General features: G+C 64.0%; 53 protein-coding genes and 2 tRNA genes (2 of these 55 only partly in view). 19 read left to right on the top strand and 36 right to left on the bottom strand.

Annotation, left to right across the window (positions count from 1 at the left end):
• Together NR187_RS18030 and NR187_RS18025 are read left to right on the top strand one after the other, a co-directional pair.
• Positions 1-683: the 3' portion of an efflux RND transporter permease subunit gene (locus NR187_RS18030; RefSeq protein WP_256807186.1), read on the top strand. Its footprint begins 2527 nt before the window's first position; 683 of the gene's 3210 nt are visible here — the last part of the coding sequence; its start codon lies beyond the left edge, outside the window; the stop codon is at positions 681-683.
• A 2-nt stretch (positions 684-685) separates the two neighbouring features.
• Positions 686-1696: a cation diffusion facilitator family transporter gene (locus NR187_RS18025; RefSeq protein WP_256807185.1), complete on the top strand. Its 1011-nt coding sequence runs from the start codon at positions 686-688 to the stop codon at positions 1694-1696.
• Between the two features lie 19 nt (positions 1697-1715).
• Here NR187_RS18025 and NR187_RS18020 read toward each other — a convergent pair whose 3' ends face one another.
• The 13 genes from NR187_RS18020 to NR187_RS17960 all read right to left on the bottom strand — a co-directional run bounded on the left by NR187_RS18020 (position 1716) and on the right by NR187_RS17960 (position 16537).
• Positions 1716-3284: a hypothetical protein gene (locus tag NR187_RS18020; protein ID WP_256807184.1), complete on the bottom strand. Its 1569-nt coding sequence runs from the start codon at positions 3282-3284 to the stop codon at positions 1716-1718.
• Between the two features lie 92 nt (positions 3285-3376).
• Positions 3377-4225, bottom strand: a complete 849-nt coding sequence (locus tag NR187_RS18015) for a bifunctional 2-polyprenyl-6-hydroxyphenol methylase/3-demethylubiquinol 3-O-methyltransferase UbiG (protein WP_256807183.1) — start codon at positions 4223-4225, stop codon at positions 3377-3379.
• 19 nt (positions 4226-4244) lie between these two features.
• A complete protein-coding gene (asnB, locus tag NR187_RS18010) occupies positions 4245-6149 on the bottom strand; it encodes an asparagine synthase (glutamine-hydrolyzing) (RefSeq protein WP_256807182.1) in 1905 nt (634 codons plus the stop codon).
• A 22-nt stretch (positions 6150-6171) separates the two neighbouring features.
• The gene (locus tag NR187_RS18005) at positions 6172-7038 is read right to left on the bottom strand and encodes a glycosyltransferase family 2 protein (protein ID WP_211386010.1); all 867 of its coding nucleotides are present in this window, start codon (positions 7036-7038) and stop codon (positions 6172-6174) included.
• Positions 7035-7784, bottom strand: a complete 750-nt coding sequence (locus NR187_RS18000; protein WP_256807181.1) for a bifunctional 2-polyprenyl-6-hydroxyphenol methylase/3-demethylubiquinol 3-O-methyltransferase UbiG — start codon at positions 7782-7784, stop codon at positions 7035-7037. The genes NR187_RS18005 and NR187_RS18000 overlap by 4 nt, the downstream gene beginning before the upstream one ends.
• Positions 7785-7962: 178 nt before the next feature.
• Positions 7963-8823 (bottom strand): class I SAM-dependent methyltransferase, encoded by an 861-nt coding sequence (locus NR187_RS17995; protein WP_256807180.1) that lies wholly within the window; start codon positions 8821-8823, stop codon positions 7963-7965.
• 97 nt (positions 8824-8920) lie between these two features.
• Positions 8921-8997: transfer RNA gene (locus NR187_RS17990), tRNA-Val, on the bottom strand.
• Between the two features lie 49 nt (positions 8998-9046).
• Entirely contained in the window at positions 9047-9451 is a 405-nt protein-coding gene (locus tag NR187_RS17985; protein WP_211386007.1) for a GFA family protein, read from the bottom strand.
• Positions 9452-9535: 84 nt separating this feature from the next.
• Positions 9536-11959, bottom strand: a complete 2424-nt coding sequence (gene lon, locus NR187_RS17980; RefSeq protein WP_211386006.1) for an endopeptidase La — start codon at positions 11957-11959, stop codon at positions 9536-9538.
• Between the two features lie 323 nt (positions 11960-12282).
• Positions 12283-13554, bottom strand: a complete 1272-nt coding sequence (gene clpX / locus NR187_RS17975; protein WP_211386005.1) for an ATP-dependent Clp protease ATP-binding subunit ClpX — start codon at positions 13552-13554, stop codon at positions 12283-12285.
• 447 nt (positions 13555-14001) lie between these two features.
• Complete coding sequence (locus NR187_RS17970; RefSeq protein WP_211386004.1) at positions 14002-14637, bottom strand: ATP-dependent Clp protease proteolytic subunit; 636 nt, start codon at positions 14635-14637, stop codon at positions 14002-14004.
• Positions 14638-14916: 279 nt separating this feature from the next.
• Positions 14917-16278: a trigger factor gene (gene tig / locus NR187_RS17965; RefSeq protein ID WP_211386003.1), complete on the bottom strand. Its 1362-nt coding sequence runs from the start codon at positions 16276-16278 to the stop codon at positions 14917-14919.
• Positions 16279-16452: 174 nt separating this feature from the next.
• Positions 16453-16537 (bottom strand) — tRNA-Leu (locus NR187_RS17960).
• 152 nt (positions 16538-16689) lie between these two features.
• On the opposite strand from NR187_RS17960, the gene NR187_RS17955 reads away from it, so the two are divergent.
• Entirely contained in the window at positions 16690-18018 is a 1329-nt protein-coding gene (locus NR187_RS17955; RefSeq protein WP_211386002.1) for a multicopper oxidase family protein, read from the top strand.
• Positions 18019-18022: 4 nt separating this feature from the next.
• On the opposite strand, the gene NR187_RS17950 is transcribed toward NR187_RS17955, so the two are convergent.
• The gene (locus NR187_RS17950; protein WP_211386001.1) at positions 18023-19522 is read right to left on the bottom strand and encodes an NAD(P)H-hydrate dehydratase; all 1500 of its coding nucleotides are present in this window, start codon (positions 19520-19522) and stop codon (positions 18023-18025) included.
• Between the two features lie 382 nt (positions 19523-19904).
• Here NR187_RS17950 and NR187_RS17945 point away from each other — a divergent pair, with 382 nt between their 5' ends.
• Positions 19905-20243 (top strand): P-II family nitrogen regulator, encoded by a 339-nt coding sequence (locus tag NR187_RS17945; protein WP_007603495.1) that lies wholly within the window; start codon positions 19905-19907, stop codon positions 20241-20243.
• A gap of 152 nt (positions 20244-20395) precedes the next feature.
• Complete coding sequence (glnA, locus tag NR187_RS17940; protein ID WP_211386000.1) at positions 20396-21805, top strand: type I glutamate--ammonia ligase; 1410 nt, start codon at positions 20396-20398, stop codon at positions 21803-21805.
• 360 nt (positions 21806-22165) lie between these two features.
• Here the strand turns inward: glnA and NR187_RS17935 are convergent, their stop codons facing one another.
• Genes NR187_RS17935 through NR187_RS17925 form a run of 3 tightly spaced genes read right to left on the bottom strand, consistent with a single transcriptional unit; the run spans position 22166 to position 23244 of the window.
• Positions 22166-22543, bottom strand: coding sequence for a type II toxin-antitoxin system HigA family antitoxin (locus NR187_RS17935; RefSeq protein WP_211385999.1), 378 nt, complete (start codon positions 22541-22543; stop codon positions 22166-22168).
• A gap of 10 nt (positions 22544-22553) precedes the next feature.
• A complete protein-coding gene (locus tag NR187_RS17930; RefSeq protein ID WP_256807179.1) occupies positions 22554-22937 on the bottom strand; it encodes a type II toxin-antitoxin system HigB family toxin in 384 nt (127 codons plus the stop codon).
• Positions 22938-22980: 43 nt separating this feature from the next.
• Positions 22981-23244, bottom strand: a complete 264-nt coding sequence (locus tag NR187_RS17925) for a tautomerase family protein (protein WP_211385998.1) — start codon at positions 23242-23244, stop codon at positions 22981-22983.
• A gap of 152 nt (positions 23245-23396) precedes the next feature.
• Here NR187_RS17925 and NR187_RS17920 point away from each other — a divergent pair, with 152 nt between their 5' ends.
• From NR187_RS17920 to NR187_RS17910, 3 genes are all read left to right on the top strand, one after another.
• Positions 23397-24374, top strand: a complete 978-nt coding sequence (locus tag NR187_RS17920) for a GlxA family transcriptional regulator (RefSeq protein ID WP_211385997.1) — start codon at positions 23397-23399, stop codon at positions 24372-24374.
• 225 nt (positions 24375-24599) lie between these two features.
• Complete coding sequence (locus NR187_RS17915; protein WP_211385996.1) at positions 24600-25157, top strand: cytochrome b; 558 nt, start codon at positions 24600-24602, stop codon at positions 25155-25157.
• Between the two features lie 132 nt (positions 25158-25289).
• Positions 25290-25700: an EF-hand domain-containing protein gene (locus tag NR187_RS17910; RefSeq protein WP_256807178.1), complete on the top strand. Its 411-nt coding sequence runs from the start codon at positions 25290-25292 to the stop codon at positions 25698-25700.
• Between the two features lie 96 nt (positions 25701-25796).
• Here the strand turns inward: NR187_RS17910 and NR187_RS17905 are convergent, their stop codons facing one another.
• The 6 genes from NR187_RS17905 to NR187_RS17880 form a co-directional block, all read right to left on the bottom strand.
• On the bottom strand, positions 25797-26570 hold the full coding sequence (locus NR187_RS17905) for a gamma-glutamyl-gamma-aminobutyrate hydrolase family protein (RefSeq protein ID WP_256807177.1): 774 nt from the start codon (positions 26568-26570) through the stop codon (positions 25797-25799).
• A gap of 133 nt (positions 26571-26703) precedes the next feature.
• The gene (locus NR187_RS17900) at positions 26704-28410 is read right to left on the bottom strand and encodes a hypothetical protein (RefSeq protein ID WP_256807176.1); all 1707 of its coding nucleotides are present in this window, start codon (positions 28408-28410) and stop codon (positions 26704-26706) included.
• Between the two features lie 33 nt (positions 28411-28443).
• A complete protein-coding gene (locus NR187_RS17895; RefSeq protein ID WP_256807175.1) occupies positions 28444-29247 on the bottom strand; it encodes a class I SAM-dependent methyltransferase in 804 nt (267 codons plus the stop codon).
• A 150-nt stretch (positions 29248-29397) separates the two neighbouring features.
• A complete protein-coding gene (locus NR187_RS17890; RefSeq protein ID WP_211385991.1) occupies positions 29398-30264 on the bottom strand; it encodes a glycosyltransferase family 2 protein in 867 nt (288 codons plus the stop codon).
• Entirely contained in the window at positions 30261-31010 is a 750-nt protein-coding gene (locus tag NR187_RS17885; protein WP_211385990.1) for a bifunctional 2-polyprenyl-6-hydroxyphenol methylase/3-demethylubiquinol 3-O-methyltransferase UbiG, read from the bottom strand. The genes NR187_RS17890 and NR187_RS17885 overlap by 4 nt, the downstream gene beginning before the upstream one ends.
• Before the next feature lie 142 nt (positions 31011-31152).
• Positions 31153-32601: a hypothetical protein gene (locus NR187_RS17880; protein WP_211385989.1), complete on the bottom strand. Its 1449-nt coding sequence runs from the start codon at positions 32599-32601 to the stop codon at positions 31153-31155.
• A 243-nt stretch (positions 32602-32844) separates the two neighbouring features.
• Between NR187_RS17880 and NR187_RS17875 the strand changes: the two genes are divergently transcribed.
• A complete protein-coding gene (locus NR187_RS17875) occupies positions 32845-33978 on the top strand; it encodes an AI-2E family transporter (RefSeq protein ID WP_211385988.1) in 1134 nt (377 codons plus the stop codon).
• A gap of 91 nt (positions 33979-34069) precedes the next feature.
• On the opposite strand, the gene NR187_RS17870 is transcribed toward NR187_RS17875, so the two are convergent.
• The 6 genes from NR187_RS17870 to NR187_RS17845 all read right to left on the bottom strand — a co-directional run bounded on the left by NR187_RS17870 (position 34070) and on the right by NR187_RS17845 (position 37744).
• Positions 34070-34366, bottom strand: coding sequence for an antibiotic biosynthesis monooxygenase (locus tag NR187_RS17870; protein ID WP_211385987.1), 297 nt, complete (start codon positions 34364-34366; stop codon positions 34070-34072).
• A gap of 101 nt (positions 34367-34467) precedes the next feature.
• The gene (locus NR187_RS17865; RefSeq protein WP_211385986.1) at positions 34468-34704 is read right to left on the bottom strand and encodes a hypothetical protein; all 237 of its coding nucleotides are present in this window, start codon (positions 34702-34704) and stop codon (positions 34468-34470) included.
• 57 nt (positions 34705-34761) lie between these two features.
• Positions 34762-35982 carry a diguanylate cyclase gene (locus tag NR187_RS17860; protein WP_211385985.1) on the bottom strand — a complete coding sequence of 407 codons (1221 nt, stop codon included), beginning with the start codon at positions 35980-35982 and terminating at the stop codon, positions 34762-34764.
• A 229-nt stretch (positions 35983-36211) separates the two neighbouring features.
• Positions 36212-36691 (bottom strand): 30S ribosomal protein S9, encoded by a 480-nt coding sequence (rpsI, locus tag NR187_RS17855; RefSeq protein ID WP_211385984.1) that lies wholly within the window; start codon positions 36689-36691, stop codon positions 36212-36214.
• A 1-nt stretch (position 36692) separates the two neighbouring features.
• Positions 36693-37157 (bottom strand): 50S ribosomal protein L13, encoded by a 465-nt coding sequence (gene rplM / locus NR187_RS17850; protein WP_091965253.1) that lies wholly within the window; start codon positions 37155-37157, stop codon positions 36693-36695.
• Positions 37158-37315: 158 nt separating this feature from the next.
• On the bottom strand, positions 37316-37744 hold the full coding sequence (locus tag NR187_RS17845; RefSeq protein ID WP_211385983.1) for a PaaI family thioesterase: 429 nt from the start codon (positions 37742-37744) through the stop codon (positions 37316-37318).
• Between the two features lie 100 nt (positions 37745-37844).
• Between NR187_RS17845 and NR187_RS17840 the strand changes: the two genes are divergently transcribed.
• From NR187_RS17840 to NR187_RS17825, 4 genes are all read left to right on the top strand, one after another.
• Positions 37845-38666, top strand: a complete 822-nt coding sequence (locus tag NR187_RS17840) for an enoyl-CoA hydratase (protein ID WP_256807174.1) — start codon at positions 37845-37847, stop codon at positions 38664-38666.
• Positions 38667-38772: 106 nt separating this feature from the next.
• Positions 38773-39357 (top strand): CoA-binding protein, encoded by a 585-nt coding sequence (locus tag NR187_RS17835; protein ID WP_211385981.1) that lies wholly within the window; start codon positions 38773-38775, stop codon positions 39355-39357.
• Between the two features lie 138 nt (positions 39358-39495).
• Complete coding sequence (locus NR187_RS17830; RefSeq protein WP_211385980.1) at positions 39496-40776, top strand: O-acetylhomoserine aminocarboxypropyltransferase; 1281 nt, start codon at positions 39496-39498, stop codon at positions 40774-40776.
• 121 nt (positions 40777-40897) lie between these two features.
• Complete coding sequence (locus NR187_RS17825) at positions 40898-41242, top strand: hypothetical protein (RefSeq protein WP_211385979.1); 345 nt, start codon at positions 40898-40900, stop codon at positions 41240-41242.
• Here the strand turns inward: NR187_RS17825 and NR187_RS17820 are convergent, their stop codons facing one another.
• On the bottom strand, positions 41243-42319 hold the full coding sequence (locus tag NR187_RS17820) for a COX15/CtaA family protein (protein ID WP_211385978.1): 1077 nt from the start codon (positions 42317-42319) through the stop codon (positions 41243-41245). It lies immediately after the preceding gene.
• Positions 42320-42435: 116 nt separating this feature from the next.
• On the opposite strand from NR187_RS17820, the gene NR187_RS17815 reads away from it, so the two are divergent.
• Positions 42436-42657, top strand: coding sequence for a DUF2842 domain-containing protein (locus NR187_RS17815; RefSeq protein WP_211385977.1), 222 nt, complete (start codon positions 42436-42438; stop codon positions 42655-42657).
• On the opposite strand, the gene NR187_RS17810 is transcribed toward NR187_RS17815, so the two are convergent.
• A complete protein-coding gene (locus NR187_RS17810) occupies positions 42641-43690 on the bottom strand; it encodes a polysaccharide deacetylase family protein (protein ID WP_211385976.1) in 1050 nt (349 codons plus the stop codon). The two genes, NR187_RS17815 and NR187_RS17810, sit on opposite strands and share 17 nt — an antisense overlap.
• Before the next feature lie 126 nt (positions 43691-43816).
• Between NR187_RS17810 and NR187_RS17805 the strand changes: the two genes are divergently transcribed.
• The gene (locus tag NR187_RS17805; RefSeq protein WP_211385975.1) at positions 43817-44998 is read left to right on the top strand and encodes a GNAT family N-acetyltransferase; all 1182 of its coding nucleotides are present in this window, start codon (positions 43817-43819) and stop codon (positions 44996-44998) included.
• 202 nt (positions 44999-45200) lie between these two features.
• Here the strand turns inward: NR187_RS17805 and NR187_RS17800 are convergent, their stop codons facing one another.
• A complete protein-coding gene (locus tag NR187_RS17800) occupies positions 45201-47501 on the bottom strand; it encodes an exopolysaccharide transport family protein (RefSeq protein ID WP_256807173.1) in 2301 nt (766 codons plus the stop codon).
• Between the two features lie 200 nt (positions 47502-47701).
• On the opposite strand from NR187_RS17800, the gene NR187_RS17795 reads away from it, so the two are divergent.
• The 3 genes from NR187_RS17795 (at position 47702) to NR187_RS17785 (ending at position 51838) form a co-directional block, all read left to right on the top strand.
• Entirely contained in the window at positions 47702-48835 is a 1134-nt protein-coding gene (locus NR187_RS17795; protein ID WP_211385973.1) for a glycosyltransferase family 4 protein, read from the top strand.
• Positions 48836-48953: 118 nt separating this feature from the next.
• Entirely contained in the window at positions 48954-50504 is a 1551-nt protein-coding gene (locus tag NR187_RS17790; RefSeq protein WP_256807172.1) for an undecaprenyl-phosphate glucose phosphotransferase, read from the top strand.
• A 71-nt stretch (positions 50505-50575) separates the two neighbouring features.
• Positions 50576-51838, top strand: coding sequence for an O-antigen ligase (locus NR187_RS17785; RefSeq protein ID WP_256807171.1), 1263 nt, complete (start codon positions 50576-50578; stop codon positions 51836-51838).
• 66 nt (positions 51839-51904) lie between these two features.
• Here NR187_RS17785 and NR187_RS17780 read toward each other — a convergent pair whose 3' ends face one another.
• On the bottom strand, positions 51905-52375 hold the full coding sequence (locus tag NR187_RS17780) for a MarR family winged helix-turn-helix transcriptional regulator (RefSeq protein ID WP_256807262.1): 471 nt from the start codon (positions 52373-52375) through the stop codon (positions 51905-51907).
• A 148-nt stretch (positions 52376-52523) separates the two neighbouring features.
• Here NR187_RS17780 and NR187_RS17775 point away from each other — a divergent pair, with 148 nt between their 5' ends.
• On the top strand, positions 52524-53720 hold the full coding sequence (locus tag NR187_RS17775) for an FAD-dependent monooxygenase (protein ID WP_256807170.1): 1197 nt from the start codon (positions 52524-52526) through the stop codon (positions 53718-53720).
• A gap of 65 nt (positions 53721-53785) precedes the next feature.
• Here the strand turns inward: NR187_RS17775 and NR187_RS17770 are convergent, their stop codons facing one another.
• The 3 genes in view from NR187_RS17770 to NR187_RS17760 are tightly spaced (at most 52 nt apart) and all read right to left on the bottom strand, a layout consistent with a single transcriptional unit that may run on beyond the window.
• On the bottom strand, positions 53786-54964 hold the full coding sequence (locus NR187_RS17770) for a trans-acting enoyl reductase family protein (protein ID WP_211385969.1): 1179 nt from the start codon (positions 54962-54964) through the stop codon (positions 53786-53788).
• A 9-nt stretch (positions 54965-54973) separates the two neighbouring features.
• On the bottom strand, positions 54974-55756 hold the full coding sequence (locus NR187_RS17765; RefSeq protein WP_211385968.1) for a DUF169 domain-containing protein: 783 nt from the start codon (positions 55754-55756) through the stop codon (positions 54974-54976).
• Positions 55757-55808: 52 nt separating this feature from the next.
• Positions 55809-56443, bottom strand: the 3' portion of a protein-coding gene (locus NR187_RS17760) for a YdcF family protein (RefSeq protein ID WP_256807169.1). The gene runs 133 nt beyond the window's last position; 635 of the gene's 768 nt are visible here — the last part of the coding sequence; its start codon lies beyond the right edge, outside the window; its stop codon occupies positions 55809-55811.

Here is a 56443-nt window from a genome sequence, read left to right as displayed (position 1 = left end):
TGGTAGTCATGGCCAACGTTCGCGGGCGCGACCTTCGCTCCTTTGTCGCCGAGACCCAGAACGCAGTGGCAGAGAAGGTCAAGCTGCCGCCCGGTTACTGGATCGGCTGGGGCGGACAGTTCGAGCAGCTGGTCTCCGCGACCAAACGGCTGACGATCGTGGTGCCGGTGGCGCTGCTGCTCGTGTTCCTGCTGCTGTTCATGGGCATGGGATCGGCGGCCGATGCGGCTCTCGTGTTCTCCGGCGTGCCGCTGGCCCTGACCGGCGGCGTGATGGCGCTGCTGCTGCGCGGCATCCCGCTGTCGATCAGCGCCGGTGTCGGCTTCATCGCGCTCTCCGGCGTCGCCGTGCTCAACGGGCTCGTCATCATCACCTTCATCGAGCGGCTGCGCAGCGAGGGGCGTCCCGTCCCGGAGGCCGTTCGCGAGGGCGCGCTGACGCGGCTGCGTCCGGTGCTGATGACGGCGCTGGTCGCCTCGCTCGGCTTCGTGCCGATGGCCCTTGCCACCGGGGCCGGAGCCGAGGTGCAGCGGCCGCTCGCGACCGTGGTGATCGGCGGCATCATCTCCTCGACCGTGCTGACGCTCCTGGTGCTGCCTGCACTCTACCTGCTGTTCCGCCGTGACGCAGGCACCGAAACGCCTACAATGGGACCTGATTTGTTAGCTTCCGGGGAGCGGTAGATTTGGGCAGCCACGACCATCACGGTCATCACCATCATGACCATGCCGGCCACGATCATGGGCACGGTCACGACCGCAGTCATGGTCATGGGCATGGGCATGGGCATGATCATGGTTTTGGCCACACGCATGTCCACGCGCCCGCCAGTTTCGGCAGGGCATTCGCGATCGGCATCTCGCTCAACACCGCGCTGGTCGTGGCCGAGGCCGTCTACGGCTATATCGGCAACTCCACCGCCCTCCTTGCCGATGCCGGCCACAACCTTTCCGACGTGCTCGGCCTGGTCGTGGCCTGGGGCGCATCGATCGCGGCAAGGCGCGCGCCGAGCGGACGTTTTACCTACGGCCTGCGCGCCTCCACCATCCTGGCGGCGCTTGCCAACGCGGTCTTCCTGCTGGTCGCGACCGGCGCGATCGGCTGGGAGGCGATCTTGCGACTGCGCGAGCCGGAGCCGATCGCGGGCCTCACCGTGATGGCGGTCGCCGGCATCGGCATCCTCGTCAACGGTTTTACGGCGATGCTGTTCGCGCGCGGACGCAAGGACGACATCAACATCGAAGGCGCCTATCTGCACATGGCCGCCGACGCCGCGGTCTCGCTCGGCGTCGTCATCTCGGCGGCACTGATCATCTGGACCGGCTGGCTCTGGCTCGATCCCGTCACCAGCCTCGTCATCTGCGTCACCATCCTCTGGAGCACGACCAGCCTGCTCCGCGCCTCCATCGACATGTCGATGGCGGCCGCGCCCAAAGGCACCGACCTTGCCGCGATCAGGACGTTCCTGCTGGCGCGCCCGGGCGTGTCCGCGATCCACGATCTCCACGTCTGGCCGATCTCGACCACAGAGACGGCGCTGACCTGCCACCTCGTCATGCCCGCCGGCACCGGCGACGGATTCCTGATGGAGACCGCGCAATTGCTGAAGGCCTCCTTCCGCATCGGCCACACCACGCTTCAGGTGGAGACGCATCCCGACAATGGCTGCGCGCTGGCGCCGGATGATGTGGTGTGAGGCCGCTTGCGCCGCAAAGTCACGCGCTCGCCCGGCCCGCCGTGTCCCCGGCGCGGCTGCGAAAAGCCCTGATCCGATCGAACAGCAAGCTCGCCAGCATGGCGCTCGAGCCGCCGAGGAACGGAATGGCGTAATACGCGTAGCGATTAAGCCCATAAATGAGAAACGCCGGCAACGCAGCGCTGGCCAGCGCGAGCAGGACCATCAGCGTGCCGACGGCAACGAGGCCGCGAGGGCTCCGGCGAATGAAACCCGCACGGCCCGCCGGGACACCGATCAGCAGGACGAGAGCGAGACACAGTGTCGCCGAGGAGAACCACACGATCGGTCCGGCACGGTCATCGTATTCGGTCGACACCTTCACCCCGCAGCAGAACGCTACCAAGTCCGAACTCGGCGCGTAGCCATGCCCCATGAGTTGGCTCAGTCTGAGCTGCACCTGATCCGCGGTCGGCAGAAGCCGAGACAGCGGCCACCAGGGCTTGTAGTAATCATGAACCAACTGGCCGGATTTGAAGCCGGTCGGACTGCCGAAGAAGGGATACGTATCCCGGTTGACGAAGAACTCGTAAGCTTGCGGATTGGGCGTCCGCCGCGCCACCGAATTCGCATCGAAGAGCAGAAAATACATTTCCCGGAGGAAGTGCCTCGTGACATGCCGATAGAGCGTTGACGGCGTGGTCAGCGTTTCGATGAATATGTCACGCACGACCCTTTCAAGGTCGGCATCGCTGTCTCCGGACCGCTTCAGCCGCTGCAGGGCGCCGAACGGCCATTGATATTCACCATTGTCGGCCCATCCGTTGCGGGTGTCTGCAGCCCGCATCTTCTGAACGAACTCCCTGGCCTGCTCCTTCCGCTCAAGATGAACGCCGTGATCGAAATCACCGGAATAGCCGACGACGAAAGCCATCACGGCAAGGGTCTCGTTGCCTGCGGCAGGTTTTCCAATCACGAAGTTGACGACAGCCGGGGTGAGATAGACGGCCGAAGCGAGAAAGACCGCAAGTCCAAGCACGCCGAGCCGGCGCAGGAACCGGGTGTCCAGGGTCGAAGCCAGCCACAGCAGAATGACAGCGGCCTGGCCTATCGCCGCCGAGCGGCAAACCATCAGCGCCCCGAGCACCAAGCCCACGCATGCCGAAGCGAGGAACGCCGGCCAATTGCGCAACGCTGCTCCGGCGGCAAAGAAGGCCGCAAGGCTGACCAGAAAATTGGAGATCGTCTCTGCGCCGATAGTGTTGTCATAGTGGATGATGCGGCCATGCAGCGCCGCAAGGGCAAAGGCCAGAAGCGAGAAGAAGCGGGGCGCGCCGGCAAAACGCACGATCGCGGCGACGAGGAGAGCGGTGCCGACGCTCATCAAGTGCTGCGCGATGACGAAGACCAGGATGTGGGGGCCGAACATCTTGGACAGCAGCACAAGGAAGACGGCAACCCCGTACGGACGCTTCACCGCGTCCTCGATATATTGGCCCCTTAGAATCGATTCTGCCTGAATCAGGTAGGGCCCGCCGTCCTCGTGGATGAAGTGATCCGGCCAAGCCACGAGGAAGGCGAGGTGAATCATCAGGGCCAGGCCGATCACGCAGACCCAGACCCAGAACCACGCGACGGAATTCGTCCATCCGAGCCATCCAGGGGAAAACTCCCCGCGCCCGCCCCGTGCTCCATCCATTTTCAATGCCCGCCTTCGCTATCTTTGCTCGCGGATTGATCGGGCGACTGCGCCGGGCGCGTGCCGGACACGGTCCAGCTATAACCATGCCGGTGATAGAGCTCCACACCGGCGAATCCGGCATCGGACAGCAAGGCCTGCGCCTCGTCGCGGGTATAGTATTTCGCATAGGAGGGGTTCAGCTGGTCGTAGATGGTCAGGCGACGAACCGAACGCGGAAACTTTGCCAGGACGGAACGCATGTAGTTCCGCATCGGAAGAGGAAGAATCCGGCGGAGACCGATATAGGTCGTCAGCGCGAATTCCAGCAGATGCGAGAGCGCGACCAGCATCCCGTGCGGCATTCGAACCGTGACCTTGCGCAGCGGGATCGCGATCGACAGATAGGTCTCGTTCCCTTCAAAGCCGTAGAGCCACACGATGCAACGTCCGCCAGGGCGCAGCGCCCCGAACGCAGCCCGGACGACAGGGCTTGGCGCGGGAATGTGGTGCAAGACACCCATCGAGACGACGTAGTCGAGATCCAGACGGGATGGCAGCTGGTCGCCGGGCACATGGAGATAGTCGATGCGGTCAGCACGGGCGACGGTGTTGGTCTTGAGGACCTCGAATGCCGCGGAGGGCTCGACCGCGACGACGCGATCGGCCCCGGCGTCGAGCAGCATGTTGACGATACGTCCCGTGCCGCTTCCGATATCGGCGACCCGCGCGCCCTTGACGTCATCGAGCGTCAGCAGTGGACCGAACAGATCGGCGAGCAGCTCCGCCGAACCATAATAGCCAGGGTTGTCCCGGAAGGCCGTCCACTGCTCTCCGAAATCGTCGATCGTTTGTCGCTTCAGGTCCGGCATCGGCGCTGGTCCGGCTCGCTCAGCGCGGCCCGGGGGCAGCGAGCCCCATCAGCCATATCCCCAGCGTCAGAACGGGCCACAGCGCGAAGGCGTTGTCGCTACGCCGGTCCAGATGGTCCTTCCACAGCAGGCGGATCGCATCCGGATTGAGGTAAGGCGCGAAAACATCCGGCTCCTGATTGAACACACGATCGCAAATTGCCTGCAGACCTCCGCGTCTCATCAATTGCGCAATGGGAACGTTGAACCCGCGCTTGCGCGACCATGCGGCGTCCCGCGGCATTCCCAGACGCTCGGCGAGCTTGCGCAGGACGTATTTTGGCGCGCCCTTCGGCCAGGGATTGAGGAGGGCGACGTCAATCGTGCCGGCGAGGTCCATGACCCGGCGATCGAGGATCGGAACGCGCACTTCGAGCGAATGCGCCATGCTCATCGCATCGACCTTCTGAAGCACGCTCTGGAGGTGAAAGCGCTGGTCGGCGACCAGCGCCCGATCCAGCACCTTGTCGTGCGGCTCCGAATAGTATTCCGCGTATTCGGCGAACGGGTCGGCCGCCGCAACATCGACCATCTCGCGCGCATAGATCTTCGCGGCGAGAAACCGGGGAACCAGCCGCCGCCATTGCAGATGCGGACGATCCCCTTCCTCGCCGAGACCCAGCGCAAAACGAGCCAGCTGCGCTGCCGCCGGAAGACGTCTTTCATCGCCGCGAACGGCGGCATAGGCAATCCGACCGGTCATGCCCGCAACGCCCCGCGGCACGACGCGGCGCACGGACTCCGCCATGGCGGTTGCAGCATAAGTCTCGTATCCGGCAAAAAACTCGTCGCCGCCGTCGCCCGACAGCACGACGCTGCAATGCTGCCGTACTGCGCCGGCCAGACGATAGAAGCCGAGCGCGCCCGTATCGGCACACTGCCCGTCGAAATGATAGACGACCGCGCGGAGCGCAGTCTCGGCGTCCTCTCCTCCTTCCCCGTCGACCACGCTGACCGACAAGCCGGCAGCGGCGGCGATCTCCTTCGCTGCAGCCGATTCATCGTGGCTCTTCTCGGAGAACCCCGCCGTGAACAAAGGCGGCTTCAATCCGAGGCGCTTCAGCGTGAGGCTGATAAGCGAGCTGTCGATACCGCCGCTCTGCAGCACGGCGAGCGGAACGTCACTCACCATCTGGCTTTCGACCACCGTCTGGATCGTGGCCTCGAGGCGGTCGACGGCCTCGTCCAGGCGGCTGATCGCCGGCGCGCGGACCGGCCGCCAGAAGCGGCGCTCGGTCCGCTCGCCGGCAGTGAAGCTCATCACCGTACCGGGCGGGACCTGCTTGATCCCGCCAAACAGGCTCTGCCGCGTCCCGGTGTGCCCGGCGGCCAGGAAGGTGTGGAGTGCACCGGGATCGATGCGCGGCGCCTCGCGCCGGCTCGCCGAGATTCCCTTGACTTCGCTCGCGAACACGACGTCGCTGCGGTCCTCGAAGTAGTAGAGCGGCTTGATGCCGATCCCGTCACGCGCGAGGATCAGGCGGCGCTCCTGACGGTCCCAGAGGCCGAGGGCGAAAAAGCCCTCCAGCCGCTCGAACATCGCCTCGCCCCAGGCGAGATAGGCGTAGGGAAGAATTTCCGTGTCGCAATGTCCCCGGAACCGGAAGCCGAAGGAACGTTCGAGCTCGCGTCTCAGTTCGCCGTCGTTGTAGATCTCGCCGTTATAGGTCACGGCGATGCGGCCGGACGCATCGAGCATCGGCTGGTGTCCGGCTTCCGAAAGGTCGCGAATGGCGAGCCGCCGGTGGGCGAAACCGACGGATTGATCCAGCCAGGAGCCCTCGCCGTCCGGTCCGCGGTGGATCAACGCGGCAGACATCGCCGCGACCGTGCCGCGATCGACCGGGCGGCCGTCGCGGTGAAAAATTCCGGCTACGCCGCACATCGCGCTTTGCCGTCAGGAGTCGTCATGGCCGCTGGTTCATGATCTGCTTGAGAAGAACAGCCAGGAGCCCCATCGCGACGACGAGAATGCTGAGGAGGATGGCGCCGACCCCGAGGACAAAACCGCTGACGACCTGCAGAATGATCCCGCCTATCAGCGAAACCACGGCGAGCGCCATGCACATCATCGCCAGCAGCACGAATATCTTCAGCGGATTGTAGTAGGTGCAGGCCTCCAGGACATACTGCAACGTGCGAAGGGAATCGCGGAACAGATTGACCTTGGATCGGCCGATCCGCTCCTTGTAGTCGATGTCGATGTAGTCGACGAATTTCGCGTTCATCATGTAGGCGAGCGTCAGCGAGGTCGTGAAGCTGAAGAGGTCGCTGACGTGCTCGAAATACGAAATGGCGATGTGACGCTGGAAGACGCGAAGCCCGGAATTGATGTCCGGGATTTCGCGATTAGCGGTGAACTCGACGATGGTCTTCAGCACCGCACGAAGCGGCGACTTCAGCATCGACTCCCTGTAGTTCGGGCCGGTTCGGGCGCCGACGACCATGTCGAAACCTTCGTTGAGGCGTGCGATCAATGCCGGGATCGCTTCCATCGGATAGGAGCCGTCCGCGTCGCTGATGACGATCGTGTCGTAGGCCGCGATGCGAATACCGTCCTTCAGCGAGCGCCCGTATCCGATGTTGTGGGCATGCCTCAGGACTTTTGCGCCGGCTTGCTCGGCCAGCGCCCCGGTGCCGTCGTTCGAGCCGTCGTCGACGACGATGATCTCATAAGGAGCGAGCTCGGCGCGATCGAGAACCGATTTCGCCCGCGCGATCGTCTCAACGATGCCGTTGCGCTCGTTCAGAGCTGGAATGACGACGGAAATCATACGCGCCGTGCAATGCAGGTGACGGATTGCCCGAAAAAGCTTCGCGACAGGGGATCAAGCGCCCGCGACAACGGAACCATGTACCTGTCGAACAGCGCAATCTGTCCATTCACGGCGTCGTCGTTCAGCGAGTTATGCCGCTTCAAGCGGTTGGCAAGCCATCCCAGTCCGCCGATCGGGTTGAAATAGCTCAATCGGACGATCTCGACCGGCTGTCCCGTCATGAGATCGCGCAAGCGCGCGGTGCTGTAGCGCCGGAAGTGCCCTGCGAGCCGATCAAGATCGTTGTAGAGCAGCATGAGAGCCGGGACGCTTATGAGAAGATGTCCGCCCGGCTTCAGCACGCCGACCAGATTGGCGACAGCCTTGGCATCGTCCTCGATGTGCTCGAGCACGTTGACGGTGAACACGGCATCGACGCCGTTCGGAAACAGCGAATGCAACTGTTCCGCGGCCAGAATGTCGCAGACGGCAAAGCTGCGGTCAGGCATGGCCTGGGCGGCGCGCTCGACGCTTTCGCGATCGTGGTCCACGCCGCAATAGTCGCCGAGTTCCCCGAGCACTCTGCTGTAGAGGCCATGGCCAAACCCGACTTCGACGATGCGTCCGGTGAGATAGGGGCGGAACTGCTCGATGACCCAGTTCATGTAGTTCTGCGCATCGGCGATGCCGCTAGAATACGTGGCCGCCCCCGTCTTGAGACCGTCCATAGACGCGGGCTGTGGCAGCCGGGAGACCTGGGCCATGGGTCCTGAACCTCTATTAAGGTCCGGGATTAGCAGCAAGAGCAGGGTTTCTCAAGCGCGTCCGGAAGCTGTTTCATCCGCCAGTTGAGTCAGACGTCCGGCTCGACAAATGACCGGGCCCGGCAGCGGTGACGCGCAGACCGCCAACCATGTTTGGTCGGCAGCCAGGCTGAGGTGACTACGTCGCTTTCGCCGTCACGATCCAGATCGCGCCTTGAAGTGCCACCGACTGCCCTTTGAGGAATGGCGCCAGCATGTCGCGGATCGAGGCCTTGGCGGCCTCGTAAGTCTCCGGCGGATGGCCCTGCAGCGCGCGGCTGGCCGGACCGATCTGTAACGCGCCGTCGACCGCTGCATCGATCCCGCCGCCGATCGCGATGTCCATCGGCAGATTATGCGGCTCCATCGCCACATCGACGAAGCCTGCACCGCTGAGGATGCGCATCACGCGCTCTTCCGCGGCAAAGGCGAAAGGCCCGGGCTCCTCGGGCCCGACCGGCGGCATTTTGGGGACGTGTTTGTAGACCGCCATCAGCGGCGCCATCATCCAGGGATTTTCCTTCGGCTCGCGCCAGCAGGCGAAAGCGAGCCGTCCCGACGGCTTCAGCGCACGCCGCAAATTGGTGAATGACGCGACGGGATCGGCGAAGAACATGACGCCGAAGCGCGAGGCCAGGAGATCGAAGCTCGCCGGCTCGAACGGATGCACCGTCGCATCCGCCAGCACGAAATCGAGCGGCAGGCCTTTCGGCGCGAGTGCACGCGCCTGCGACAGCATCGGATCGGAGACGTCGAGGCCGAGCGCGAAGCCATCGGGCGCCACCGTTTTCGCGAACGCGCACGTCGTCGCACCGGAGCCGCAGCCGACGTCGATCACGCGCTCGCCGGGCTTCAGCCTGGCGCGGTCGATCAGCACGTCGGCGATGGGTCCGAGCAGTCTCTCCTGCGCCGCGTGGCGATCGGCCCAGCGCTGTCCGCTCGGGCCGTTCCAATAGGCGATCTGGTCGGCGTTCTGCTCGTGTCCGCTTGGCTGCTGCATAGGGTCTCCGAAAATTTGGGCAGCTCGGGTAGCCGCCAGCGCCCGGATTTGTCGTTGTCCGTCGAGCGAAGCCCCTCTTCCAAAATGCAATTGGGGCTGGTGGGCGGTCACGGATTCGAACCGCGGACCCTCTCGGTGTAAACGAGATGCTCTAACCAGCTGAGCTAACCGCCCCTCGCCGCTTCTTTATCCCTACCCGCCCTTGGTCGGCAAGTATGGAACGTCAGTCCCCCGGCCTCCCCGGCAGTTGCGGTACCGCATCGATCCACACAGCCGCCGACTGGCACCAGATCTGCCGCACCGGCCGCAAGGCGTCGCGCTGGCGGATACTGCCCCAGCGGATCCCCCAATCGCCGGCCTCCTCGCCCTCGCCGCTGGTGAACAGCGGGGAACCGCAATTGCTACAAAAATGCTGGAAGCGCATCCGGCCGTTGTCGCCGCGCTTGCCGTAAACCTTTGGGGTGCCGGCGGTCAGCTTGACGTCGACGCTGGTGCAGATCGCGGTCACCCGGAACGGCGATCCCGTGAGGGTCTGGCAGTCCCGGCAATGGCAGACCGAGACCGCTTCGGGGTCGATCTCGGCTTCAAAGGTGATCCGCCCGCAATGGCATTGCCCGTCGATCTGCATCGTCCTCGTCCCCTTGTCCGCCGCTCCCTGCCCCAAAACAAAAACGGCGCCCGAAGGCGCCGTTTTATCATCTTTCGATGGAGCTTAGTGAGCGGTCAGGCCGCCGGCGGCTTCGTCGCCGTCGGGCTTCACCGTCACCTTGGTGTCTTCTTCCCAGACGATCGGCACCGGCTTCTTCACCAGCGCCCTGGCGACGACGTCGTCGAGACGGGAGACCGGGATGATCTCCATGCCGCCCTTGATCGCATCGGAAATCTCCGTGAGATCCTTGGCGTTGTCCTCGGGGATCAGCACCGTCTTGATGCCGCCGCGGGCAGCAGCCAGCAGCTTCTCCTTCAGGCCGCCGATCGGCAGCACGCGGCCGCGCAACGTGATCTCGCCGGTCATCGCGACATCATGGCGGACCGGGATGCCGGTCATGACCGAGATGATCGCGGTGGCCATGGCGACACCCGCGGACGGACCGTCCTTCGGCGTCGCGCCTTCCGGCACGTGCACGTGGATGTCGCGGCGGTCGAACAGCGGCGGCTCGATGCCGTAGACGATCGCGCGCGAGCGGACGTAGGACGCCGCCGCCGAGATCGATTCCTTCATGACGTCGCGCAGATTGCCCGTGACCGTCATCTTGCCCTTGCCGGGCATCATGACGCCCTCGATGGTCAGCAGCTCGCCGCCGACATCGGTCCAGGCAAGGCCGGTGACGATGCCGACCTGCGGCTCGCTCTCGATCTCGCCGTAGCGGTACTTCGGCACGCCCAGAAGCTCTTCGAGAGACTTCTCGGTGACCTTGACCGACTTCTTCTTGGAGATCATCAGCTCCTTCACCGCCTTGCGGGCGAGTGTGGAGAGCTCACGCTCCAGGTTGCGCACGCCCGCTTCGCGGGTGTAGCGGCGGATCAGAAGCAGCAGCGCGTCGTCGTCGATCGAGAACTCCTTGGAGTCCAGGCCGTGCTTTGACACCGCGTTCGGGATCAGATGCTTGCGCGCGATCTCGACCTTCTCGTTCTCGGTGTAGCCCGCGATCCGGATGATCTCCATGCGGTCCATCAGGGGGCCGGGAATATTGAGCGTATTCGCGGTCGTGATGAACATCACGCTGGACAGATCGTAGTCGACCTCGAGATAGTGGTCGTTGAAGGTCGCGTTCTGCTCGGGGTCGAGGACCTCGAGCAGCGCCGAGGACGGATCGCCGCGGAAATCGGCGCCCATCTTGTCGATCTCGTCCAGCAGGAACAGCGGATTGGACGACTTCGCCTTGCGCATCGACTGGATGATCTTGCCGGGCATCGAGCCGATATAGGTGCGGCGGTGACCGCGGATCTCGGCCTCGTCGCGCACGCCGCCGAGCGAGACGCGCACGAATTCGCGCCCCGTCGCCTTCGCGATCGACTTGCCGAGCGAGGTCTTGCCGACGCCGGGAGGCCCGACGAGGCACAGGATCGGGCCCGTCAGCTTGTTGGCGCGCGACTGCACCGCGAGATACTCGACGATACGTTCCTTGACCTTCTCGAGCCCGTAGTGATCGGAGTCCAGGACGGCCTGCGCCGATTCCAGGTCCTTCTTGACCTTGGACTTCTTGTTCCACGGGATCGACAGCAGCCAATCCAGGTAGTTGCGCACGACGGTCGCTTCCGCGGACATCGGCGACATCTGACGCAGCTTCTTCAGTTCATGCTGCGCCTTTTCGCGCGCTTCCTTGGAGAGCTTGGTCTTGGAGATCTTCTCTTCGAGATCGGCGAGCTCGTCGCGACCATCGTCGTCGCCGAGCTCCTTCTGGATCGCCTTCATCTGCTCGTTGAGATAGTACTCGCGCTGGGTCTTCTCCATCTGGCGCTTGACGCGCGAGCGGATCCGCTTCTCGACCTGGAGCACCGAGATCTCGCTCTCCATCAGGCCCAGCACCTTCTCCAGGCGCTGAGTGACCGACAGCGTCTCCAGGATGCCTTGCCGATCCGCGATCTTGACGGCGAGATGCGAGGCGACGGTATCGGCGAGCTTGGCGAAATCGGTGATCGCCTGCACGACGCCGACGACCTCGGCCGAGATCTTCTTGTTGAGCTTCACATAGCTCTCGAAGTCGGACACGACCGAGCGTGCCATGGCCTCCGCTTCGACCGACTTCGCATCGGTGTCGGCGAGCGCAATTGCGGTCGCTTCGTAATAGTCGGCGCGATCGGTGTATTTCTGCACGCGCGCACGCTCGAGCCCTTCGACCAGCACCTTCACGGTGCCGTCGGGAAGCTTCAAGAGCTGCAGCACGCTGGCAAGCGTACCGGTCTCGTAAATCGCATCGGGGGCCGGATCATCGTCGGACGCATTCTTCTGAGTCGCGAGCATGATCAGCGCGTCGTTCTTCATCACCTCTTCGAGCGCGCGGATCGACTTCTCGCGGCCGACGAAGAGCGGAACGATCATGTGCGGGAAGACGACGATGTCGCGCAGCGGCAGCACGGGATAGGCGTGCGTTTCGCCATGGACGATGGTTGGCCTGGGTTTTGGATTGGTCATGGCCTTTTCCTTTTGCTTTGCCCCCTTGCACGCAGTCCGCCATGCTCATGCGCAACCGCCACAAGGTGCCGAGGTGATCCGCAGAACCGGTCGGTCCTTTTCGAGTTGGACCGGCTTGCCGGATCGGAACTGAGGCGAATCTTGAAGAGAATGCTCGCTCGCCGCCGACATTAGGTGGCTATCGCCCCGGGGGGTGTCAAGTCATTGAAAGACGCGCGCCATCAGGCGCTTACGCACGCAAATAAGCGACGCAACACCGGCTGCGGAGATACCTTCCGCAGCCCTCGAATGATGAGGCGATTGGAGCGTTCCAGCGCCGCAGATCAGGCGCTGGCATTCTCGACGGCGCGATCGGACCGATCGGCGTAGATGTAGAGCGGACGCGCCGTTCCTTCCACGACTTCGCGCGAAATCACGACTTCTTCCACACCTTCGAGGCCCGGCAGGTCGAACATGGTCTCGAGCAGGATCGCCTCGAGGATCGAACGCAGTCCGCGCGCGCCGGTCTTGCGCTCGATCGCCTTGCGGGCAACCGCGCCAAGCGCCTCGTCGGCGAACGTCAGCTCGATATTCTCCATCTCGAACAGCCGCTGGTATTGCTTCACCAGCGCGTTCTTCGGCTCGACCAGGATCTTCTTGAGCGACGTCTCGTCCAGATCCTCCAGCGTCGCGACCACGGGCAGACGGCCGACGAATTCGGGGATCAGGCCGTACTTCAACAGATCCTCTGGCTCGACGTGACGGAAGATCTCGCCGGTACGACGGTCCTCCGGCGCCAGCACCTGGGCGGCGAAACCGATCGAGGTCGACCGTCCGCGGGCGGAGATGATCTTCTCCAGGCCCGAAAACGCGCCGCCGCAGATGAACAGGATATTGGTGGTGTCGACCTGCAGGAATTCCTGCTGCGGATGCTTGCGGCCGCCCTGCGGCGGGACCGAAGCCACCGTGCCTTCCATGATCTTGAGCAGCGCCTGCTGCACGCCCTCACCCGACACGTCGCGCGTGATCGAGGGGTTGTCGGACTTGCGGCTGATCTTGTCGATTTCGTCGATATAGACGATGCCGCGCTGGGCACGCTCGACATTGTAGTCGGCGGCCTGCAGCAGCTTCAGGATGATATTCTCGACGTCCTCACCGACATAGCCGGCTTCGGTCAGCGTCGTCGCATCGGCCATCGTGAAGGGCACGTCCAGGATGCGGGCGAGCGTCTGCGCGAGCAGCGTCTTGCCCGAACCGGTCGGACCGATCAGCAGGATGTTCGACTTCGCGAGCTCGACGTCGTTGTGCTTGGTCTGGTGGTTGAGGCGCTTGTAGTGATTGTGCACCGCGACCGAGAGAACCTTCTTCGCATGGCTCTGGCCGATGACGTAATCGTCCAGCACCTTGCAGATTTCCTTCGGCGTCGGAATCCCGTCGCGCGACTTCACCAGCGAGGACTTGTTCTCCTCGCGAATGATGTCCATGCAGAGCTCGACGCACTCGTCGCAGATGAAGACCGTGGGACCCGCGATCAGTTTGCGGACTTCGTGCTGGCTCTTGCCGCAGAACGAGCAATATAGCGTGTTCTTGGAGTCGCTCGTGCCGACCTTACTCATTCATGTCTCCGTCCGCGGTTCGATCCCGTTCCGCTCGATCGCTCCATTCCGACACGACGGCCGGGATGAAGTTTAAATAGAGCAAATTCCGTACCAAAAAAGACCCTACGCGTTATATCCCGTGCGAATCACGGTCACTCGATTCTCCGCGATCATAGCCGATCGATCGTAGCCAACCATGCTGTCACCCGACTATCAAGAATTCGCTAATCGGGGTTCGCCGGCTACCCGTGACAATACCGTGATTTCAGGTCTTGGTACGGACGAAGTGACCGAAATCACCCCGGCGTTGCTGGATTGACACGAAAAACAAGCACGAAAGCAGAACTTTCTGCCTGTCACAGGGCGCAAAACTGCTTTTCGCGCCCAGCGGATGCGCCCTTAACGTGAACGCGGCCCTGACGATCCCCTGCCATGCCGGGGATCGCTGTTGCATCGCCGGTAATGCTACGGGGTCTTCGCCGACGCCGGTTCCTCGGCGCGCTTGTCGATGACCTTGTCGACCAAGCCGAACTCCTTGGCGTCGGCCGCGGTGAGGAACTTGTCGCGTTCCAGCGCATCCTCGATCGCCTTGTAGGTCTGGCCGGTGTGCTTCACGTAGATCTCGTTGAGCCGCTTCTTCAGGTTCAGGATTTCCTGCGCGTGCAGCATGATGTCGGTGGCCTGGCCCTGGAAGCCGCCGGAGGGCTGGTGCACCATGATGCGCGCGTTCGGCAGCGAGAAGCGCATGTCCTTCTCGCCGGCGGCGAGCAGCAGCGACCCCATCGAGGCCGCCTGCCCCGTGCAGAGCGTCGAGACCGGCGGACGGATGAACTGCATGGTGTCGTAGATCGCGAGGCCCGACGTCACCACGCCGCCCGGCGAGTTGATGTACATCGAGATTTCCTTCTTCGGGTTTTCCGCTTCGAGGAACAGGAGCTGAGCGACGATCAGCGTCGACATGCCGTCCTCGACCGGTCCGGTCAGGAAGATGATGCGCTCTTTCAGAAGCCGCGAGAAAATGTCGTAGGCGCGCTCGCCACGGTTGGTCTGCTCGACCACCATGGGCACGAGGTTCATGTAGGTTTCAACCGGATCGCGCATGAGTCACCTAGGGTTTTAAGAGGCGGACATCGCCAGTCTTGGCTGCCAGTCGTGGCTGGATCTGCCGGAAGGCCGATGGACGTCCCGTGATGCAGGAACTTGTAGAACGAGAGGGCGTAGCGACAGATATAGCCCAATTCGCGCCTGACAAGTGCGGAGCGAATTAAGGCTTAATCGGTGAAGCACTTGAAGCTGATTCGTGCAAAGAGGCCCAGCCAACCATCTGGCTAGCTCGACCTCTTCGCTGATCATTCTTAATGGAAGACGTTCTCAAACCCTTCAGGCTGCGGTCTTTTCCGCTTCGTCGTCCTTGTAGAGGTCCTCGCGCGAGACCTTCTTCTCGGTCACCTTGGCAAGCTCGAGGATGAAGTCGACGACCTTGTCCTCATAGATCGGTGCACGAAGCTGGGCCAACGCCTGGGCGTTGCTGCGGTAATAGTCCCAGACCTCCTTCTCGCGGCCGGGCATCGAGCGCGCGCGCTCGATCACGGCGCGGCCGACCTCGTCGTCGGTCACGGTGATCTTGTTCTTCTCCCCGATCTCGGAGAGCACGAGACCGAGCCGCACGCGGCGATCGGCGATCTTGCGGTACTCTTCCTTGGCGGCGTCCTCAGTGGTGTCTTCGTCGGCAAAGGTCTTGCCGGCGGAGTCCATCTCGGCCTTCACCGAGTTCCACATCAGATTGAACTCCTCGTCGACCAGCGAGGGCGGTGCCTCGAAGCGATGCGCCTCGTCGAGGCGGTCGAGCAGCGCGCGCTTGACGCGCTGGCGCGTCGCGGTCGTGAACTCGGCGGAGAGACGCTCGCGCGCCGCTTCCTTCAGCTTGTCCAGCGATTCCAGGCCGAGCGTCTTGGCGAACTCGTCGTCGATCGCGAGATCCTGCGGCGCCTCGATCAGCGTCGCGGTGGTCTCGAATTCGGCCGGCTGGCCAGCGAGCTTGTCGTTCATGTAGTTCTTGGGGAACGACACCTTCAGCGTGCGGGTCTCGCCCGCGGCGACACCGACGAGTTGCTCCTCGAAGCCGGGGATGAACGTGTTGGAGCCGATCACGACCTGGATGCCGTCGCCGGTACCGCCCTCGAAGGCTTCGCCGTTGATGGTGCCCTTGAAGGCGACGGTGACGCGGTCACCCGATTCGGCCTTGGCGCCCTCGCCCTTGGCGGCATAGCCGCGATTCGAATCGGCGATCCGCTTGATCGCCTCGTCGACGTCGGCGTCGGTGACGTCGACGACGGGCTTCTCGACCTCGAAGGTCTTGAAGTCGGCGAGCGCGATCGACGGCACCACCTCGATCGCGACCGTATAGGTCAGATCAGTCTTGCCGTTCAGCAGCTCCTCGACCTCGGCCTGCTCGGTCGGCATCGTGATCTTGGGCTCGGTCGCAAGGCGGAAGCCGCGCTCGGAGAACAGCTGCGTGTTGGTGTCGCGGATGGTCTGGTCGATGGTCTCGGCCATCACCGAGCGGCCATAGACCTTCTTCAGGTGCGTGACCGGCACCTTGCCGGGACGGAAGCCGTTGATGCGGACCTTGTCCTTGAGGTCGACGAGCTTGGCCCCGGCCTTGGCGTCGAGATCAGACGCGGGAACGCTGATCTTGAACTCGTGCTTCAAACCTTCCGAGAGGGTTTCTGTGACCTGCATGGCGTCCAATCTTCTTCTCGTTCGGTCCCGGCGCGCATGCGTCGGGACGCTGTCATTAATCGATCCGGCGCGAGGCAAACGCCTCAACGCCGGCGGTTGATCGGACCGGCTTCAGGCGGACAAACATCCGCGCCGAAGCAGGCCCTCGTAATCCGTGCAAACGCTGAAAGCGCTTGGTGCGGGCGGAGGGACTCGAACCCCCACAACTTTCGTCACTGGAACCTAAATCCAGCGCGTCTACCAGTTCCGCCACGCCCGCGTAATTTGCATCAAGACCGGCCGCGATGCCGCGGGCGGCGGGCTTATAGCATGTGCCCGCCTGTTCGCAGCAAAAAAATGGCCTGATCGAGGCAGGCATCAAGTAGGCATGGCGACTGGACTTATCCAGCGCGGCGTGGTCCGGATCGCCGCATGAAAACGCGGATCTTCGACCCGACGAGGCGCGAGGTTTTGACCGGCCTTGGCGCCGGATTTGGCGCCGGATTTGCCGCCTCGGCGGCCGGGCTGATGGCCGGCGGCGCAGCCCCGCTCGTAACCGCCCAGCTCGCCCTTCAGGCGAGGCCGGCAACTCTGGTTCTGACGCCGGGTCAGCCGGCTACACCGATTTGGGAGCTGGCCGCAGTAAGTCACCTTGGGAATGTCCGTCTCAAGCGCGGCGACCGTTGCGAGGTGGTCTTCCGCAATGAGTTACCTGTGCCGCTTGCCCCAGTCTGGTACGGCCTCAATGGCCCGACCGCGGCAGACCCGCTCAGAGGGCGCGCGCCGACCGCACCGGATGCGACTGAAACATCAATTATTTCAATAACAAATGCGGGAACCCTGCTGGCCGACTTCCGTCTCTTCGAGGACGGCCTGAAGCATCCCGCGCGTCCGCTTCCGATCATCGCCGCCGAGTCGGACCGGGTCGCCGTCGATCGTGACGTGGTCCTTTTGATCGAGGAATGGCGCGTGAGGCAGGACGGGACCGCGCTTCCCCCCGGCCGCGAACCGAAGGACACGACACCGCTCTATACCATCAACGGGCAGCCTTCATTCGAACTCTCAACCTCCGCCGGCGAACGGCTGCGGCTGCGCTTCATCAACGGCTCGCAACGGTCTGTTCTGGCGATCAAATTGGAAAACCACGACGTCCGGATGATCGCCCTCGACGGACAGCCGGCCGAACCGTTCCCGGCGCGCAACGGCGCCCTGGTGCTGGCCCCCGGCGCGCGCGCCGACGCGGTCGTGGATGCGGCCACATCGGCCCCATTCCTGCTGCATGACGGCAAGGAGGCGCGCCGTGTCGGCAGTCTCACCATTTCCGGCGAACGGGCGCGGGAACGGCGCGCGCCGATGCTGCAGCCACTTCCTTCGAATGACCTGCCCGAGAAGCTCGATCTGAAGGGGGCCATGCGGTTCGATGTCGCGCTCGGTGCGCCCGAAGCCGGGTGGATCCGGCCCGCAAGCTTCTCCACCGGCTCCGCCCCCGCCTTCCGCGCCAAGGCGGGCCGCACGATCGCGCTGGCGCTCAAGAACCCCGCGCCGGTTACCACCGTCTTTCATCTCCACGGCCACCATTTCCGCCTGCTCGACAAGCTCGACGATGGCTGGAAGCCCTATTGGCTCGACACGCTCGCAATCGAGCCCGGCCAGACCCAGCGCATCGCCTTCGCGGCGACCTCCCCCGGGCGATGGCTGATGGAATCCGTTGCGACCGACTGGGCCGCACCGCGGCTGGTGCGCTGGTACGCGGTGGAGTGAACGCTCAGTATTCGACCCCGAGCGCGCTATAGATCCGCCGGTGCACCGCCGGCAGCGTTTCAGTGAGATCTTCGGCGATCAGCCCCGGCCCTGCCTCGCTTCCCGCTTCGCCATGCATCCACACGGCGATGCTGGCCGCCTCGAACGCCGGCACGCCTTGCGCCAGCAGCCCCGCAATGATGCCGGCGAGCACGTCGCCAGCGCCGGCGGTGGCGAGCCAGGGCGGCGCGTTGGCGGCGATGGTGACACGGCCGTCGGGCGCGGCGATCGTGGTGTCAGGTCCTTTCAACAGCACGACCGCGCCGCAGCGCTCGGCGGCGACGCGCACGCGCTCGAACTTCGAGCGGCCCGGATGTTTGTTGCTGAGATCGGAGAACAGGCGCGGAAACTCGCCCTCGTGCGGCGTCAGCACCACCGCATTGTCCTGCGAGGATTTGATCGATTCAAACAGGCGCTCGGGCGTCGCGGCAAAGCTCGTCAGCGCATCGGCGTCCAGCACCAGGTGCCGCTGCGCCGTGAGCGCGGTGTGAACCATGTCGCAGGTGCGATCCCCAATGCCGGCGCCCGGGCCGATCACGCAGGTGTTGTAGCGCTTGTCGCCGAGCAGCTCGCCGAACTCGATCGCGGTGTCCACGGGACGAACCATCACCGCAGTCAGCGCGGCGGCATTGATCGCAAGCGCATCGCGCGGGCTCGCCAGCGTCACCAGACCCGCGCCTGCGCGCAGCGCGCCGCGCGCGGCGAGCCGCGCCGCACCGGTGGCGGCGGCATCGCCGGAGATCGCGAGCACATGCCCGCGTGCGTATTTGTGGCCGTCGATGCGCGGCACCGGAAAGGCGGCGCCCCAGAAATCCGGATCGTTCTCGAAGATCTGCGGCGCGATCTCGTCCAGCACCTGAGCCTCGATGCCGATGTCGGCGACGCGCACCCGGCCGCAATGCATCCGGCCGGGCAAGAGCAGATGCGCCGGCTTCTTGCGGAAGAAGGTGACGGTTTCGGTGGCGTTCACGGCCGCGCCCATCACCGCCGCATTGGTGCCGTTGATGCCGCTCGGCAGATCGACCGCCAGCACGGGCGCGCTGTTGGAATTGATCGCCTCGATCATCGCACGCGCCTCGCCGTCGACGGGACGGCTGAGGCCTGCGCCGAACAGCGCATCGATGATCAAAGCGGGCTTTCCGATCGCCTGCGGGTTGAACGGCAGCACCGGGAGCTTCCAGCCGCGCGCCGCGGAGGCCGCATCGCCCTGAAGCTGGTCGCGCTCGCACATCAGGATCACCGAGACCTCGCGGCCCTGGGCGGCGAGCTCGGCCGCTGCAACAAAACCGTCGCCGCCATTGTTGCCGGGACCGGCGACGATCAGGATCGGTCCCTCCTCCGCCAGCGCATTGGCCGCCTCCGCGACCGCCTGGCCGGCGCTGAGCATCAGCTTGAAGCCGGGCGTGCCTGCCGCGATGCTGAGCTGGTCGGCGCGCTGCATTTCAGCATTGGTCAGAACTTCCATGCCACTTCCCTGTCCAAACGCCTTTTCAACAGGCATCTTCCGTGCCGATGAGGTGACCGGAACGACGATCTGCACACATATTGAACCGATTGCCTATTTCGTAGTCTTAGGTATTTTGTGCCGGTCGGCGCCACCTATCAGGGATGCTCGTTAAAAGGCTGATAACGCTCCAATAATCAGGGCATTTGCAACTTGGCATAGACCCTGCTTTCGAGGAAGCCGCTTCGGTTCGTCGTGCTCACTGGCATTTTATCAGGGTGTGGCCGGCCGACGTTGCCGGTCTCGTCAGGGATCCCGGCATTGCGAAGACAAGATCGTGCGTTAAGAAAAGCGCATCCTGACGAAGACGTTGCTATTTGATCGAAAGGCCGGGAGGCGCGCAGTGAAGAAAATCGAAGCCATCATCAAGCCATTCAAGCTCGACGAGGTGAAGGAAGCGCTTCAGGAAGTCGGCCTGCAAGGCATTACCGTCACCGAAGCCAAGGGCTTTGGCCGGCAGAAGGGTCACGCCGAGCTCTACCGCGGCGCAGAATACATCGTCGACTTCCTGCCCAAGGTGAAAATCGAGATCGTGATCGGCGACGATCTGGTCGAGCGGGCGATCGATGCGATCCGCCGCGCCGCGCAGACCGGGCGCATCGGCGACGGCAAGATCTTCGTCTCCAACATCGAAGAGGCGATCCGCATCCGAACCGGCGAATCCGGGCTGGACGCTATCTGAGCCGGGTGCTATCCCGCGTTTTGCGACACTCTGACAAGAAATAGGCTGCTTCGGCGGCCTGATTTCGTTTGTGCGGTCGCGCAAAACTCGCCGAAAAGCGAGAATAATTTTGCTCATCTGGAAACCGTCCCGCAGAGCCAAAAGGGGTATGCATGAAGACCGCCAAAGACGTCCTGAAATCGATCAAGGACAACGACGTTAAGTACGTCGACCTGCGCTTCACCGATCCGCGCGGCAAGTGGCAGCACGTCACGTTCGACATCAGCATGATCGACGAGGACATTTTCGCCGAAGGGACGATGTTCGACGGCTCCTCGATTGCCGGTTGGAAGGCGATCAACGAGTCCGACATGTGCCTGATGCCCGATCCGGTGACCGCGACGATCGATCCGTTCTTCGCCGAGACCACGATGGTCATCACCTGCGACGTGCTCGAGCCGACCACCGGCGAGCCCTACAACCGCGACCCCCGCGGCATCGCCAAGAAGGCCGAGGCCATGGTGAAGTCGATGGGCGTGGGCGACAGCGTGTTCGTCGGCCCCGAAGCCGAGTTCTTCGTGTTCGACGACGTGCGGTTCTCCGCCAACCCCTACAGCACCGGCTTCCGCCTCGACTCCTCGGAGCTGCCGACCAACTCCGACACCGAATACGAAGGCGGCAATCTCGGCCACCGCGTCCGCACCAAGGGCGGCTATTTCCCGGTCCCGCCGCAGGACTCGGTGCAGGACATGCGTTCCGAGATGCTCGGCGCCATGGCAAAGATGGGCGTCAAGGTCGAGAAGCACCATCACGAGGTCGCCTCCGCCCAGCACGAGCTCGGCATGAAGTTCGACACGCTGACGCTGATGGCCGACCACATGCAGATCTACAAGTACTGCATCCACCAGGTCGCGCACATCTACGGCAAGACCGCCACCTTCATGCCGAAGCCGGTCTTCGGCGACAACGGCTCGGGCATGCACGTGCACCAGTCGATCTGGAAGGACGGCAAGCCGGTGTTCGCCGGCAACAAATACGCCGACCTGTCCGAGACCTGCCTCCACTACATCGGCGGCATCATCAAGCACGCCAAGGCGATCAACGCCTTCACCAACCCGTCGACCAACTCCTACAAGCGTCTGGTCCCGGGCTATGAGGCCCCCGTGCTGCTCGCCTATTCCGCGCGCAACCGTTCGGCCTCCTGCCGCATCCCCTACACCGCTTCGCCGAAGGCCAAGCGCGTCGAGGTGCGTTTCCCCGATCCGCTCGCCAATCCCTATCTCGGCTTCGCCGCGATGCTGATGGCCGGCCTCGACGGCATCAAGAACAAGATCGATCCCGGTCCGGCGATGGACAAGGACCTCTACGACCTGCCGAAGGAAGAGCTCAAGCAGATCCCGACGGTGTGCGGCAGCTTGCGCGAGGCGCTGGAAAACCTCGACAAGGACCGCGGCTTCCTCAAGAACGGCGGCGTGTTCGACGACGACTTCATCGATGCTTATATCGAGCTGAAGATGACGGAAGTCGCCCGCTTCGAGATGACCCCGCACCCGGTCGAGTTCGAGATGTACTATTCGGGCTAAGCGGCCCAAACCGACTGCGACAAGCAAAAGGCGCTTCCGAAAGGAGGCGCCTTTTCGTTTTGTGAGACTAATGCTCGTGCTTCTTGGCGATGATCGCTAGCTAATTCTCCGCCTCCGGTCGCAATGATGGATAGCCCCGGAATGCCCTTCTGCCATCCCTCGTAAACAGACGACATGTTGAGAACTTCCAGGACGACATTGCCAGGAAACGAAATCGACAGGCCTCCTGTGTCCGAGCGGATTGAAACGCGCTCGATGGGTTTCTCTCCGAGAAGACTTAGCGGGACTTTCTCGCCATCGAGCGGTGTCGCCCTCGCAAGAAAACGACGGGTTTCGCTGAAGCGAGGACCATCCCAAATGCTAAACCGCATTCAACCGATACGGCTTGACCAGGAGTTCGGCAGGCACTTTCCAGGCCTCGCTGATCCGAAAGATCATCTCGACCGTCAGCGCGCGTCTTCTGTTCAAGATCTCGGACGCACGCGAGCGCGACCCCAATAGCTCCGCGAGTTCTGCTTGAGTGTGTCCGCCTTCGTCGATCAGATAGTTCAGCATATCGATCGGGTCGAGACGCAGCACATCGATCGGCCAATGTGAGGTCTCGTACTTCTCAACGAGCGTTGCGAGAATATCGAGCTTGTCGCCATCATCAGTCCCGGGCTCCGCCCCCCAGAGCCGTTCGATTTCAGCGACAGCAGCATCATAGTCCGCCTCTGTCCGAATGGGATGGATTTCCATGGTTCTTCCCTCAGTACATCGCAACCGTCAACGCATCGATCTTGTCGTACTCTGCATGCGTACCGGTGAATTTGATGAACGCAATCTGGTGCTTGAACGCGAATGCCACGATCAGGGGAAAACTGCCGCCCGCGATTTCAAAACGGGCCCGCTCGCCGTTCAGAACGACAACTCCCGGTACAGTCGTCTGAATCTCATTCATCGAAGCCCATCCGGCGGCCCTGACGAGCTTGACCCATCGGGCGATCGCGGGCTTCGCCTTGGGGTTTGCTGCGGCGAATTTGGCCAGCGTGGATTGTTTGATGATCCGCACGAAACGATATTCCCATATTGGGAACATCGCGTGAAGACCGCGCCCGCTGCTGATGTCGCGGCATAGCGAGACGAAGCCCATCTTGCAGACCTGGGACCAGCATGGACTTCGCCTCACCCTCTGGCTACGTCTTCAGCCGCCCGACCCGCACCCCGTCCGCCCCGATCGTGCCGAACGTGCTCGCGATGATCTCGCTGGTCGGCTGCATGCCGCCGAGCGACCAGTGCGAGGGCTCCTGCTCCTCGATCCTGACCCAGACGTTGCGGCGGAATTCCGGGTTGCCCTGCCCTTCGACCTCGACCAGGAGGTCGGTGACGCGTTCGAGCAGGGTCTTCTTCTGCGCGGCATCCAGAATGCCGCGAACGGTGGAAATGGTGATGTAAGGCATGTCTCTCTCCGGTCATGTCGTGTGACGACGGAGCGAGATTGGACCTGACACCGCCCGGACGGCAGTGGCGGACAAGACAGAGATCGGGCAATTTCCGCCACGCGCCATCCGTGCCGATCGGATAGGATCGCGGCATCACCCCCGGAGGTCCCATGAAGCTCGCAATTCTGGCGCTGGAAGGTTGCATGCATTCGGCGATCTCGGGCGTCGCCGACATCCTGTCGCTCGCCAACCACGTGATGCAGCAGAGCGGCGCGAAAACGCGCTTCGCCTGGGAGACGCTCTCGCTCGACGGCAAGGCCGTGCGTGCCGGCGGCGGCCAGATGGTCGCGGTCGACGGCGCGATCGGCGGACGCGCTCGCCATGATGCGATCATCGTCCCCGGCAACCTCGTCGATCACGTCACTGCCGAGCGCCTGCAACCGCAATATGCCCGTGCCGGTGCCTGGCTCCGGCAGCAGCACGCGAATGGCCGGCTGATCGGCGCGTTCTGCAGCGGCGTGTTCCTGCTTGCGGGGGCGGGCCTGCTCGACAACCGCCGCGCAACCATCACCTGGTGGCTGCAAGGCGAGTTGCGGCAGCGCCACCCCACGATCGACCTTGCCGCCGACGCCGTCATCACCGTGGCGGACCGCATCGTCTGCGCGGCCGGACCGATGTCGTGGGTCGACCTCCTGCTCCGGCTGATCGAGATGGTCGACGGCAAGCAGATCGCAAAACTCTGCGCGGACTACGTCGTGATCGACACCGCGCAGCGCAGCCAGTCGATCTTCATGCCCGTCGGCTATTTGCTGTCGCAGGACCCGTTGCTGACCAGGGCCGACCTGCTGGTTCGCCGCACCGGCAAGCGGCCGATGACGGTCAAGCGCCTCGCCGGCGCGCTCGGCCTCAGCGAGCGCACGCTGAACCGGAAGTTTCAGGAGCTCACGCACGAACCGCCGCAAGCCTTCATCACGCGCCGCCGCGTCGAGCACGCGCGCACGCTGCTGGAGACGACGACGCAGCCGGTCAAGACCATCGCACGCACGGCCGGCTACGAGGACGAGAGCAGCTTTCGCAAGGCGTTCCGCAAGCTGACCCTGATGTCACCGCAGGCCTATCGCGCGCGGCGGATGGAGCGAGCCGCGTAGCCGCGCACCAAGGGTGTTCGACCGAGCATGGCAACTTGCTCGCCCGGGATGGAACTCGCCTCAGGGGTCGCAAAATTCAGCCCTCGCCCGATTACCGAGATGCCGCCTCGCGCAAGAAACAGGTCGCGCCATGAGGCGGATCAAAGAGTCGCAGCGAATTTTCTGATGCATTGGTCCTCGAAGGGCTGGCCCGCGCTACCGGATCGAAGATCAACGGAGGCACAATTGACGAATTCGCCCGACCGATACGGGACCGTTCCCCAGTTCTTCCACTGGGCGACGGCGGTCCTGGTGATCGTTGCGTGGACGCTCGGCATATTTGGCGATGACTTGCCCAAGGGTGGCGCTCGCGAGACGGGCCTGCTCGTTCATGTTTCCGCCGGCCTGTTGATCCTGGCCGCGCTGATCATGCGCGTGGCGTGGAGGGCGGCCGTTCCGCCGCCGCCTCCCGAGCCAAACGAATTCCGCAGATGGCTTGGCGCCTTCGCCGACCCAACCGCCCGTCTTTTTCACTATGCGCTCTACGCCTTGCTCGCTGTCGTTCCCATCGCCGGGATCGTCACGCAGTTTGCGCGTGGCGAGGCGTTGCCGCTGCTCGGCATCTACGAAATCTCATCGCCATGGATACGAGATCGAGCCTTTGCCCATTCGGTCAAGGAGATCCACGAAATTGCAGCCCACGCGCTTGTATTCGTCGCGTTCTTTCATGCCGGCGCAGCTCTGATCCATCATGTTGTTTTTCGCGACAATACGCTGAACCGCATGCTGCCTCGCGGCAAATGATGGCGTAGCACAGGACCGCAGACATCCTCGAAACCGAGCGGCGTTCCCTACCCGCCATATTGATCTGCCTCAAGCCGAACCCGGTCCGGATCGGCATCGTCGGGATTTCGGATCAACGTCGGAGGGACAACCATGCGACGTCCAACCATTGCTGCGGCGCTGTTGTTTGCTGCCCTGAACCATCCCGCATTCGCTCAGACGGCATCTGATCACGAGGGCCATCATCCGGGATCGGACCAAGTGTCGACGCCCGCGCAAACGACGCCCCCCGCAAGCCAGTCCGGAGAGCGACAAGGCATGATGGGTGGTGGAGGCATGATGGGTAACGCTATGAAGGGTCGCAGCACGATGGGCGTGGACGCGATGGGGCCTCCGATCATGTTCCGCATGATGTTCGCGCTGATGGACGCCGACGGTGACGGAGCCATCTCGTTGGCAGAGTTTCAGGCAGCCCACGAGCGGATTTTCAAGGCGATGGACAGCAACAAGGATGGCAAGCTCACGCCGGAAGAGATGCAAGCGTTCATACGAGCCAGAAACTAGGCCAGACTGTCCGCCAAACGAACCATCACCCAGGAGGACCTCCGGCCGGCGTGGGTCCCGGATCCGCGCTTCGCCTGTCCGGGACAAGAAAGTGATCTACGCCGCCGCGCGCTGCCGCTCCACCAGCGCTTCGCCGAACGCCTCGAACAGCTTGCGGTTGATCGGATTGCGCTGCGGATCGTATTCGGCGTGCCATTGCACGCCGAGCGCAAAGGTCGGGGCTTCGGCGATCCGGATCGCCTCGATGGTGCCGTCCTCAGCGATGCCTTCGACGAACACGCGTTTGCCAGGCTCCAGGATGCCCTGACCATGCAGCGAATTGACCCGGATCCGCTCACAGCCGAGCAGCGTTGCGAACGCGCCGCCGGGCGTCAGCTCGACGTCGTGACGATCGGCGAACACCACGGTCGGGTCGGGATGGATCTCGCCGTTCTCGAGCCTGGGCATGCGGTGGTTCATCCGGCCAGGGATTTCGCGGATCTCGGGGTGCAGCGACCCGCCGAAGGCGACGTTCATCTCCTGCAGGCCGCGGCAGATGCCGAACAGCGGGATACCGCGGGCCACGCAGGCCACCGAGAGCGCCAGCGCCACCTCGTCGCGGTGGATGTCGTAGGGCTCGTGCTTCTCGCAGGGGTCGACGTTGAAACGGGTCGGGTGCACGTTGGCGCGGGCGCCGGTGAGGATGACGCCGTCGACGGTATCGAGCAACGCCGCGATATCGGTGATGTCGGGCGAGCCCGCGAACATCACCGGCAGGCCGCCGGAAACCTCGGCCACGGCGCGCAGATTACGCTCGCCGACCATCTGGACCTGAAATCGATTTTCGACGCGATGGGCGTTCCCGATCACGCCGACGACCGGCTTTCTCATCTCCCGTTCCGACCTCCGCGTAAGAAGATTCTCCAAACATGCCCTTCTGATGGAGCAAATTCAACCGAAGGGATCGCGGGACGGCAATGCTATTTTCGCGCCACCTGTGCCGCCTCGGCGGCCGGGCGGTCCCTCAGGTACCTGCGTGCCGCAAGGGCCAGGAGCCGGCCAAGAGCCGGATCCGGTCGAGCAGAACGGCCCCCAGGATGGCGCTGGCGCCGCCGAGGAACGGGATGACGTAGTAGGCATAGCGATTGAGCCCATAGATGAGGAATGCCGGAAACGCGGCGCTGACCAGCGCGAGCAGGACCATCAATGTGCCACCCGTCACCAGGTCCGCAGGCAAGGGCGGCGCCCATCCGAGCCGTGCGCCGACGACGCCCGCGAGCAGGACGACTGCGAGGACCAGCATCGCGGCAGACATCCACCGGATCGGTCCTGGGAGGTCATCGTACTCGCTCGAGACGGTCACTCCGCAGCACAGCTTGGCCCGATCCCCGCGCGGCTGGTAGCCGCGCGCCAGCAGGAAATCCAGCCCCTGCTGCAACTGATCCGGCGTCGGCAGGATCCGCCCCTCCAGCCGAGAATATGGCTTGTAATAGTCGTGAACCAGTTGCCCGCGTTTGAACCCGGTCGGACTTCCAAAGAGCGGGTACAGGTCGCGTTGGGCGAAGTACTCGTAACCCTGCGGACTGGACGCACGCCGCGCCACGGTATTTCCATCGAACAGCAGGAAGTACATCTCGCGCAAAAAATGCCTGGTGACATGCCGATACAGCGTCGACGGGGTGGTCAGCGTTTCGATGAAGATGTCGCGAACCATCTTTTCGACCTCGGCCTGGCTATCGCCGGGTTTCGGCAGCAATTGGATGGCGCGGAAGGGCCATTGATACACGCCCGGATCGGCCCAGCCGGTCGGGGTGTCGGCCGCCCTCATCTTCTCGACAAACGCCCGCGCGTTGGCTTTCCGGTCGAGATAGATACCGTGGTCGTAGTCGGCGGAATAGCCGACAACGAAAGCCATGACCGCAAGGCTCTCGTTGCCGACCGAACGCTTTCCGATCGCGTAATTGACCGCCGTCGGGATCAGATAAACGGCGGTGGCAAGGCCGCTTGCCAGTGCGAGCACGGCCAGTCGGCGGCCCCATCCGGCATCCAGCACCACGGCCAGCCAGAGCAGGATGACGGCGGCCTGTCCGACCGCCGCCGATCGGCAGGTCATGACGGCCCCGAGGGTCACCCCTGCGGCCGCCGCAGCGAGGTACGGCGGCCATTTCCTGAAGGCGAGGCCTGCGGCGATGAAGGCCGCAAGGCTGACCAGGAAATTGGAAATGGTCTCGGCGCCAATCGTGTTGTCGTAGTGAACCGTGCGCCCATAGAGCGCGGCGATCAGAAAGGCCAGCACCGACATGATACGGGGCGCACCGGCAAGGCGCACCGTCGCGGCGATGAGCAGGGCCGTGCCGATGCTCAGCAGATGCTGGGCGATGACGAAGACCAGGATATGCGGCCCGAACAGCTTGGAGAGCAGCACCAGGAAGACCGCCACGCCGTACGGCCGCTTCCCCGCATCGTCGAGATAGTGGCCCTTCAGAATGGCGTCCGCTTCGTCCAGATAGGCGCCGCCATCCTCGTGGAGGAAATGGTCCGGCCAGGCCACCAGAAAAGCGAGATGCACCGTCAGCGCGAGGGCGACCACCCAGAACCAGATCCCGAGCCATGCGAGACGGCCGGTCCATGCGGCCAGTGCCAGCCGGCCCGTAGGCGGCGCCCCTGCGCCTTTGATGTCGGTAGCTGGCAATGGCTTCTCCGGATCGATTGACTGCGCGAAGGCGGCCACGGGCCTTCGCCAAGAACGTCAGGGTGGATCACCTCATGCCGGCCGGGTGCCGGACACCGTCCAGCTATAACCGTGGCGATGGTAGAGCCTGATATCCCCGAATCCGCCATCCGACAGCAGCGCCTCTGCCTCGGCGCGCGTGTAGTATTTCGCGTAAGCGGGATTGAGCTGGTCGTAGATGGTCAAGCGACGAACGCTGCGCGGAAACTTCGCCAGCACCGAGCGCATGTAGGACCGCATCGGGAGCGGCAATATCCGGCACAGCCCGATATAGGCCGTCAGCACCCACTCCAGACCATAGGACAGCGCCACGAGCAGCCGATGCGGCAGCAGAACGGTGAGCTTGCGCAGCGGAATCGCGAGCGACAGATAGGTCTCGTTGCCTTCGTAGCCGTAGAGCCAGACGATGCAGCGTCCACCGGGGCGCAACGCATCGTAGGCCGCGCGGACGACGGGCGCCGGCGCGGGGATGTGATGCAGGACGCCCATCGAAACCACGTAGTCGAGTTCGAGATCGGGCGGCAACTGATCGCCGGGCACCTGCAAATACGCGACGCGGTCGGCGCCCTGGGCCGTGTTTTCCTTCAGGACCATCATGGCGGCGGAGGGCTCGACCGCAACGACATGACCGGCCCCGGCATCGAGCAGCATGTTGACGATGCGCCCCGTGCCGCTGCCGATATCGGCGACCCGCTTGCCCTTGACGTCATCCAGGGCGAGCAACGGCCCGAACAGATCGGCAAGGAGAGCTGCCGACCCGTAATAGCCGGGGTTGTCGCGGAACGCGGTCCATTGCTCCCCGAAATCGCTGATCGTCTGATCCTTCAGGTCCGGCATGCGTTTGTTCCTGGCCAGGTGCCCTCGCCGTCCGGTCCACGATGGAGCAGCGCAGCCGACATCGCCGCCGCCGCACGGCCGTCGGCGGCGCGACCGTCACGATGAACGACGCCCGCTATGCCGCACATCGCGTTCCCTCGCACAGGAAGGTCATGATCGCTGGTTCATGATCTGCTTCAGGAGCACCGCGAGCAGTCCCATCGCGACGACGAGAATGCTGAGCAGGATCGCGCCGACGCCCAGGACGAAGGCACTGACGAGCTGCAGGATGATCCCGCCGACCAGCGAGACCAGTGCGAGCGCCATGCACATCATTGCCAGCAGCACGAAGATCTTCAGCGGATTGTAGTAGGTGCAGGCCTCCAGGACATATTGCAGGGTCCTGACGGAGTCGCGGAACAGGTTCACCTTGGAGCGACCGATCCGCGTCTTGTAGTCGATGTTGACGTAGTCGACGAATTTTGCGTTCATCATGTAGGCCAGTGTCAGCGACGTCGTGAAGCTGAACAGATCGCTGACGTGCTGGAAGTAGGAGATGGCGACCTGCCGGCCGAACACACGAAGGCCGGAGTTGATGTCGGGAATGTCGCGGTTGGCGGTGAATTCGACGATCGCCTTCAGGACGGCGCGCAACGGCGACTTCAGCATCGACTCCCGGTAGTTGGGCCCGGTCCGAGCGCCGACGACCATGTCAAAACCCTGTCCAAAGCGCGCGACCAGTGCCGGGATCGCCTCCATCGGGTAGGAACCATCCGCATCGCTGATGACGATCGTATCGTAGGATGCGGCGCGAATTCCATCCTTCAGCGAGCGGCCATAGCCGATGTTGTGGGGATGCCTGAGCACCTTTGCCCCCGCCTCCTCGGCGAGCGCGCCAGTCCCGTCGACCGAACCATCGTCGACGACGACGATTTCATAGGGAGTGAGCTGAGCGCCGTCGAGAGCCGCCTTGGCCCGATCAATGGTTTCAACGATGCCGTTGCGCTCGTTGAGTGCGGGAATGACGACTGAGATCATCGGCGACGTGCAATGCAGGTGACGGATTGCCCGAAGAAACTTCGCGAGAGCGGATCGAGCGCCCGCGACAGCGGCACGATATATTTGTCAAATAGCGCAATCTGCCCGTTGACGGCGTCATCGTTCAGCGACTGATGCCGCTTCAGGCGATTGGCAAGCCACCCCAATCCGCCAATCGGATTGAAGTAGCTGAGCCGAACGAGTTCGACCGGCTGATCCGCAAGCAGATCGGCCAGACGCGTCGTGGTGTAACGGCGGCAGTGCCCCGCCAGGCGGTCGAGGTCGTTGTAGAGCAGCATCAGAGCCGGCACGCTGATCAGGAGGTGCCCTCCCGGCTTCAGCACGTCGACAAGATTGGCGATCGCCGTGGCGTCGTCCTCGATGTGCTCGAGCACATTGATGGTGAAGACGGCATCGACGCCCTGCGGAAACAGTCCGCGCAGTTGCTCTCGCGCCAAGATGTCGCAGACGGCAAACTTCCGGCCGGGCATCGCGGTCCTGGCATGCTCGACGCTCTCGCGATCATGGTCGACACCGCAATAGTCGCCGAACTGGCTGAGCCTGTTGCTGTAGTGACCGTGGCCGAAACCGACTTCGAGAATCTCGCCCTTCAAATAGGGGCGGAACTGTTCGATCACCCAATCCATGTAGTTTTGGGCGTCCGCAATCGCGCTCGAATAGGTATCGGCACCAGTCTTGAGACTGTCAGATGAAACAGGCTGGTGCGGACGAGAGGCTTGAACCATGCGGACCTTGCTTTCCGATCCATCGATTAGCAGGGCAAATTGCGCTTCTCAAGGGAATACGCGCGTCATGTCGCGCTGCAGTTGCCGCCCAAATCCGTCGGTCCAGACCGGCAGGTCCCGGTCGACCGACATCAGTCGGCTCTCATTGCACGCTGCTATAACGGGAACAGGTCGGCATTTGGTTGGTGGCAGCGAGGATTTCGGGGGTCCACTGGAAGCCCCACGCTTGCGCGGCCCCTTTCAACTCTTCCAGGGTCACCTTTGAATTATCGCGACAGGCGTCCTGGACCGCCAGCCGATATTTCTTCTCGACGTCGGCCGCGATAGCGACCGTCTTTTTGATTAACCCGACGGAGTTCCGATAGAACGGAACCACCGCCCACCACGACACGACGACCATCACCCCCGCAACACATGTCGAAAGAACCGCGCGCCTAATGCTTCCGCCCGTGAAGCAGGCTCGGGTGGAACTCAGCGCGTCGCAGAGGCGGACAACCGCTTCGGCGATCATCAAGCCAAATAGCGGACATATGCCGAGGAAGCTATACATACCACTGAATGAATGGACAAACGTGTGCTGGAGCATCACGAAGTACCAGGACAGGCTTCCAAGCAAAAGAATCAGGGCCGACACAGCAGAGCTGCGCTTGCGGATTGACAGCAAGATCACCGCACAGCCGGCCGCAATCGAGAAGGATTGCAGGTCAAAACTATATGCCCATTCCAGTCGGGATGCGACGACATCGGGATAGCGATCCCAATCCGCAGCAGAAACAAACTTGACGCCAGGATACCAATGGCTGTTCGGCATGCGAGCGTCGACGGTTCGAGCCACGAACAGGTCCAGCATCCGCAGAATTCCGCTCGTGAAGCCGCCGACGATGAACATGATCATGGCGGCTGTAAGCGTGGCGGCCGCGACAAGCGGAGCGGAAATCAGCGCAACGTCACGCAGGCGGGGGCGACCTCGATACTGCCACCAGAGACCGACCATCACGATCCACGATGACATATAGTAGAACCAGTAGTTCATGGCCATGAGGAACATGGCCAGCAGCGACCCCACGAGATAGACCCGCTCGCCTCGCTTCAAGTAGAGCAGAAAGAGCAGCAGCGTCAGGTTGAAGAACACGAACTCATAGGGCATCGTGTGCGTGACGCCGGAGAAGAACAGGAAGAACTGCGACAGCACCAGGAATACGGTGGCAAACGTTGCGGCGATGACGTCGCTGAACAGCAAATAGACCCAAAAGAAGAAGCACAAGGCTCCAATATTGAACAGCAGGATGGAAAGAACTTCGAGCGGGAGTGGAGTCGTCGCGCCGGCTCGTATGGCGAGTTCCGCCACCAGCAGGAACAATCCGGGATTTTGCGCGTCGTAGACCGGCAAATATGATTCGCTCGTGCCCGGATCGACGCGCTCCATGGCGCGCTGGTGAAGCATCACAACATGGGCGTTGTATTTCGCCTTCTCATTAATCGATTCCACGGCCGAAACTTCGGGATGCAACCTGAGCCATGCCACGTAGTTGGCGGCCCCAAGCGACGCCACGATGAGCATCGCTGCAAAAAGAGCCTTCATTCTCTTCATCAAACTGCTTCTCGAAACAGGCGTCGAAAAATACGTTGAATCGAGTCTGTGCCAGAACTAGCGGTTGAGTCAATCAACGGGTGCGATCGACACGTTCCTCGCGCAATGCCGCGGCTCGTGACGACGTCTGGGCCAACGAGATCTCAAGGACCGCCATCGTCCCAGCGACGTTGATGCGGCTTGATCCCGGCCGCAATAGAAGAAAGAGTGGCTTCGCAAGGACAGCTTGAAAGAGGAAGCGACGTGCCAGTCTCCGCCGACGAACGAACCCGGATCCGCACCGATCTGGCCTGGTCGATCTCGGTCGGGGGCATCGGTATCGTGCTGTTCACGGCCATGCTGGTCTTCACCTGGTATTTTGCGACCACCCTGCTCCTGATCTTCACCGGCATGCTGCTCGGCGTCGGCCTCAATGCGCTGACCAACGCACTCGGCCGCCGCCTGCACCTGCCGCATGCGGTGCGGCTGGCGATCGTCTGCACGTTGCTGGCCGCGATGCTCGGAGGCGTTGCCTATCTCGGCGGTGCCACCATCGCCGACCAGGCCTCGCTGCTGAGCAAGACCATCAGGTCGCAGATCACCAACGTCCGGTCCTTCCTCGAAAACCACGGCATCGACACCAGCGTGTTCGACCTCGGCAATGCCGCCCCCGCCGCCTCGACCGACACGGGCCCGACACCCGCCTCGAGCCCAGGCTCGCACGGCGGATTGTCGGGCGCAGGCGCGCTCGCCTCCAGCGGCGGAGCGATCGTAAGCCAGACCTTCAAGCTGCTGCTCGGAACTATCAGCGCCGTCGGCAACATCTTCATCGTGCTGTTCCTGGGCCTTGCCTTCGCCGCCCAGCCCAGCGTCTATCACGACGGCCTGCTGTTCCTTGCGCCGGCCAGACACCGCACCCGCGTCACCCTCATCATCGACCGCATCGGCGAGACGCTGGAGCGCTGGCTGATCGCGCAGATCATCGTGATGCTTGCGGTCGGTGTGGTGACCTGGATCGGGCTTGCCGTCATCGGCATTCCCGGCTCCTTCATCCTGGGAATCCAGGCCGGCCTCCTCGCCTTCATCCCGACCGTCGGCGCCATCATTGCCGGCGTCGTCGTGGTGCTCGCGAGCCTCGCCTCGGGCTGGATCCCTGCGCTGTCGGCCTTTCTCCTCTTCATGGGCGTGCACGCCATGGAGAGCTATGTGCTGACGCCGATCCTGCAGCGGCAGGCACTGGACATTCCGCCGGCGACGCTGTTCGCGTTCCAGATCCTCCTCGGCGTCGTGTTTGGAATCTGGGGCCTGGCGCTGGCGCTGCCGCTCGTCGCCATCGCCAAGGTCATGATCGACCATTTCAAGACGTATGAGGCGCCGCCTCTGGCGGAGGCGGCGTAGGACAAGATTGCGGAAAAGTTTGCAGCGGTTTTTCCTCGCGACAAACGCGGAGCGCGTTTGCGCGGAGATCATGCTCCCGACATAAAGCCGCTCAGGTCGTCAGCACGGTCTCGGTGTGCTCGACCTCGGGGGGCGTGGCAAAATACTGGCCGACGAGGCCGCGCCATTCGGTGAAGTTCTCGGAGCCGCGGAAATCGACGGTGTGGTTTTCCAGCGTGTCCCATTTCACCATCAGCCGGTAGCGCTGCGGCTTCTCGATCGACTTGTGCAGTTCGAAACCGTGAAAGCCCTTGGCGCGGCCAAAGGCGGCCTTGGCCTTGGCGACGGCAGCCTCGAAGTCCTTCTCGCTGCCCGGCTTGACGTCGATTTGCGCGATCTCGGTGATCATCGGTTTCCACCCTTCTTTGTTTGATGGGCGTGTCTACCGCAGACGGCGGCAAAGAAAAAGGCGCCGAAACGGCGCCCTGATCGGCCAAAAATGCGGCGCTCTCAGGCGAACAGCAAAGCGGTGCCGGCAACGATCAGAACGCAACCGACGAACAGCGCGGCCGGCCAATAGCTGCGGCCTTGCGCGTAGCGCCCCTGGGCGCGGCGCTCGGTGATCAGCGCACTCTCGTATTCGTCCGCGGTGGAGAACAGGCAGGCGAAGCCGCCGCGTGCCGAGGCTGCAGCGGCTTCGAGCGACATCAGGGCGGCCTGCGGGTTCTGTCGACGGATCGATTCCATGGCCACGATGGTAGGAATCGAATGGTAAACAGGGGATTACCGCAGGGCCCCTTTGCCTCAAGCCGTGACCGGACGCGCCTGCGGCGGACCGATCCGCGCCGCGCTCTGGCGGCGCCAGTTCTCCAGCGACAGCGGCAGCTCCTCGGCCGCCTCGACGCGGTTACGGCCGCCGCGCTTGGCCTGGTAGAGCGCGGTGTCGGCCGAGGCCAGCAGCACCTCGAGCTCGGTGCCGGCCGGACCGCCGGCGACGCCGATGCTGACGGTGGTGTCGACCGGGCCTTCATCGACCACGATACCGGAGGTCTCGAACGCCTCGCGCACGCGCTCGGCGACCAGCACGCCCTCCTCCAGCGAACACGGCAGCAGCGCCGCGAATTCCTCGCCGCCGATACGGCCCGACATGTCGGTCATGCGCAGATTGCTGACGACGACGGTCGAGAACAGTTTCAGCATCTCGTCACCGGCGGGATGGCCGAAGCGGTCGTTGATCGACTTGAAGTGGTCGATGTCGAAGATCATCACGGTCACGGGACGCCCGGCCTTGGCCTCGCGCTCGATCACGCGTCCGCAGGCCTCGGAGAAGCCGCGGCGGTTGAGCATGCCGGTCAACGGATCGGTGGACGCCGCGGTCCGGTGCGCGGTGACGGTGCGCTCCGAGACCAGCATGAAGATCACGAACACGGTGCCGACGGCATAGAGCACCAGCTCGACCGCGAACACGGTGACCCAGATGCTGGTGGAGAAACCGGCATCGTGCGGGCGCAGGAAGCTGCCGAGCAGGATCGGCAGCATCAGGACACAGCCGTGCATCACCGGCACCACGAAGGCCGGCCAGCGCCGTTGCAGGCTCTTGCGCCGCTCGACCCAGAGCTCGCTCGCGGTCAGCGCCGCATAGACCGACACGATGCCGGCGCCGACGATCATGCGCAGCATTGAAGCCGCAGGATCGAGCAGTGTAACGGCGGCGGTCCAAACGAGCGCACCGACGAGGAGCCCTGGCCAGTTCGGCTTGCGGCCGTGGAAGACACGCGCCGCATTCCACACCATGCCGCAGGCGACGAAACCGACCGCGTTCAGCGCGAGGTAAAGATGCGGGCCCAGGCTTTCGCCGGCTGCGGTCCATAGCGCGACCGAGGCGGCGCCGAGAAGATAGGCGGTGCCCCACCATTTCAGCGCAGGGCTGTTCTCCTGCCTGCCAAAGAAAACCATCATGGCGCCGAGCAGTGCGGCAACCATGGTGGCGACCAAATAGAGCGTGATGCTATCGAGCGACATCATGTCGGCCCCCTCTTGAACATAGCAATTACGCGATCGGCTCAGCCGATTTGCGCGCCCTTCCAAATGCGACGCTATGTCTCGCGGGTTCCATTCAGGTTTTCACGCAAGCCCAACTTTTCAGGAAACTCGTCATCAATTTGCGTACAAACGAACAACAAAAAGGGCGCTGAAATCAGCGCCCTTTTGCATCTCATTGAAGCCGCTTTCGCGGCGAATGTGACCGAAGCGATTAACGCTTCGAGAACTGGAAGGACCGGCGGGCCTTGGCCTTACCGTACTTCTTGCGCTCGACGACGCGGGAGTCGCGGGTCAGGAAGCCGCCCTTCTTGAGCACGCCGCGCAGCTCCGGCTCGAAATAGGTGAGCGCCTTGGAGATGCCGTGACGGACCGCGCCGGCCTGGCCGGAGAGGCCGCCGCCGGCAACGGTGCAGATCACGTCGTACTGACCGGAACGCGCAGCCACGGAGAACGGCTGCTCGATCATCATGCGCAGCACGGGACGGGCGAAATAGACCTCGACCTCGCGCGAGTTGACCGTGACCTTGCCGGCGCCCGGCTTGATCCAGACGCGGGCGACCGCGTCCTTGCGCTTGCCGGTGGCATAGGCGCGGTTGAACTTGTCGACCTTCTTCTCGTGCTTGGGCGCGTCGGGCGCGGCCGCCGTCTTGAGCTGCGAGAGCTGATCGAGCGACTGGATGGATTCGGCCATGTTATGCGGCCCTCGTGTTCTTGCGGTTCAACTTGGCGATGTCGATCTTCTCGGGCGTCTGGGCCTCGTGCGGATGATCGGCGCCGCCATAGACGCGGAGGTTGCCCATCTGGACGCGACCGAGGGGACCACGGGGGATCATGCGCTCGACGGCCTTCTCGAGCACGCGCTCGGGATGCTTGCCCTCGAGGATCTGGCGCGCGGTGCGCTCCTTGATATGGCCGACATAGCCGGTGTGCTTGTAATAGGTCTTCTGCTCGCGCTTGCGACCGGTGAGGACCGCATGCTGCGCGTTGATGATGATGACGTTGTCGCCGCAATCAACGTGCGGGGTGTAGGTCGGGAGGTGCTTGCCGCGCAGGCGCATGGCGACGATGGTGGCGAGACGGCCGACGACCAGACCCTTGGCGTCGATCAGTACCCACTTCTTCGTCACCTCAGCCGGCTTTGCCGAAAAGGTTTTCATGTCAGAGTTTCCGTGGACGGGGAGCATCGGCGCGAACACCGCACCGGACTGCGCGGTTTTCTAGAGAAGAGACGTGCAACGGTCAATGCCCGAATGTGGAAATTACATAAGTAAAATCAATAAGTTAAAAATATGGTGCGATATTACCTGCGAAAAGCTCAAACATTTGGAATGGAATAGGTCGAGGTGACGTGGGCAATCGGATCGGGCGACGTGCCGGACAGCAGCTTTACCTCCCCGACCGCCAGGCGCTTGCCGAGCTTGAGCAGCCGGGCTTCCGCCAGCACATCCTGGCCGGGCTGGCCCTTTCGCAGGAAATTGATGTTGAGATTGGTGGTGACGGCGAGCCCGATCGGCCCGATCGCGGACAGAAGCACCACGTACATCGCGAAATCGGCAAGCGCCATCAGGGTCGGGCCGGACACGGTCCCGCCCGGCCGCAGCATCCTTTCGCTGTAGCGCTGGCGCAGCAGGCAGGTCTGGCCGTCCGCGCTCTCGATCGTGATGTCGTCGCCGCCGAAGGCCTGGGGAAATTCCTCACGGAGAAACTGCTCGACCTCCACCACGCTCATTTTCGCTAACGCCATGCTTCGCCTCACCCTCGCTTCACTTCGCCTGCTACATTAGGTTATCTGCATCATCCATCCGCGTCATCCAAGTGCAAGAATCCAACCGGAAACGCTTTCGATGCCCGTCCAGGCCCGCGCCCCCTCCCCGCAACCACCGATCCTGCTGCGCGAGACCGTCGGCCCCATCGCGGTCCTGACGCTCAATCGCCCGACCGCGCGCAACAGCCTGTCGGAGGCGATGATCGCAAGCCTGCATGCCGAACTCAACGAGATCGGCGACGACAAGGCGGTCCGCGGCGTCGTGATCGCCGCCAACGGCCCCGCCTTCTCCGCCGGCCACGACATGAAGGAGTTGACCGCGCGCCGCGCCGATCCGGATCGCGGCCGCGCCTTCTTCGCCGAGATGATGACCGCCTGCAGCGCGATGATGCAGGCGATCGTCCACCTGCCGAAGCCCGTGGTCGCCGCCGTCCAGGGCATCGCGACCGCCGCCGGCTGCCAGCTCGTCGCAAGCTGCGATCTTGCGATCGCCTCGGACGCTGCGAGCTTCGCCACCCCCGGCGTCGACATCGGCCTGTTCTGCTCGACGCCGATGGTGGCACTGTCGCGCAACGTGCCGCGCAAGCAGGCGATGGAGATGCTGCTGACGGGCGAGCCGATCCCGGCCGCCCGCGCCCGCGAGATCGGGCTGATCAATCGCGTCGTCGCCGCCGGCACCGAGCGCGACGCCGCGCTTGCGCTGGCCGAACAGGTTGCGCTGAAATCCGCCTACACCGTCAAGCTCGGCAAGGAGGCATTCTACCGCCAGGCCGAGATGAGCCTTGCGGAAGCCTATCGCTATGCGGCAGAGGTCATGACCGAGAACATGATGGCGCGCGACGCCGAGGAAGGCATCGGCGCCTTCATCGAGAAGCGCACGCCGACATGGCGGGATGAGTAGAATCGTCATTGCGAGCGAAGCGAAGCAATCCAGAAATCCCACCGAGGAAACAGACTGGATGGCTTCGTCGCTGCGCTCCTCGCAATGACAGCAAAAAGAAGAGCCAATGAACCACGACGCCTATCCCGACAATTACATCCGCGCCATCCTCAACAGCGTGAAGTCGATCGCGATGGTCGGCGCCTCGCCGGTCAACGTGAGGCCGAGCTATTTCGCGTTCAAATATCTGGCGCAACGCGGCTACGACATGATCCCCGTCAATCCCGGCCATGTCGGCAAGGAGCTGCTCGGAAAGCCATTCGTCGCCTCGCTGTCCGACATCGGCCATCCCATCGACATGGTCGACATCTTTCGCAATTCCAGCCACATCCTGCCTGTCGTCGAAGAAGCACTCACGCTCGATCCGCTGCCGAAGGTGATCTGGATGCAGCTCGGCGCGCGTGACGATGTCGCCGCGGCAAAGGCGGAATCGGTCGGCATCAAGGTGGTGATGAACCGCTGCCCCAAGATCGAATATGGCCGGCTGTCGTCCGAGATCTCATGGATGGGCGTCAATTCGCGCACGCTGAGTTCCAAGCGCCCGCCGGCACCGACACAAGGCATGCGGCTGTCCCTCAATCGGATGAGTGTCGGCGGCGGTGACACCGCGGCGTCCGATCGCGCCGCCAAGAACAAGACCGAGCAGAGCTGACGCACTTGCGAAGGATTCCTTTCGCGAACGCGACAATGCGTAGCACGATTGTCCTGATGTGAACCGGCGCCTTGACGGCAGACGCTGCGACGATCAGCATGCCGCGCGATTTCAGATCATGAGAACAGGACGCCATCAATGAGCGATCGCCTTCCGGGATTTTCGACCCTCGCCGTGCATGCCGGTGCACAGCCCGATCCCACCACCGGTGCGCGCGCTACGCCGATTTATCAGACGACGTCTTTCGTCTTCAACGACGCCGACCACGCCGCCTCGCTGTTCGGCCTGCAGGCATTCGGCAACATCTATACCCGCATCGGCAATCCCACCAATGCGGTGCTGGAAGAGCGCGTCGCCGCGCTCGAAGGCGGCACGGCCGCGCTGGCCGTGGCCTCGGGCCATGCCGCGCAGGTCGTGGTGTTGCAGCAATTGATGCAGCCCGGCGACGAGTTCATCGCCGCGCGAAAGCTCTATGGCGGCTCGATCAACCAGTTCACGCACGCGTTCAAGAGCTTTGGCTGGAACGTGGTATGGGCCGATCCGGATGACATCGCGAGCTTCGAACGCGCGGTCACGCCGCGCACGAAAGCGATCTTCATCGAATCCATCGCCAACCCCGGCGGCAGCATCACCGACATCGAGGCGATCTCGACGGTGGCGCGCAAGGCGGGCGTGCCGCTGATCGTCGACAATACGCTGGCCTCGCCCTACCTGATCCGCCCGATCGACCACGGCGCCGACATCGTCGTGCATTCGCTGACGAAGTTTCTGGGCGGCCACGGCAATTCGCTCGGCGGCATCATCGTCGATGCCGGCACGTTCGACTGGTCCACGGGCGGCAAATATCCGATGCTGTCGGAGCCGCGGCCGGAATATCACGGCATCAAGCTCCAGGAGACGTTTGGCAATTTCGCCTTCGCGATCGCCTGCCGCGTTCTCGGCCTGCGCGACCTCGGCCCGGCGCTGTCGCCGTTCAATGCCTTCATGATCCTCACCGGCATCGAGACGCTGCCGCTGCGCATGCAGAGGCATTGCGACAATGCGAAAGCGGTCGCCGAATTCCTCGCCGGTCACCCGGCGGTGGCCTCGGTGAGCTATGCGGGGCTGCCAACCGACAAGTACAACCGGCTCGCGCGCAAATACGCGCCGAAGGGCGCGGGCGCCGTGTTCACCTTCAGCCTGAAGGGCGGCTATGACGCCGGCGTCAGGCTGGTGTCGAAGTTGCAGCTGTTCTCGCATCTGGCCAATGTCGGCGACACCCGCTCGCTGGTGATCCACCCGGCCTCGACCACGCACAGCCAGCTCGACGACGCCGCCAAGATCAAGTCCGGCGCCGGCCCCGACGTGGTCAGGCTCTCGATCGGGATCGAGGACAAGGAAGATCTGATCGCCGATCTGGAACAGGCACTGGGCGCGTAGTTGTTGTCATTCCGGGGCGGTGCAAACAGCCGCCCCGGAACCGCGCCGCCGGTTAATAGTCATTAACCATATTGGCCGCATACATCGTCCTTGGATCGCCCTTTTTGATTCGGAGCCGACGATGCTGCGCTGGATGGTACCTGCCCTTGCGGCAATGCTGACGGTCTCGGGCGCGCTCGCCGCCGATCTGCCGGCCACGCCGAAGCGCCGGGCCGCGGCTCCGCCGCAAGAGCCGCCGAAAGTCTACGTCGAAACCGATCCGGATGCGCTGATCTCGCCGGCCTATGGCATCGGCAGCTACATCCGCAACCTGCCGGGCACGCCGCTGCTGCCCGGCGCGCACACGCTGCCGGGCTATTACGGCCGCCCCTGGGACTACGACTATCAGGGCTCGTATTACGGCGGGAAGCAGGTCGACTATTTCTGGCGCCTGCCCTACTCGTGCGGCATCTACGGCTATTGCTGATCAGCCGGCCTGACCGAGCGGAACCGCGCGCGGCTGCGCTTGCGCAGATTGCCGCGAGGCGAGCCGCTCGGTCTGCATCACCGCGAGGGTCAGCACCACGATGGCGACCGCCTGATGGGCGAGCGCGAGATCGATCGGCACCTGATTGAGCAGCGTGAGGATGCCGAGCACCGCCTGCAGGCTTACCGCGCCCAGCAGCAACAGCGCGCCGCCCGCCGCCGCGCGCGAGCGCACCGCATCGAAGGCGTGCCACGCCGCGAGCACGAACAGCACATAGGCCGTCATGCGGTGCTCGAACTGCACGGTCAGCACATTGTCGAACATGTTGCGCCACCACGGCGTCTCGAACCACAGCCGATCCGCCGAGGGAATGAACGCGCCATCGATCTGCGGCCAGGTGTTGTAGGCGCGGCCGGCGCGCAGGCCCGCGACCAGCGCACCGAAATAGATCTGCACGAAAGTCACGACGAGGAGCAGCACGCTCGTGAATCTCAGCCGCGCAGGCACTGCGATCTGCGGACGTTCCTTGAGCCGCCGCACCGTCCAGACGATGCCGGCGAAGATCAGGAGCGCGAGCACCAGATGCGTCGCCAGCCGATATTGCGAGACCTCGACGCGCTCCGTCAGGCCCGACGCCACCATCCACCAGCCGACCGCGCCCTGCAGCCCGCCGAGCGCGAACAGCAGCCACAGCCGCCGTTTCAATTCACCGGACAGACCGCCGCGCCATAGGAAGAACAGGAACGGCAGCAGATAGGCCACGCCGATGAAACGGCCGAGCAGCCGGTGGCTCCATTCCCACCAGAAGATCTCCTTGAACTCGGACAGGCTCATGCCCGCGTTGAGCTCGCGATATTGCGGGATCTTCTTGTAGGCCTCGAAGGCCTCGGTCCACTGCCGCTCCGAAAGCGGCGGAACGCTGCCTGTGACGGGCTTCCATTCGACGATCGAGAGCCCGGATTCCGTCAGCCGGGTCGCGCCGCCGACCAGCACCATCAGGGCGATCAGCGCGGCCACGGAAATCAGCCACCAGCGCACGGCGCGATACGGCTCGGAGAGGGTGGAAATCGGCGTCATTTCAGGGCGAAACCAAACCTTGTACCTAAGCGACTTGAGGCTTGAACCGGACTGCGCGCCCCTTATAGTCCCCCGCTCCCGCAGCGCAAGTTACGCGAAAGCCGCAGCATTCCGTCATGACGATCCGTACCCGCAAGTTCCTCGGCGCCATCCTCCTCCTGGTGCTCGCCACTGTCTGGGCCCTGCTCGGCATGGCGCTGGCGCAGATGCCGTGGATTGCCGAATCCGGCTGGCGGCAGGCGATCTATTACGTGGTGGTCGGCATGGGCTGGGTGCTGCCGGCGATGCCGATCGTGAGCTGGATGCAGCGGCCCGACCGGGTCAAGTCTGGTTCGTAAGAGTGCCGGTCGGCTTCACCGGCGCAAAGGCAACGCCCGACGCCAGCACGCGCAGCATGCGCAACGAGCGCCCCCTTCCGTCCCAGGAAATCCGCGGCAGTGCGCGCAGGTTGGTGCGCCCCCCGGCATCCACGATGCCCGGGATCGTCGACACCGCGCTGGCAAAGCCGGCCTCCTCCGCCATCACGACGTGGCTGCGCCGGAACGAGGCGCGATCGCCGAACGGAAAGGCCAGATGCTCGATCTCGCGGTGGAACGCCGCTTCCGCCACCGCCTTGCCCATCGTCATCTCGCGCAGCGCGGCGGCGTCTTTCATGTTGGCGAGAACGGGATAGTTCACGGTCGCGCTGCCGATCGTGACGAGCGGATCGGCCGCCAATTTGGCCAGATCCTCCCAATTCATCGACGCCTCGCGCGAAAGCGCGGCAAGGTCGATCCGGTAGCGCGTGCAGAGGTCGGCGATCGCAGCCGACAAATCCGCCGGCGGCAGTGAGAGCAGCCAGCCCTCGACGAACGAAAACAGCGCCTGCTTCTCGGCATTGCCGGTGACGTTGAAGCGTTGCTCCCTCTCGCCCATCATCAGACTGATGCGGCTCTCGCGCGCAATCACCTGCTCCAGTCCGAGCCACCAGGCTTCCCCGACGCCGTCGGGAAACGCGGTGGGCACGTAGATCGTGAAGGGTACGGCGTGGCGGGCCAGCACCGGGTAGGCAAACGTGATGAGATCCTTGGCAGCACCGTCGAAGGTGAGCGCCACGAAGCGCCGCTTTTCCGGCAGCGTCACCGCACGCCGGCACACCTCGTCCATTCCGACAAAATCATATCTCCACCGCTTCAGCGCGCGGATGGCCCGGTCGAGGAAGCGCGGAGTGATCTCGTTCTCGCGCAGCGGCTGAAACCCGCCGCGACGTCGCGGCCGCACATCGGCAAAGCGCAGGATGGCGCCGGCACCACGACTGCGCAGCGCAGCCTGGCCGCTGAACCAGGTCAGCTCGAGCCGCAGCCGTTCCAGCCATCTGTCGTCGGATGCCAATGTCCCACCTGACGCGTTGGCGCCTGTTTCCTCCCCTATAGTCATTACCCTTTGTTGACATTTCTTTGCAAAGGTCGGCCACAGGCCGAATTACGCACATTTTTGATTTCTCGACAGGTTTCGCGAATGACCATGGCTGCGGCGATGCAAAGCCGGACGGCAGAAGCGCCAGCGCGGTCGAAAGCGAGCCGTATCGCGCATGTCGACATCGTTGCCGATCTCGGCGCCGCCGAGGCGGTCTGGCGCACTTTCGAAGAGCCCGGTCACCTCTTCACGCCTTATCAGCGCTTTGATCTGCTGAGTCCCTGGCATGGTCTGGTCGGTGGCTGCGAGGGCGCCCGGCCCTTCATCGTGATCGCCCGCGACGCCGAGCACAGGCCGCTCCTGCTGCTGCCGCTCTCGCTGCGCCAGACCCATGGCGTGCGCACGGCCTGCTTCATGGGCGGCAAGCATACCACCTTCAACATGGGCCTGTGGAACGCCGAGTTCGCAGCGCAGGTGATTGCCGCCGATCTCGACGCGCTGCAGGCGCCGCTGCGCGAACATGTCGACGTGCTCGCACTGACGCAGCAGCCGCTGCGCTGGCACGATCAGCAGAACCCGTTTGCCGCTTTCCCGCGGCAGAGCGCGATCAACGGCTGTCCGCTGCTGGTGATGGAGCCCGGCGGTCCGCCCGCATCGCGCATCAGCAATTCCTTCCGCCGCCGCCTCAAGAGCAAGGAGAAGAAGCTCCAGACGCTCGCCGGCTATCGCTATCACCTTGCCACCACCGACGCGGACATCACCCGCCTGCTCGACTGGTTCTTCCGCGTCAAGCCGGTGCGGATGGCCGAGCAGAAGCTCCCCGACGTCTTCGCCGAACCGGGCGTCGAAGCGTTCATCCGCAGCGCCTGCCATGCGCCGCGCGGCGAAGGCCGCGTCATCGACATCCACGCGCTCGAATGCGACGACGAGGTGATCGCGATCTTCGCCGGCGTCGCCGACGGCCAGCGCTTCTCGATGATGTTCAACACCTACACGATGTCCGAGCACGCCCGCTTCAGCCCCGGGCTGATCCTGATGCGCTACATCATCGACCGCTACGCCGAGCGCGGCTACCGCTCGCTCGACCTCGGCATCGGCTCGGACGAGTACAAGCGGATGTTCTGCAAGGATGACGAAGCCATCTTCGACAGCTTCGTGCCCCTGACCTCGCGCGGCAGGCTCGCAGCGATGGCGATGTCCTCGCTGAGCCACGGCAAGCGGCTGGTGAAGCAGAACCAGATGCTGTTCGATCTGGCCCGACGGCTGCGCCAGGCGTTCGGGTAGGTATCCTGCGGTTGGGAGACGCGCTCCCGCGGCGCATCCTTCGAGACGCCCGCCTTCGGCGGGCCCTCAGGATGAGGACGGAATTCGCGGCAGCAGCTTCAACGGACTCCGATCCAGCAAAGCCTCATCCTGTGAGTAGACCGCGAAGCGGTCGTCTCGAAGGACGAGGCGCTCGCTCAGGCCCGCAGCGAAGGCAAGAACGTCACGCTGCCACCACGCGCGGTGCTTCCACCGCATCTGACGGCTGCACGGGCTTGCCCAGCATCGTCACCTCGCCGAAGCCGACGGCCCTCAGCTGCTCGCACATCAGCGCGCGGGCATCCGCGGCCATCGACGCGTCGGGCACCACGACGGCGCGGGCATTCGCCGTCAGCAATTCCGCCGGGAGGTCCGAAGCGCTGCCGGCGTCGAGCAGCACGTGATCGTAGGCGCGAAGCAGCGCGTCGATCGCGAGCGCCACCCGCGGCGACTGCAACAGGCTGCGGTCGAAGCCGGGACGGCCGGCCATGACCAGATGCAGCCGCGAGAGCTTGTCCCGGGTGATGATTTGCGCGAACGACGCCTCGCCTTGCATCAGCTCGGCAAGGCCGGGCGCCGAGGCATCGACGGATATCGCGGCCATTGTCGGCGAGGACGCGGCAAGATCGACCACGACGACCCGCGTATCGCGCGCCAGATGCCGGGCCAGCGTCAGCGTCGAAAGCGTGATGGCTTCGCCCGAGGCGGTGCCGAGCACCGTGACTTTCTTCGCCGCAGTCCCCGCGGTGCGCAGGCTGTCGGCGAGATGTTCGATCTCAGCGAATTCGTCGGCATCGGCATCAGAGGCCATCTCCGGCTGAAGCGGCGCGGACTCCGCCATGACCGGATCGACGATCGGCTCAGCGGCCGCCGGCTGGACAACCGGTTCCTGACGAGCCGGCGCCCGCGTTTGCGCTGGAGCGAACACGGCTGCCGCACGGGGCGCAGTCTGGCGCAACAGCTCTCCGGTGATGACGACGCCGGACGAGAGCAGCAGCGTCGCGATCGTCGCGATCAGCGCGATCGGCAGCTTCTTCGGGTAGGCCGGCATGTTCGAGACGATGGCGCGCGAGATGATGCGGCCGTCCGTCGGCGCGGTGTCGATGGTCTCGCGGGTGTTGGCCTCGCGGTACTTGGCAAGATAGGTCTCAAGCAGGTCGCGCTGCGCCTTGGCCTCGCGCTCGAGCGCGCGGAGCTGCACGTCCTGGCCGTTGGTCGACGTCGCCTGCTTCTTCAACTGCTCGAGGCTCAACGTCAATTCCTGCACACGTCCGCTGGCAAAGCGTGCGTCGTTTTCCAGCGAACGGGCGATCTTGGCGGCTTCGTCGCGGATCTGGGTGTCGAGATCGGCGAGCTGCGCCTTCAATTCCTTGATGCGCGGATGATTGCCGAGCAGCGTCGACGATTGCTCGGCGAGTTGGGCCCGCAACGCCACCCGCTGCTGGGACGGCGTCCGCATCGATTCCGAGTTCAGCACCTCCGATGACTCGATCGGCTTGCCGCTCTGGAGCATCTCGCGGATCAGCCGCGCCTTGGATTCCGCATCCGCCTTCATCGAACGCGCGTTGTTGAGCTGGGTGTTGACCTCGCCCATCTGCTGATTCGACAGCGTCGTGTTGTTGGTGCCGACGAACAGGCTCGATTTGGAGCGGAAATCCTCCGCCTTCGCCTCGGCCTCGGAGACCTTCTTGCGCAAGCTGTCGATCTCGCCGGAGAGCCACTGGCTCGCGTTCCTGGCCTGATCCTGACGGACATTCTGCTGCAGCACCAGATAGCCGTCGGCGATCGAGTTGGCGACGCGCGCGGCAAGATCAGGATCGGCGGACTGGAATTCGACGACGATCACGCGCGACTTGTCGACGGCGTAGGCCTGGAGCCGGTCGTAATAGGCATCGAGCACCCGCTCTTCGGGCGTCATCGAGAACGGGTCTCGGCCGATGCCGATCAGGGCCGCCAGCGACTTCAGCGGAGAAACCCCCTGCAGCACCGGATCGAACTCGGGCCGCTCCGCAAGCTTGTTCTTCTTGATGATCTCACGTGCGAGATCGCGCGACAGCACGAGCTGCACCTGGCTTGTGACGGCCTCGGGATCGAGCGCCTGCCGCTCCTCGGTGCGGTCGCTGTTCGGGCGCAGGAACACGTTCTCGCGGCCGTCGATCAGGATGCGGGATTCGGACTTGTACCGCGGCGTGACGAGATTGACGGCCGCGAGGGACGCGACGAGCGCCAGCACCGTCGGCACGATGATCCAGCCGCGCTTGCGCGCCAGAGCCGCGCCGAGCGCGTGCAGGTCGATGTCGCCGGATTCGGACGGCGCCTGCCTCGGCGCGGCGGATACCGGCCTGGCTTCGATCCTGGGCTCGAGTTCGGCTTGCTTGAAGTCGGCCTGCTTGAATTCGGCTTGCCTGGCTTCGGCTTTGGCCTTCGAAACGGCCCGCTCGACAACCGCCTTGTCCTTGCCGGCACGCCAGAACGCTAAACGCATCGAACACTCCCGCAGGGCAACGCCACGAACCTACCTCAACCGGGGCGATTACACTCCATTAAGGTTGCCGCTGGGTTAATCGCGGCATCCTGCAGCTCGCGCGGGCGCGCTCGTCACCGTTTGTTAACCACGAGGGCCCTTAATCCGTCTCGATATTTCGTGAGCATTGTTCGAGCATTCGCCGAGCGCTGGTTTTGATCATGCCCCCCTCTCCCGACCAGCCGCTTCGCATCCTTCACGCCGTACGCGCTCCGGTTGGCGGTATCTTCCGCCACATCCTCGACGTCGCCAATGGCCAGGTCGATCGCGGCCACCATGTCGGCATCCTCGCCGACAGCCTCACCGGCGGCGATCGCGCCGACAAGGCCCTTGCCGAGCTCGCGCCGCGGCTGAAGCTCGGCGTGCACCGGATGGCGATGCGCCGCGAGCCGTCGCCCGACGATGCGCTGGTGTGGCTTCGCATGCGGCGCCTGATCGCCACGCTCAGGCCCGACGTCATGCATGGCCACGGCGCCAAGGCCGGCGCCTTCATCCGCATGCGGCGGCGTTCCGACGACACCATCCGCATCTACACCCCCCATGGCGGCTCGCTGCATTATCCCCTCAACACCTTCAAGGGCGAGTTCTACGCGCGGCTCGAGCGCGCGCTGATGGGCGCGACCGACCTGTTCCTGTTCGAAAGCGCGTTTGCCCGCGACACCTATCAGCGCATCGTCGGCACGCCGAAGGGCGTGGTGCATTGCGTCTTCAACGGCGTGACACCGGAGGAATTCGAGCCGATCGTCATCGCCGACGATGCCACCGACCTCGCTTATGTCGGCGAGTTCAGGCACATCAAAGGCGCCGATCTGCTGGTCGATGCGGTGGCGCGCCTGCACGAGGGCGGCAGGAAGGTCACGCTGACGCTCGGCGGCGACGGCGAGGAGACCGCGGCACTGAAGGCGCAGGTCGAGAGGCTCGGCCTCGCCGGCTCCATCCGCTTCGTCGGCCACGTCAAGGCGCGCTACGGCTTCTCCAAGGGGCGACTGCTGGTCGTTCCCTCGCGCGGCGATTCCATGCCCTATGTCGTGATCGAGGCCGGCGCCGCCGGTATTCCCATGATCGCATCCAGGATCGGCGGCATTCCCGAGATCCTTGGCGCGGAGAGCCCCGCCCTGTTCGCACCGAGCAATCCCGAGGCCATGGCCGGGGCGATTGCTGCGGCTCTGGACGATCCGCAGGTAACCGCGCAGCGCGCGGTGTCCTTGCGCGAGCGCATCTCCGCGCATTTCTCCCAGCAGGCGATGGTCGACGGCGTGCTTGCGGGCTACCGCGACGCATTTGCCAATCATTAACCATTCTTAGGGCCTGCTTTAGAGAATCTTCCGATTTGTTCGATAATCGATGTGCCAGGGGATGCTGCCCGGGGCGCAAGGCCGTGCCCACGGGTTTTTGGAATGGACGTGGACACCCGTGGAACCGCTCAACGCACGCTCGATGCTCGACGCCGCGACCAGTGCCGCGGCGAAACCGGTTGATAAGCCCTTTGTCGAGCGCCGCCGCCGGCTGTCGCCCGCCGCGCTCGACGTCGTCAACCAGAAGGTCGCCCGCGCCTATTCACCGATCGTGATCACCGGCATCGTGCGCCTCGCCGACTTCACGCTGCTGAGCCTCGTCGGCATCACGGTCTATGTCGGCTATGTCATGCCGCTCGCCGGCGCCTTCAGCTGGGCCTATCCCGCGGAGATCGTCGCCGTCGCCGTCTCCGCCGTGGTCTGCTTCCAGGCAGCCGACATCTATCAGGTGCAGCTGTTCCGCGGTCAGCTCCGCCAGATGACGCGCATGATCTCCTCCTGGTCGTTCGTCTTCCTGCTGTTCATCGGCATCTCGTTCTTCGCCAAGTTCGGCAGCGAAATATCGCGGCTGTGGCTTGCCGCCTTCTACTTCCTCGGCCTCGTCGCGCTGATCTGCGAGCGCCTGGTGCTGCGCTCGCTGGTGCGCGCCTGGGCGCGCCAGGGCCGGCTCGACCGCCGCACCATCATCGTCGGCTCCGACCGCAACGGCGAACAACTGGTCGAGGCGCTGAACACGCAGGAGGATTCCGATATCCACGTGCTCGGCGTCTTCGACGACCGCAACGACAGCCGTGCGCTCGACACCTGCGCCGGCGCGCGCAAGCTCGGCAAGGTCGACGAGATCGTCGAGTTTGCCCGCCGCACCCGCGTCGATCTCGTGCTGTTCGCGCTGCCGATCTCGGCCGAGACGCGCATCCTTGAGATGCTCAAGAAGCTCTGGGTGCTCCCGGTGGACATCCGCCTTTCCGCGCACACCAACAAGCTGCGCTTCCGTCCCCGCTCCTATTCCTATCTCGGCGAGGTGCCGACGCTCGACGTGTTCGAGGCGCCGATCACCGACTGGGACCTGGTGATGAAATGGCTGTTCGACCGCGTCGTCGGCAGCCTGGCGCTGCTCGCGGCGCTACCGGTCATGGCCCTCGTGGCGATCGCGATCCGGCTCGACAGCCCCGGCCCCGTGCTGTTTCGCCAGAAGCGCTTCGGCTTCAACAATGAGCGCATCGACGTCTACAAGTTTCGTTCGATGTATCATCACCAGGCCGACCCGACTGCTTCGAAGGTCGTGACCAAGAACGATCCGCGCGTCACCCGCGTCGGCCGTTTCATTCGCAAGACCAGCCTCGACGAGTTGCCGCAGCTCTTCAATGTCTTATTCTCCGGCAATCTCTCTTTGGTCGGCCCGCGTCCGCATGCGGTGCAGGGCAAGCTCCAGAGCCGCCTGTTCGACGAAGCCGTCGACGGCTATTTCGCCCGCCACCGCGTCAAGCCCGGCATCACCGGCTGGGCCCAGATCAACGGCTGGCGCGGCGAGATCGACAACGAAGAGAAGATCCAGAAGCGCGTCGAGTTCGACCTCTATTACATCGAGAACTGGTCGGTGCTGTTCGATCTCGTCATTCTCCTGAAGACGCCGATCGCGCTGCTGACCAAGAACGAGAACGCGTATTGAGTTGCGGTCGCGCCCCGGCCTGACCTGGCGATGACAGCGGTATTCTTGCGTACGAGTGGTGTGAGCGTGTGATGGCGTATGCGGCGACAGCCGGGGAAATGAATGCAGCGGTTCGCGCTGCGCCCGGCGTGCTGGCCCTGCAGCGCGCGATGGTGTGGCTGGTCGGCGCCTCCGGCGCGATCGTCTTCATCGAGCCGAGCCCCTACGAGATCGTGACGCTGCTCGCCACCGTCATCTTCTTCGCCACCGGCCTGCGCCTGCGGCTCGCGCTGATGCCGCTGGTGCTGATGCTGGTCCTGCTCAACGTCGGCTACACCATCAGCGCGATCCCGCTCTTCGAACAATCCGAGGTGGTGAGCTGGATTGCGACCTCCTGGTACATGGCGGTGACGGTCGTGTTCTTCGCCATGGTCACGTCGGAGGACACAGCGGCGCGGCTCGACATGCTCCGCCGCGGACTCGTGGTCGGCGCGATGGTCGCCTCGCTGTCGGCGGTCGCCGGCTACTTCCACCTGGTTCCCGGCGGCGACGACCTTCTCACACTCTACGGACGCGCGCGCGGCACGTTCAAGGACCCGAACGTGCTCGGCGCCTTCCTGATCCTGCCGGCGCTGTTCGCGCTCCAGAGCGTGGTTTCGGACAAGCTCGGCAAGGCGTTCCGCAACGTCATCGCCTTCTGTATCATGTCGCTGGCGATCCTGCTCGCGTTCTCTCGCGCCGCCTGGGGCGGGCTGGTGCTGACATCCGCCTTCATGCTGGCGCTGATGGTGCTGACCAGCCGCACCAACGCGCAGCGCTCGCGCATCATCGTCATGGCGGTCCTGGCCGCGGTGCTGGGCCTCGCGCTGATCGCGGTTTTGATGTCGTTCGATTCCACCGCCGAGATGTTCAAGCAGCGTGCGAGCTTCGACCAGAGCTATGACGAGGGCCGGTTCGGCCGGTTCGGCCGGCACATCCTGGGTGCGGAGATGGCGCTCGACCTGCCCTTCGGCATCGGCCCGCTGCAATTCCACCGCTTCTTTCCCGAGGACACCCACAACTCCTATCTCAACGCCTTCATGTCCGGCGGCTGGCTGTCCGGCGTCTGCTATCCCGCGCTGGTGTTCACCACGATGATCATGGGCTTCCGGCACATCTTCGTGCGAGTCCCATGGCAGCGCGCCTATCTGGCCGTGTTCTCCGCCTTCGTCGGCACCGTCGGCGAAAGTTTCGTGATCGACACCGACCACTGGCGGCATTTCTGGATGATGCTGGGCGCGATGTGGGGCATGATCGCGGCTGCGCAGATCTACAAGATCAGGGACATCACCGTTCCGATAGAATCGGAACGGTGATGTCTGGTTTCTTGTCTTGACGCGTTTTCTTGTCGCGAACCGGTATCCACTTCGCTCGAAAACGCTCTAGCGACGAAGCTTCTTCAGCTTGAGATCCGGACGCTTCTCGGGCGGGGTATCGATCAGGCCCTTGAGTGCCTCGGTCGCCGCCAGCACGCCCTTGTAACCCTCCGTCGCGAAGCGCAACAGCAGCCGCAGTTCCTCGTCGGAATAGACGTTGACCACCTTCTCCATGGCCTGCTGCATCGGCACGTAGAACTGGCCGATCTTCATGGCTGCTTCCGGCACGACGGCAATGAAGACCTTGCGCCGGTCGTTTTCATCCCGCTCGCGGCGCACGAGTCCTGCCTTCTCGAGCCGGTCGACCACGCCGGTGATGGCGCCGGTCGTGAGGCCCGTGACTTCGGCGAGCCGGCCGGCGGTGACGCGGCCTTCGAGATACAGGATGTCCATGCATTCGAGGTCGGAATTGGCAATTCCGGCAACGTTGGCAACGGTCTGGCCATAGAGCACGCCCTGCGCGGACGACCTGCGCATCGCCTCTTCCAGCTCCTGCAACAGCGCAGCGCGCGCCTTCGTCCTTGACAAGGCCGACCTCATATCTTAGTTGATATATATCTTAGTCACTAAGAGATTTAGTGACCGTAATTTCTCCTAGCACCACGGAAACGTCGGGAGCAAGACAATGTCCAACCGTCCCCGCAAGGCCCTGATCATCGGCGCCGGCATCGCCGGACCCGTCACCGCGATCCTGCTGCGCCGCGCCGGCATCGAATCCGCGATCTACGAGGCCTGGCCCTACGCCAAAGGCATCGGCGGCGGCCTTCAGATCGCGCCGAACGGCATGCATGTCATGGACGAGATCGGGCTTTCGAACGAATTGATCAGCCGCGGGTCGATCGCGGAGTCCTTCGACTTCTATTCGCAGGGCGGAGAGAGGCTCGGCTCGATCAACCGCGACATGGCGCGGCGGTTCGGCCAGCCCGCGGTCAATGTCTGCCGCGCCACGCTCAACGAGATGCTGATCGACAAGGCCTGGTGCGCGTGCGTCTCGCTGCATTTCGAGAAGCGCCTGATCAAGATCGAGGACCGCGGCGACCAGCCGATCATCGCCTACTTCGCCGACGGCACCACCGCCGAAGCCGACTTCCTGATCGGTGCCGACGGCGTGCACTCGGTCACAAGGCGGCAGGTCGTGCCCGACGGCCCGCAACCGTTCGACACCGGACTGATCGGTTTCGGCGGCTTCGTGCCGCACGCCGTCCTCGACGGCAGGCCGGTCGGCCGGCACGTCGAGACCACGTTCGGGCAGAGCGGCTTCTTCGGCTACGGCTATTGCAGTCCCGATCCGAACGACGGCGTGATGTGGTGGAGCACGCAGCCCGCGCACGGCATGGACGCGGCGATGTTCCGCGCGCTCGACCCTGCGACGCTGAAGCAGCACCTGCGCGGCTTCCACCGTGGCTGGCATGATCCGATCCCCGGCATCATTGAGGCCGCCGAGAACATCGTGGTCACCGACACGCTCGATGTTGCGACCCTGCCGACCTGGTCGCGCAAGCGCTCGCTGCTGATCGGCGACGCCGCCCATGCGACCAGCCCTCATGCCGGCCAGGGCGCCTCGCTCGCGCTGGAGGATGCGATGCGCCTCGCCCGGCTGATGCAGGACCGCCAGGAACTCGGCGCCACCTTCCAGGCCTTCGAGGCCGAGCGACGGCCGCGCGCCGAAAAGATCGTCGCCATGGCCCGCCGCAACGGCAACAGCAAGCGCGAATTCAGCGCCACCGGCGCATGGATCCGCAATCAGATGATGAAATGGCTGCTGCCGCTGGGGTCGAAGAGCATGGAGTTCATGTACGCCTACGACGCGCGGGCGGTGTAGGGCCCTGCTGCAGGGTGGGCAAAGGCGCAAAGCACCGTGCCCATCCTGCAATCTGCAATCTGCTGTTAGCTCTCAACTCTGAACGTCAGCCCCGCATTGTCCTGCAGCCGCTTGATCAGCTTGTGCTGCATCGCTGCGCCCGGGGTCCAGAAGCCGGCCGGGACATCCGTCGCCTCGCGCAGCATGCAGATCGCGCATTCGGAGATCATCTTCGAGGTCGAGCCATAGCCGGGATCGCGGTCGCCGGTGACACCTGCACGGACCGTGCGACCGTCGGGCGCGATCGCGACATAGAGCAGGTCGAACAGGCCGTTCTCGCGCTCTTCCTTCGACGGCCCCTCGCCCGGCTTCGGTGCGTCGGGACCGGTCTTCCCGGCGTTTGCCGCCATCACGCGCTTGGCGTTGGCCTCGCCCTTCTCGCCGGGGCCGGTCAGGACCATCTCGTCGTAGACGAAGTCCTGGCCGTAAGGGAATCCCATCAGCATGTTGGAGCGGTGAACGTTGCGCGTGTTGATCAGCGCCATCATGAACGGCGCGGCCCAGGATTGCAGGTCCTCCTCGAAGGCCGCCCTGTTGCCCTTCGGCTGCTTCGGGCCGCTGAAGCCGGGCGTCAGTGCAAAGTGGTCGTTGAGAATGGCGACGAGGCTGAGATCCTTGGCCACCGCATCGAAGGTCGCCTTCGCGCTCGCGGCGGTGCCGCCCGAGAGCGTGCCCCGCATGTCGCGCACGCGCCCCTTCACGCGCGAGGCCGGTGCACCGAATACACGCTTGGCCTCTTCCTGGACGAAGAACGCGCCGAGCTCGAACGGCACGGAATCGTAGCCGCACGAAAACACGATGCGCGCGCCGCTCGCCTTGGCCTCCGCCTCGTATTTGTCGATCATCTGCCGCATCCACACCGGCTCGCCGCAGAGATCGAAATAATCGGTGCCCGTGGCCACGCAGGCCGCCAGCAGTTCCTCACCATAAAGCTGGTACGGGCCGACGGTGGTGATCACCGACATCGTCTGCTCCGCCATCGCCTTCAGTGAAGCCGCATCCGACGCATCCGCCACGATCAGCGGCGTGTTCCCGGGCGCACCGATCGCATCGCGGACCGCTTTCAGCTTCCCGAGGCTCCGGCCCGCCATCGCCCATTTGAGCGCGTGGTCGTTCTTGTACTGCTGAGTCAGATATTCGGCGACGAGCTGGCCGGTGAAACCGGTCGCGCCATAGACGACGATGTCGAATTTCGCAGAACTCATGGTCGGCCTTTACTTCTTCGCGTAACTCACGCCCATGCCGGCGCGGACGTCGCTTTGAATACCATAGGGCGGGATCGGATAGCGCAGGCCGTTCTTGGCCAGCGCCTTCATGCCCAGAACCGCCTTGGCGAGATGCTCGGGCTTCAAGGCCATCAGCATCTCCTCGTCCGGCACGCCGCCATAGCGCCGTTCGGCATAGCATGGCAAGGACAGGCTGGGCTCGCCCGTCTTGAGCGCCCGCCCCCAGGAATCCGCGCAAGCGGTCTCGCCGACCACGCCCCATTCGAACTTCTTGTAGCCGGTATATTGAAGCCCGTTGATCAGGATGATCATCTGCCCGGGCGTCGCATAGACAAGGCAGATGTCGGGCGGATCGAGCCGGCCGCTGGCGAGCGGGCTGACCGCGAGCGCCTGATACTGCCCGAACGGCACCACGTCCAGCGCCTCCTGGCGCTTGCGTGCGTCCTCCGCCGTGCCGTGCCAGACGCCGACATAATTTTCGCCGGCGAGCCATTTTTCGTCCTGCGGCGCAAGGCCGATCACCGCGCGGCACTGGCTACCAACGAGATCCTCGCCGGTGATGCCGACGGTCCAGCCGAGCCGCGAGGCCATGCTGACGATCTGGTCGGTGGTGTGGACCGCATTCGGCCGCCGGATCTTCGCAATCGCCTCCATGTCCGCGGCGCGCGCGAACAGCTTCATGCCGATCACCGTTGTCTTCAGCCGCAACAGGCTGTTGAGATCGGCGACGAGGCCGGCAAGATCGATCCTGTCTGCACTCTGCTCTTGCATGGCGTCCTCCCGGCCGGCGATTGCGCCGATCATCTTCGTCTTGTCGTCGTTTCTAGTCCTTCGCGGGGCCCGGAAGCAAATCGCCGGTCCGGCCCATCAGGCGGTAGGCAACGAGCCCGATCCATTCGCGCACGGCAACCTCGGTTCGGCCGAGCCCGTCCGCGGCGACATTGGTGAAGGAGAGGAGATCGTCACGCCCGCCCATCCGCCAATCCACCGGATAGGCCTCGACATCGAATCCGGCCTTGCGAAAGATCCCCATCGACCGCGGCATATGGAAGGCCGATGTGACCAGAAGCCAGCGCTCGCCCGGTTTCGGCGCCACCAATCGTTTCGTGAAGATCGCATTCTCGTAGGTGTTGCGCGAGTCCCGCTCGAGGATCAGGTGCTCCTTCGCGATGCCCAAATTTTCCAGGACAGGCGCGGAGTAGTCGGCTTCCCTAGCGCCTGTCGACACCAGGTTCGCGGTGCCTCCCGTGAAAACAATGCGAGCATTCGGATAACGGCGCGCGAGCTCGGCCGGCGCGAACAGACGATCGGCCGCATGCGACACGACCGGCGTGCGATGCGCCGCCGAAAGATCGGTGTCGACGGAGCCGCCGAGCACGATGATGCCATCGGGCGCACCGCGCGACGGATCCCACGGCGGAAAGCGCGCCTCCAGCGGATAGAGCAGGAGATTTCCGA

The organism is Bradyrhizobium sp. Bra64 (genome assembly GCF_024519875.1).
Classification (GTDB): domain Bacteria; phylum Pseudomonadota; class Alphaproteobacteria; order Rhizobiales; family Xanthobacteraceae; genus Bradyrhizobium; species Bradyrhizobium japonicum_G.
This window is presented reverse-complemented; position numbering and strand designations above follow the sequence as displayed.

What these genes read in the sequence shown, in the direction of transcription:
- NR187_RS17815 (WP_211385977.1), top strand. Translation starts at nt 42,436, where the DNA reads ATGACGATCCGTACCCGCAAGTTCCTCGGCGCCATCCTCCTCCTGGTG.
- glnA (WP_211386000.1), top strand. Translation starts at nt 20,396, where the DNA reads ATGAAGACCGCCAAAGACGTCCTGAAATCGATCAAGGACAACGACGTT.
- NR187_RS17895 (WP_256807175.1), bottom strand. Translation starts at nt 29,247, where the DNA reads ATGCCGGACCTGAAGGATCAGACGATCAGCGATTTCGGGGAGCAATGG.
- NR187_RS17905 (WP_256807177.1), bottom strand. Translation starts at nt 26,570, where the DNA reads ATGAGAAAGCCGGTCGTCGGCGTGATCGGGAACGCCCATCGCGTCGAA.
- NR187_RS17880 (WP_211385989.1), bottom strand. Translation starts at nt 32,601, where the DNA reads ATGAAGAGAATGAAGGCTCTTTTTGCAGCGATGCTCATCGTGGCGTCG.
- NR187_RS17970 (WP_211386004.1), bottom strand. Translation starts at nt 14,637, where the DNA reads ATGCGCGATCCGGTTGAAACCTACATGAACCTCGTGCCCATGGTGGTC.
- asnB (WP_256807182.1), bottom strand. Translation starts at nt 6,149, where the DNA reads ATGTGCGGCGTAGCCGGAATTTTTCACCGCGACGGCCGCCCGGTCGAT.
- NR187_RS17835 (WP_211385981.1), top strand. Translation starts at nt 38,773, where the DNA reads ATGAACCACGACGCCTATCCCGACAATTACATCCGCGCCATCCTCAAC.
- NR187_RS17935 (WP_211385999.1), bottom strand. Translation starts at nt 22,543, where the DNA reads ATGGAAATCCATCCCATTCGGACAGAGGCGGACTATGATGCTGCTGTC.
- NR187_RS17830 (WP_211385980.1), top strand. Translation starts at nt 39,496, where the DNA reads ATGAGCGATCGCCTTCCGGGATTTTCGACCCTCGCCGTGCATGCCGGT.
- NR187_RS17845 (WP_211385983.1), bottom strand. Translation starts at nt 37,744, where the DNA reads ATGGCGTTAGCGAAAATGAGCGTGGTGGAGGTCGAGCAGTTTCTCCGT.
- NR187_RS17860 (WP_211385985.1), bottom strand. Translation starts at nt 35,982, where the DNA reads ATGATGTCGCTCGATAGCATCACGCTCTATTTGGTCGCCACCATGGTT.
- NR187_RS18005 (WP_211386010.1), bottom strand. Translation starts at nt 7,038, where the DNA reads ATGATTTCCGTCGTCATTCCAGCTCTGAACGAGCGCAACGGCATCGTT.
- NR187_RS17925 (WP_211385998.1), bottom strand. Translation starts at nt 23,244, where the DNA reads ATGCCTTACATCACCATTTCCACCGTTCGCGGCATTCTGGATGCCGCG.
- tig (WP_211386003.1), bottom strand. Translation starts at nt 16,278, where the DNA reads ATGCAGGTCACAGAAACCCTCTCGGAAGGTTTGAAGCACGAGTTCAAG.
- NR187_RS18000 (WP_256807181.1), bottom strand. Translation starts at nt 7,784, where the DNA reads ATGGCCCAGGTCTCCCGGCTGCCACAGCCCGCGTCTATGGACGGTCTC.
- NR187_RS17780 (WP_256807262.1), bottom strand. Translation starts at nt 52,375, where the DNA reads ATGCGCAGGTCGTCCGCGCAGGGCGTGCTCTATGGCCAGACCGTTGCC.
- clpX (WP_211386005.1), bottom strand. Translation starts at nt 13,554, where the DNA reads ATGAGTAAGGTCGGCACGAGCGACTCCAAGAACACGCTATATTGCTCG.
- NR187_RS17820 (WP_211385978.1), bottom strand. Translation starts at nt 42,319, where the DNA reads ATGACGCCGATTTCCACCCTCTCCGAGCCGTATCGCGCCGTGCGCTGG.
- NR187_RS17800 (WP_256807173.1), bottom strand. Translation starts at nt 47,501, where the DNA reads ATGCGTTTAGCGTTCTGGCGTGCCGGCAAGGACAAGGCGGTTGTCGAG.
- NR187_RS17840 (WP_256807174.1), top strand. Translation starts at nt 37,845, where the DNA reads ATGCCCGTCCAGGCCCGCGCCCCCTCCCCGCAACCACCGATCCTGCTG.
- NR187_RS17920 (WP_211385997.1), top strand. Translation starts at nt 23,397, where the DNA reads ATGAAGCTCGCAATTCTGGCGCTGGAAGGTTGCATGCATTCGGCGATC.
- NR187_RS17890 (WP_211385991.1), bottom strand. Translation starts at nt 30,264, where the DNA reads ATGATCTCAGTCGTCATTCCCGCACTCAACGAGCGCAACGGCATCGTT.
- NR187_RS17775 (WP_256807170.1), top strand. Translation starts at nt 52,524, where the DNA reads ATGTCCAACCGTCCCCGCAAGGCCCTGATCATCGGCGCCGGCATCGCC.
- NR187_RS17995 (WP_256807180.1), bottom strand. Translation starts at nt 8,823, where the DNA reads ATGCAGCAGCCAAGCGGACACGAGCAGAACGCCGACCAGATCGCCTAT.
- NR187_RS17785 (WP_256807171.1), top strand. Translation starts at nt 50,576, where the DNA reads ATGGCGTATGCGGCGACAGCCGGGGAAATGAATGCAGCGGTTCGCGCT.
- NR187_RS17805 (WP_211385975.1), top strand. Translation starts at nt 43,817, where the DNA reads ATGACCATGGCTGCGGCGATGCAAAGCCGGACGGCAGAAGCGCCAGCG.
- lon (WP_211386006.1), bottom strand. Translation starts at nt 11,959, where the DNA reads ATGACCAATCCAAAACCCAGGCCAACCATCGTCCATGGCGAAACGCAC.
- rplM (WP_091965253.1), bottom strand. Translation starts at nt 37,157, where the DNA reads ATGAAAACCTTTTCGGCAAAGCCGGCTGAGGTGACGAAGAAGTGGGTA.
- NR187_RS17765 (WP_211385968.1), bottom strand. Translation starts at nt 55,756, where the DNA reads ATGCAAGAGCAGAGTGCAGACAGGATCGATCTTGCCGGCCTCGTCGCC.
- NR187_RS17930 (WP_256807179.1), bottom strand. Translation starts at nt 22,937, where the DNA reads ATGGGCTTCGTCTCGCTATGCCGCGACATCAGCAGCGGGCGCGGTCTT.
- NR187_RS17770 (WP_211385969.1), bottom strand. Translation starts at nt 54,964, where the DNA reads ATGAGTTCTGCGAAATTCGACATCGTCGTCTATGGCGCGACCGGTTTC.
- NR187_RS17985 (WP_211386007.1), bottom strand. Translation starts at nt 9,451, where the DNA reads ATGCAGATCGACGGGCAATGCCATTGCGGGCGGATCACCTTTGAAGCC.
- NR187_RS17795 (WP_211385973.1), top strand. Translation starts at nt 47,702, where the DNA reads ATGCCCCCCTCTCCCGACCAGCCGCTTCGCATCCTTCACGCCGTACGC.
- NR187_RS17885 (WP_211385990.1), bottom strand. Translation starts at nt 31,010, where the DNA reads ATGGTTCAAGCCTCTCGTCCGCACCAGCCTGTTTCATCTGACAGTCTC.
- NR187_RS17870 (WP_211385987.1), bottom strand. Translation starts at nt 34,366, where the DNA reads ATGATCACCGAGATCGCGCAAATCGACGTCAAGCCGGGCAGCGAGAAG.
- NR187_RS17910 (WP_256807178.1), top strand. Translation starts at nt 25,290, where the DNA reads ATGCGACGTCCAACCATTGCTGCGGCGCTGTTGTTTGCTGCCCTGAAC.
- NR187_RS17865 (WP_211385986.1), bottom strand. Translation starts at nt 34,704, where the DNA reads ATGGAATCGATCCGTCGACAGAACCCGCAGGCCGCCCTGATGTCGCTC.
- NR187_RS17825 (WP_211385979.1), top strand. Translation starts at nt 40,898, where the DNA reads ATGCTGCGCTGGATGGTACCTGCCCTTGCGGCAATGCTGACGGTCTCG.
- rpsI (WP_211385984.1), bottom strand. Translation starts at nt 36,691, where the DNA reads ATGGCCGAATCCATCCAGTCGCTCGATCAGCTCTCGCAGCTCAAGACG.
- NR187_RS18015 (WP_256807183.1), bottom strand. Translation starts at nt 4,225, where the DNA reads ATGCCGGACCTGAAGCGACAAACGATCGACGATTTCGGAGAGCAGTGG.
- NR187_RS17950 (WP_211386001.1), bottom strand. Translation starts at nt 19,522, where the DNA reads ATGGAAGTTCTGACCAATGCTGAAATGCAGCGCGCCGACCAGCTCAGC.
- NR187_RS17955 (WP_211386002.1), top strand. Translation starts at nt 16,690, where the DNA reads ATGAAAACGCGGATCTTCGACCCGACGAGGCGCGAGGTTTTGACCGGC.